The 40885-nt window shown below is 48.0% G+C and carries 34 protein-coding genes and 1 pseudogene; 26 read left to right on the top strand and 9 right to left on the bottom strand.

Features of this window, described 5'->3' with window-relative positions:
* Nucleotides 1-1795: 1795 nt before the first annotated feature.
* Nucleotides 1796-5308: an NB-ARC domain-containing protein gene (locus IQ268_RS25535; protein WP_193885137.1), complete on the top strand. Its 3513-nt coding sequence runs from the start codon at nt 1796-1798 to the stop codon at nt 5306-5308.
* A 245-nt stretch (nt 5309-5553) separates the two neighbouring features.
* Here IQ268_RS25535 and IQ268_RS25530 read toward each other — a convergent pair whose 3' ends face one another.
* Complete coding sequence (locus IQ268_RS25530) at nt 5554-5907, bottom strand: hypothetical protein (protein ID WP_193885135.1); 354 nt, start codon at nt 5905-5907, stop codon at nt 5554-5556.
* A 1110-nt stretch (nt 5908-7017) separates the two neighbouring features.
* Here IQ268_RS25530 and hemF (IQ268_RS25525) point away from each other — a divergent pair.
* From hemF (IQ268_RS25525) to IQ268_RS25405, 25 genes are all read left to right on the top strand, one after another.
* The gene (gene hemF / locus IQ268_RS25525; RefSeq protein ID WP_193885133.1) at nt 7018-8022 is read left to right on the top strand and encodes an oxygen-dependent coproporphyrinogen oxidase; all 1005 of its coding nucleotides are present in this window, start codon (nt 7018-7020) and stop codon (nt 8020-8022) included.
* Between the two features lie 523 nt (nt 8023-8545).
* Nucleotides 8546-9133: an L-2-amino-thiazoline-4-carboxylic acid hydrolase gene (locus IQ268_RS25520; RefSeq protein WP_228035719.1), complete on the top strand. Its 588-nt coding sequence runs from the start codon at nt 8546-8548 to the stop codon at nt 9131-9133.
* A gap of 100 nt (nt 9134-9233) precedes the next feature.
* A complete protein-coding gene (locus IQ268_RS25515; protein ID WP_228035718.1) occupies nt 9234-10631 on the top strand; it encodes an FAD-binding protein in 1398 nt (465 codons plus the stop codon).
* 118 nt (nt 10632-10749) lie between these two features.
* Nucleotides 10750-12144 (top strand): condensation domain-containing protein, encoded by a 1395-nt coding sequence (locus IQ268_RS25510; RefSeq protein WP_193885128.1) that lies wholly within the window; start codon nt 10750-10752, stop codon nt 12142-12144.
* A 67-nt stretch (nt 12145-12211) separates the two neighbouring features.
* On the top strand, nt 12212-13558 hold the full coding sequence (locus IQ268_RS25505; protein ID WP_193885126.1) for a glutamyl-tRNA reductase: 1347 nt from the start codon (nt 12212-12214) through the stop codon (nt 13556-13558).
* A 50-nt stretch (nt 13559-13608) separates the two neighbouring features.
* On the top strand, nt 13609-14673 hold the full coding sequence (locus tag IQ268_RS25500; protein ID WP_193885124.1) for an aromatic ring-hydroxylating dioxygenase subunit alpha: 1065 nt from the start codon (nt 13609-13611) through the stop codon (nt 14671-14673).
* Nucleotides 14674-14795: 122 nt separating this feature from the next.
* Complete coding sequence (locus tag IQ268_RS25495; RefSeq protein ID WP_193885122.1) at nt 14796-15863, top strand: aromatic ring-hydroxylating dioxygenase subunit alpha; 1068 nt, start codon at nt 14796-14798, stop codon at nt 15861-15863.
* 342 nt (nt 15864-16205) lie between these two features.
* Nucleotides 16206-17576 (top strand): cytochrome P450, encoded by a 1371-nt coding sequence (locus tag IQ268_RS25490; protein ID WP_193885120.1) that lies wholly within the window; start codon nt 16206-16208, stop codon nt 17574-17576.
* Between the two features lie 103 nt (nt 17577-17679).
* Nucleotides 17680-18972 carry a glycosyltransferase gene (locus tag IQ268_RS25485; RefSeq protein ID WP_193885118.1) on the top strand — a complete coding sequence of 431 codons (1293 nt, stop codon included), beginning with the start codon at nt 17680-17682 and terminating at the stop codon, nt 18970-18972.
* Between the two features lie 75 nt (nt 18973-19047).
* Complete coding sequence (locus IQ268_RS25480) at nt 19048-20319, top strand: glycosyltransferase (protein ID WP_193885116.1); 1272 nt, start codon at nt 19048-19050, stop codon at nt 20317-20319.
* Between the two features lie 123 nt (nt 20320-20442).
* The gene (locus IQ268_RS25475) at nt 20443-20850 is read left to right on the top strand and encodes an FdtA/QdtA family cupin domain-containing protein (protein ID WP_193885148.1); all 408 of its coding nucleotides are present in this window, start codon (nt 20443-20445) and stop codon (nt 20848-20850) included.
* Nucleotides 20847-22001 carry a DegT/DnrJ/EryC1/StrS aminotransferase family protein gene (locus tag IQ268_RS25470; RefSeq protein ID WP_193885114.1) on the top strand — a complete coding sequence of 385 codons (1155 nt, stop codon included), beginning with the start codon at nt 20847-20849 and terminating at the stop codon, nt 21999-22001. The genes IQ268_RS25475 and IQ268_RS25470 overlap by 4 nt, the downstream gene beginning before the upstream one ends.
* 28 nt (nt 22002-22029) lie before the next feature.
* Nucleotides 22030-23109, top strand: a complete 1080-nt coding sequence (gene rfbB, locus IQ268_RS25465) for a dTDP-glucose 4,6-dehydratase (RefSeq protein ID WP_193885112.1) — start codon at nt 22030-22032, stop codon at nt 23107-23109.
* A 30-nt stretch (nt 23110-23139) separates the two neighbouring features.
* Nucleotides 23140-24084 carry a glucose-1-phosphate thymidylyltransferase RfbA gene (gene rfbA / locus IQ268_RS25460; RefSeq protein ID WP_193885110.1) on the top strand — a complete coding sequence of 315 codons (945 nt, stop codon included), beginning with the start codon at nt 23140-23142 and terminating at the stop codon, nt 24082-24084.
* 34 nt (nt 24085-24118) lie between these two features.
* The gene (gene hemE / locus IQ268_RS25455; RefSeq protein WP_193885108.1) at nt 24119-25171 is read left to right on the top strand and encodes a uroporphyrinogen decarboxylase; all 1053 of its coding nucleotides are present in this window, start codon (nt 24119-24121) and stop codon (nt 25169-25171) included.
* Between the two features lie 5 nt (nt 25172-25176).
* The gene (gene hemC / locus IQ268_RS25450) at nt 25177-26163 is read left to right on the top strand and encodes a hydroxymethylbilane synthase (protein ID WP_193885106.1); all 987 of its coding nucleotides are present in this window, start codon (nt 25177-25179) and stop codon (nt 26161-26163) included.
* Nucleotides 26164-26170: 7 nt separating this feature from the next.
* Complete coding sequence (gene hemB, locus IQ268_RS25445) at nt 26171-27160, top strand: porphobilinogen synthase (RefSeq protein WP_193885146.1); 990 nt, start codon at nt 26171-26173, stop codon at nt 27158-27160.
* 73 nt (nt 27161-27233) lie between these two features.
* Nucleotides 27234-28286 carry an oxygen-dependent coproporphyrinogen oxidase gene (hemF, locus tag IQ268_RS25440; protein ID WP_193885104.1) on the top strand — a complete coding sequence of 351 codons (1053 nt, stop codon included), beginning with the start codon at nt 27234-27236 and terminating at the stop codon, nt 28284-28286.
* A 30-nt stretch (nt 28287-28316) separates the two neighbouring features.
* Nucleotides 28317-29513, top strand: coding sequence for an ABC exporter membrane fusion protein (locus IQ268_RS25435; protein WP_193885102.1), 1197 nt, complete (start codon nt 28317-28319; stop codon nt 29511-29513).
* 25 nt (nt 29514-29538) lie between these two features.
* A complete protein-coding gene (gene devC, locus IQ268_RS25430) occupies nt 29539-30708 on the top strand; it encodes an ABC transporter permease DevC (protein WP_193885100.1) in 1170 nt (389 codons plus the stop codon).
* Nucleotides 30709-30772: 64 nt separating this feature from the next.
* Nucleotides 30773-31813, top strand: coding sequence for a dTDP-glucose 4,6-dehydratase (rfbB, locus tag IQ268_RS25425; RefSeq protein ID WP_193885099.1), 1041 nt, complete (start codon nt 30773-30775; stop codon nt 31811-31813).
* Nucleotides 31814-31919: 106 nt separating this feature from the next.
* Complete coding sequence (locus IQ268_RS25420; protein ID WP_228035717.1) at nt 31920-32651, top strand: DevA family ABC transporter ATP-binding protein; 732 nt, start codon at nt 31920-31922, stop codon at nt 32649-32651.
* Nucleotides 32652-32757: 106 nt separating this feature from the next.
* Nucleotides 32758-33426, top strand: a complete 669-nt coding sequence (locus IQ268_RS25415) for a heme-binding protein (RefSeq protein ID WP_193885098.1) — start codon at nt 32758-32760, stop codon at nt 33424-33426.
* Between the two features lie 58 nt (nt 33427-33484).
* Nucleotides 33485-34453, top strand: coding sequence for an ABC transporter ATP-binding protein (locus IQ268_RS25410; RefSeq protein WP_193885097.1), 969 nt, complete (start codon nt 33485-33487; stop codon nt 34451-34453).
* A 203-nt stretch (nt 34454-34656) separates the two neighbouring features.
* Nucleotides 34657-35484, top strand: a complete 828-nt coding sequence (locus IQ268_RS25405) for an ABC transporter permease (RefSeq protein ID WP_228035716.1) — start codon at nt 34657-34659, stop codon at nt 35482-35484.
* A 14-nt stretch (nt 35485-35498) separates the two neighbouring features.
* Here IQ268_RS25405 and IQ268_RS32430 read toward each other — a convergent pair.
* From IQ268_RS32430 to IQ268_RS25370, 8 genes and pseudogenes are all read right to left on the bottom strand, one after another.
* Nucleotides 35499-35716 (bottom strand): annotated as a pseudogene (locus IQ268_RS32430) (IS1 family transposase); the annotation flags it as partial.
* Nucleotides 35717-35831: 115 nt separating this feature from the next.
* Nucleotides 35832-36950, bottom strand: a complete 1119-nt coding sequence (locus IQ268_RS25400; protein WP_193885096.1) for a hypothetical protein — start codon at nt 36948-36950, stop codon at nt 35832-35834.
* A gap of 16 nt (nt 36951-36966) precedes the next feature.
* Nucleotides 36967-37236, bottom strand: a complete 270-nt coding sequence (locus tag IQ268_RS25395) for a hypothetical protein (RefSeq protein WP_193885095.1) — start codon at nt 37234-37236, stop codon at nt 36967-36969.
* 1 nt (nt 37237) lies between these two features.
* The gene (locus tag IQ268_RS25390) at nt 37238-37444 is read right to left on the bottom strand and encodes a hypothetical protein (RefSeq protein WP_193885094.1); all 207 of its coding nucleotides are present in this window, start codon (nt 37442-37444) and stop codon (nt 37238-37240) included.
* 55 nt (nt 37445-37499) lie between these two features.
* Nucleotides 37500-37697 (bottom strand): hypothetical protein, encoded by a 198-nt coding sequence (locus tag IQ268_RS25385; RefSeq protein ID WP_193885092.1) that lies wholly within the window; start codon nt 37695-37697, stop codon nt 37500-37502.
* A gap of 2 nt (nt 37698-37699) precedes the next feature.
* A complete protein-coding gene (locus IQ268_RS25380; protein WP_228035715.1) occupies nt 37700-38077 on the bottom strand; it encodes a calcium-binding protein in 378 nt (125 codons plus the stop codon).
* Between the two features lie 104 nt (nt 38078-38181).
* Nucleotides 38182-39948 carry an SWIM zinc finger family protein gene (locus IQ268_RS25375; protein WP_193885090.1) on the bottom strand — a complete coding sequence of 589 codons (1767 nt, stop codon included), beginning with the start codon at nt 39946-39948 and terminating at the stop codon, nt 38182-38184.
* 621 nt (nt 39949-40569) lie between these two features.
* Nucleotides 40570-40710: a hypothetical protein gene (locus IQ268_RS25370; protein WP_193885088.1), complete on the bottom strand. Its 141-nt coding sequence runs from the start codon at nt 40708-40710 to the stop codon at nt 40570-40572.
* Nucleotides 40711-40885 lie beyond the last annotated feature (175 nt).

The raw sequence follows: 40885 nt of genomic DNA, 5'->3' as shown, positions 1-40885 counted from the left end.
GCCCACCCGATCCCTGTCCGATTCGATCTCTGTGCTACCCAATCCTGACAGCATCTACATCGCCTTTGCCACTATCTCTCGTCATCATTGGCGTATACAGCCGTGGAATTAGAGCTATGGTTCCTCTATCCTTCTATAGAATTAGGGAATATAGACAAGGTTTATTCGTACATAGATTAAAGTGGCTCATCGTTTTTCAGGCTACCCTGGTTTTTAGAATGACCTCAGGGCTTGCCATAATATATTGTTATTGAATGAATCGAGACATTACCCAAAGAGTTTCTGTTGTGCTGCTGAGCGATCGCTGCTTTCAATTGATTCAAACGTTCAGATCCAGGTACATTTATACAACTCAGGTTCTAGGTGTATTGCCCTGTTGATTGATCGGTTGTTGCTTCATAAGGAACAGAGTGGCACTGCTTAAAGAGGGTTTGAAATATATCAAGTAGTCTGTATTTGTCTCCACTGTCGCATATTCTAAACGGCGCAAAAGAGAGGACTGGAGTCAGCTATAGCTCTTTTAAGGATCCTTTTGAAATAGGGCTAAACGTTTAATTCGTTACATGTACGGAGAAGGCTACAAAACTTCAATCAACCTTTCCTTCGAGTAAAGGTTGGAAGAGAATCCCAGAGGGAGACAACGTTTTAATACAGACTCTAAGTGAATCTGAGGGAGTTACATCTCAAGACCAGATTGATTGGATACCATTTAATTATTTGGCTAACGATTGCTCCAATTTCAACAATTGGTGTATAACGGGTAAGGCTTTGCAATTGTCAAATCAGGATGAAAGAACTGTTTTGCTTATGGAACTCTTAGCATTTCACGCCGTAGAGGTTATTAAAGAGGATGTCTGAGAAGGATCAACGTTCTGCATTAGCCCCCAAATCCCCCAACTCTGGGAGAATTTACAGCAAAATTGGCTCGAAAGTCCTCCAAACTTGAGGGATTAGAGAGCAGTTCGATTTGGATGTAGTCCGTTTAAAACACGCTCAATTGACTGGCTATGATGCAAGACATCTGGTATCCCTCTAGCTCTTTTTAGAAAGCTACCCTCTCCATAAAGGCTCTTTAGCGACGTTTGTGTCCTCTTAGCTCTTAGAGGGCTTCAAAGACGTTGATTGCCCTCGAAGTGCCCTCTTTTCTGGCTTGCCGCAAGCGCTAAGCCCCTTGGGAATACCAAAAAAGGGGTTAAATGCAGCGCACTTACTACGTTCTAAATATCCTCTTAAACTCCACATCGCTAGGAAATACCGTAGAGCTACTTCTATTTCAAAGTCTGTCGATTCTGGAGAATCCAAGAGCAGTTTGAGTCATACTCAACAGGGTTCAACCATTTCTAAAAAAACCAGGTTGCCAAACCAATTCTGGAGCGTAGATTGAGCGCAGTTGAAGTCCACACTTTTGCCAGACCTCAGGGTTCGGCTATGTCCGGCCTGCTCGAAAATTCAGCGTTTCAGGTGTTTTGTCGGTTAGCCAACCAACCGATTATTTGAAAGGTTCTATACCACCATTCCGGCGCGTTAACTACGTTTTAAGACATTCTCTTAATTGCTTCATGTTTAATGTCATTTGACTATTGTTTGATCACCTAATAGTATTCAAGGCTCTTGATAAAGCGGGTTTATCAATAACAAGTACTAATGATTAAAAGAACTTGCTAAAACTATTTTTTAATTATCTTAAATGTATTACACAAAACAACACCTTGAAGAACCAAAGTGTTAGACATGTAGGTGCAAAATCCCCCAAGTACTTTTACTCTAAGATGTTTCTGTTCTTATGTGACCTGACATGCAAAAACGAAAGCGTGGAATTGTGCTCACTCCTGAAGGACTACAGAAGTTTCAAGAAGCAAGACGTGAGTTGGAATTTCAAGACAACTTTGGCAAAAGATTCACGTTCGAGCAGTTGAGTCAACGGACTAATCTAGATCCAATAACCCTTCGGAAAGTATTAAGTTGTAAGAAGACAGTTGACAAGCGAACACTCGAAGCTTTGTTTGTTTCCTTCAATATTCACTTTTGCGAAGACTACTACTCCTCTCTCGACCCAAATAAACGACAGGATTGGGGAAAGGCAAGCCGAATTCCGGCATTTTATGGGCGTAATCAGGAACTCAACCTCTTAAACGAATGGCTGTTAAGAGATAGCTGCCAGTTAGTAACTATTTTGGGAATGGGAGGTGCAGGAAAGACCTCCTTATCCGTTAGATTAGCAGAATTAGTACAAGATAAGTTTGATTGTATTATTTGGCGATCGCTTCGTGATGCTCCAACGGTTAACGCACTCCTGTCCGATATTCTTCAATTTTTGTCGGATGAAGATACTGAGTTGCCGGAAGACGTTAGCAAAGGTATTTCACAACTCATTGGCTACTTCAAGGAAGTACGCTGCTTGGTGATATTTGACAATGTAGATGCTGTTTTATGTGGCGGCAGCCGCGCAGGACGGTATCGTCCTGGATATGAGGACTATGGCAAACTGTTCAGTTGGATTGGCGAATCGGATCATCAAAGCTGTTTGCTATTAACGACCCGCGAGAAACCTAAAGAAGTAGCCTATCTAGAAGGAGATGCCTTGGCGGTACGCACCTTACGGATCGGTGGGCTAAATGAAGAGGAAGGCGAAAAAATTCTTAAAAACAAGGGGCTAAAAGGATCGGCTGGCGATTTTAGTGTCCTGGTGAAGCGTTACACAGGAAATCCCCTGGCTTTGAAGATTGTGGCAACCACAATTCAGGATTTATTTAACGGCTATATTTCTAAATTTTTACAGCAAGAAATAATTGTTTTTGGTGATATTCGTGATCTGTTGGATCAGCAGTTTGAGCGATTATCCGAGTTAGAAAAACATCTAATGTATTGGCTTGCGATTAGCCGAGAACCGGTCGAATTCTGCGAGCTACGAGAGGATCTAGTATCGCCTGTTCCACAACTTCATCTGCTCGAAACGCTAGAATCTTTGGGGCGGCGATCGCTGATTGAGCAAAATGCTGCTTGTTTTACGCTTCAACCGGCGGTCATGGAGTATGTAACCAGCCGCTTGATTGAACAAGTATGCGATGAGGTTGTTAAGCAAGAGTTTGCCCTTTTCCGTAGCCATGCTTTGATCAAGGCCACTGCCGATGACTATGTCAGAGAAGCCCAAATTTGTCTCATTCTTTGTCCTATTCTTGACACGTTACTTCCACTGTTTCAAGGAAAAAAGAATCTGGAGCATCAGCTCCACCAGATCCTGATCCAGCAGCAAGAGAACTCTCCCCTAGAACCGGGATACGTTGGGGGAAATGTACTCAACTTATTCAACCAGCTAGGAACTGACTTAACGAACTACGATTTCTCGCATCTAACCATTTGGCAAGCGGATCTGCGAAGTGTAAACCTGCACAACACCAACTTTGCTGGCACCAACTTATCTAAATGCAACTTCGTTGAAACGCTAGGCAACATCCATTCCGTTGCCTATAGTCCTGATGGCACCCTTTTGGCCGCAGGTGATAGTAATGGCGAGGTTCACCTTTACCATGCTATCGATGGTAGACCCCTTGCTATCTACAGAGGCCATACCAATTGGGTAACATCCATTGCTTTTAGTCCAGATGGACAGACTCTTGCTAGCAGTAGCAGCGACTGTACGGTGAGGTTGTGGCATATCGAAAATGGACAATGTCTCCACACGTTGCGAGACCATACCAATGAAGTTTGGTCGGTTTCTTTTAGTTGCAATGGGGCAATTCTGGCTACGGGCAGCGATGACCATACAGCAAAAGTGTGGTGTGTTCAAACTGGTAACTGTCTCAACACATTTCAAGGTCATACGAATTGGGTTGTTTCGGTTGTGTTGAGTCAAGATACTTCAACTTTAATAACGGGTAGTGATGACCACACCGTTAGAGTATGGGATGTAAAGACCGCTCAATGTCTCAGCGTGGTTCAAGCGCACAATAATGGAATTCGAGCGATCGCCATTAGTCCAAATGGGGAAGTCCTGGCAAGCAGCAGTGATGATCACACCATCAAGTTGTGGAATCTGCACACAGGTGAGTGTCTCAGAACATTGCAAGAGCATTCTGGCTCTGTCCTTTCCATTGCCTTTGATGCAAAAGGAACGACTTTAGCAAGTGCCAGTCACGACCACACCGTGAAGCTATGGGACATTAATACAGGACAGTGCTTCAAAACACTTCGAGGTCATTCTAACTGGGCGCTATCAGTTGCCTTTCACCCACAGGATGATGTTTTAGTTAGCGGCAGTCGGGATCAAACGATACGACTATGGAATGTTGATACAGGTCAGTGTCTTAGAACGATTCAAGGCTATACCAATCAAGTTTTCTCGGTTGCGTTTAACAACATCGGTAGTCCAATCTTGGCGAGTGCGGGGCGCGACTGTCTTGTAAGACTATGGGATACAACCACTGGTCGTGTGTTGGGGTTGTTACGAGGGCATACGAACTGGATTCACTCCGTTGCCTTTCACACCACCAGCAATCTTTTAGCAAGCGCCAGTGGCGATAAGACAATCAAGCTATGGGATACAGCCACAGGGCAATGTGTGAGAACCTTACAAGGGCATACCGCTACAGTTTGGTCAGTTGCTTTTTGTCCAGATAGCCCGATATTGATCAGTGGCAGTGAAGATCACACCATTAAAGTGTGGAATCTCGATACAGGCCAAATGGTAAGAACCCTGAAAGGACATGATGCACCGATCTGGTCGGTTGCCTGTAACCCTCAAGGAACGATATTGGCCAGCGCTTCCTTAGATCAAACGGTGAGGTTATGGGATATTCATACGGGGCAATGTCTCCAAATATTGGAGAAACACACCAGTTGGGTTTGGGCTGTCACGTTTAGCCCCGACGGTAAGACGTTAGTGAGTACGAGTACCGATCGCACCGCAAAGATTTGGCATCTCGATCGCCTCAACCACAAACAAGGGTTCAGAACCCTGGAGACGGGAATTGGCTGGTTGCTGGCAGTTGCTTTTAGTTCAGATGGACAAATCTTAGCCAGTAGCAGTCAAGACCACACCATCAAGTTGTGGGATGTCAACAGCGGTCATTGCTTCAAAACGCTAGAGGGACATTCGGCCTGGATCTGGTCTGTTACTTTCTGTGGCGAGAGTCAGATTTTAGCCAGCAGCAGTGAAGATGAAACCGTTAGACTTTGGGATGTCCAAACCGGTGAATGTCTTAGAGTCCTGAAGGCAGTTAAACCCTATGAGGGCATGAACATTGTAGGAGCGACTGGTTTGATGGATGCGTCGATCGCTACATTAAAACGGCTAGGAGCAACCTCTTAGCTTGAAGTTAGCTTGAAGCCCCCAACCTGGAGCCAGGGAGGGGGGCTAACGCGATTCATTTTAGCTTTGCTTCAGTCAGTGGAAGTACAAATTTGATGTGACGTAAGTGATTTATCCTGTTGTGGCAGGTAATCCTTTAGACCAGACGAATGACCCATCAATTGCTTGTCGTCAGGTATGCTATATCACTACAGGTGTCGAGCTACTAATTAGACTGTCAAAGCATCCTCTTACAGACCAGACAGTTAATTGAAAGATTGGTTCTGTTTCTGCCATGCTTCCACCCATTCATAAATCATGGTGTAAAGAACGAAGCGTTGCTTAACCTTGCGCTGGCTACAAAGACCTTTGAATTGTGTTACTAAGTCAGAGGCAATCCGGATTTTAATGTCTTCGGTATCGATGCGCTTCTCATCTTGCCAATCGCTAATCAAGGAAGAAGTTAATCCGTCCGCTTGTACCCATTGGTTAATTAATGTTTCCAAAACTTCACTCATCTTTAATCCATTTTGGGCACAGAAGGCTTTGAACTGAAGCTTGAGCGATCGCGGTATTTTTCCTTTAATCACGGCATACGCTTCAGAGTTTTCTGTAGACATTTAGGTTCAAAAAACTAACGTGAAACTCTAGTGACATATGCTAAGTCTTCTTAAAAAAAATACCAGCAGAAACTAGTGAAGTTAAGCAAAAAGTTAGCTGATGATAACTGTATATAGGCATATACATTAAACCGATACGAATGGAGTTGCTGTTGAACGCTGCTGTCTATCGCTGCTATGCAACGCTGCTCGTTTCTCCTGCAAACAAACGGCTAGAGGCTATTTAAACGGCAGTACATGCCGCATTGAAGGGCGAGCATACTCTGTGGCAAGCAAGCTATGGTCATACATCTGGGTTTATTTCAAAGGCTACCTGCCGAATTCTACGCCCCTACAAGTGTGGGGTCGCAAATTAGCTCTTGAAAACATCCTCTTGGACGGCTTTTTGCAAGTGCAGCCAGTCACGAAACTGTCAGCGAATAGTTCAAGATCGTTCCCGGTTGTTGTTGCACTGACGTAATATCACAGGCAACCTTCCTATCTGTTTACATCGTTACATTTTTAGAAAGATTTAAGATAATTGCTTTGATTATGTAATACCTTAAGCAGCCGTGTTCCCGTGACGGATGACCTGTAGCATTTCTGGAAACGAATCAGTGGATCAAATCATCTTTAACTTTCTTGAAGCAAATTTCCATGCACTATCTATTATTCCTCTAAGCAATTGTGTTGATCGATGAAGATAAATGTAACGGCTCTCCAGTGAATTAGATAGTATTCAAGCGAGTTAAGTAGAGCAGCGGCAGGGTGGCGGGAAGTCAGTCAGGCTAACCTTTTCAGCAAACCGCATAGTTTTCACAAAGAGGGTTCTGTTTGGTATTTCAGCACACAATACATCCCCCATTGGATCAGTCTAAACATCCGTTTCATTCCTATCTTTTTCGATAACTTTTTGGATCTTCACTGGCAAAAGCCTCGCCAATCGAAAAAACTAGATACCAGCAAAGGACAATGAAACCGCAGAGAAATCCTAATTGATCCTTTAGCCGCTGTTATTGATGACGTTTACAAGTTTGCTACTACTTGACACTAGTGAAGGCTTAGACGAGTTGCACTAGGAAAGCTTGAGAAAGGGTCATGATTTATCTACTCGTGGAGAAAACGTAGATTATGCTCGAAATACTAGACAAGCTCACACGGAAACCGCAGGGCTTACATGAGCAACTGGAGAACGTTTTCAAACAAATGTTTGAAAACACATGTCAGGCGATTGAGCAGCTAGATGATCAAACGTTTGTAGAACAAACCTGGACTCGTAACGATAACGCTGGCTGGGTGGTTGGCAACAACCGTCCAAATATGGTTTACGTTGACCGGGCTTTACAGGGCGGCAGCGTGTTCGAAAAAGTGGGCGTAAATTATGTTGCGATCGAAGGCGAAATGCCCGCCGGAATGACGTTTCAGAAGACAGGTGCCCTGGTAACAGCAGACGCCGATCAGGTTACGGGTGAAAAGGGAGCATCCTATTTTGCGACAGGAACCAGCTTTGTCATTCATCCACGCAACCCAATGGTGCCGATCGCCCATGTTAACTACCGCTATTTTCAGATCGGTGATGGTACCCAACCTGGTTATTGGTGGTTTGGTGGTGGGGCAGATCTCACGCCAGTCTACCTATTTGAGGAAGATGCCATACATTTTCACAGGATACATAAGGATGTGTGTGATAAGCACTCTTCCTCGTATTATCCACGCTTTAAAGCGGGATGTGATGCGTACTTCCGCATTCCCCATCGTGGTGAGAATCGGGGTGTAGGCGGCATTTTCTTCGACCATCTGAACGATCGCAGCGTTCAGGAGCTTCTTACATTTGTTAAGGACTGTACCGAAGCCTTTATTCCTGCCTATATGCCGCTGGTAGAACGACGCAAAGATATGGCCTTCACCCCAGAAAACAAGCACTGGCAGCATCTCGTTCGGGGGCGCTATGTAGAGTTTATCTTAACCAGCGATCGGGGTATGCGTTTTGGGATAGAGAGCGGTATGGTCAATACGCAGAGTGTGTTCAATTGCATGCCCCCGGCTGTCTGTTGGCAATACAACGATCAGCCCGATTCGGGTAGCCAGGAAGCCCTATTGAAAGAAGTGCTGCGAAACCCACGAGAGTGGCTTTAAGTATTCAATGCGAGCTGAGTTTGAGTCGGCGAACACCATTCAATGCCAGATCGGGATGTGGTTGGTCAGGCAATTCATAGAGGCAATTCATAGAGACGAAGGGCGATCACCTCTATGAGGATGTCTGAGAAGGATTCAATAGTCTGCATTTGCCCCCTAAATCCCTCATTGGGGGACGTTGAAACAGAGTTAGGGGTTAGGGAGTGGTTCGGATGACAATTAGCACGTTTGAACCATTCCTGGCGGTTGATTTAAGGGTCGATTCAATTCTAGGAGCTGTTGCAGAAAATGAGAAACAATGTTGCTTCTGCCAAAATAAAGCGCAGATTCACAACGAACGAACTTGAAGCCAACATCATATTGATTTGCCGCAATGTCCTCAGGTACCTTCTGGCTATGCTCATTCTGCTTTATTTATGTGCAAGCGTTGAAGTGTATTTGCAAGGTTAACGAGTAGCGATCGCAGGGAAATCAGAACAGGAGAGCAACAATGGATAACAAAACTGGCACAGGCGACTTACGGATGCAAGATATCCTGAACTTAAGCCAATCCAAAGCCATGACTATGTTTGGTAACAGATTTACCAAATACAAGGAACTGACAGAAGAAATGGGGGAGGATGCCGCTTTCGAGAAATTGATGGAAAATTATCCTGAACAACAGAAAGCGTTGATGGGTGCCGTCATTGATGACACGACCTTAGCGAAAGGCTTTGAAAAAACAATTCCCATGCTGGGGTTGATGGGATTTATCACAGAAATTGTCGATGTTTCTCAGAATGGCACCGATGCCGCACTGGAAATTCAACGAGTTTGTCCGGCTCTATCGCTTGCTAAGGAATATGGGATTGAAACGCCTTGCCGTATCCTTTGTGAGATGGAACAAGAAGCAGCCAGACGGGCTTACCCAGAGATGAAAGCATCTATTCTAAGCAAGCAGGCCGAAGGGGATTGTATTTGTGTCTTTAAGTATGAGCGACCAGCACAGGTAGAGACAGCATCAACGCTCAAATCGCCGAACCTGCTTGCTCAAATTGGCGATCTTGTCCGACTCATCCCTACGTTGATTCGTATTGGCACTAAGATGCTCAAGGTACATGCTTCAAATTAAGGGGTATTTCATCGCCACTCATTGACACCTTTGATTACCCACTCACAACATTGGCTCAATGAATTTTCGATATTAACCTGCACTGGGAGAGGTTTAACCGATGCCAAGCCAGATTACTTACATCAACAGCATTGCTTCAGACCTGAAATCAATGATCAATGGAGATGTTAGCAGTATCGAAACCGATCTGCTGGACGTTTCCCAGGATTTTGGTGGCATTGTTCAAAAGCGGCCTCAGGTGGTGGTTCGTCCCCAAAATTCCATGGATGTTGCAACCGCCGTTAAATATGCGCTCAGTAACGACTTAACCCTATCGTCGCGTGCCGCAGGACATTCATGCAGCGGGCAATCGCTGAATCAGGATGGCATCCTGCTAGACATGAGAAGCCTGAACCAAATTCATGAATTTTATCCCGATCGCCTCTGGTTCAAAGCGGATGCTGGCGTAACCTGGAGAAAAATCGTTGACACTTCGCTGCCTCAGGGGGTGATTCCTCCAGTCCTCACCAATAACTTTGATGTCACCATAGGAGGAACGCTTTCGGCAGCAGGTATCGGCCAAAATTCCTTCCGGTACGGATGCCAGGCCGATAATTGCCTTGGTTTAGAAGTGGTGACTGGAACCGGAGATCTGGTGTGGTGTAGCCCCGACGAGAACAGTGAACTGTTCAGGCATGTGCTTTGTGGTTACGGTCAATTTGGGATTATGACCCAGATACAGCATCGCCTCAGACCCTATCGCCCCTTCACGCGCACGTATTTTCTGCGCTTCGATGATCTTGATTCCTTGCTAACGGCTGAACGCCTTCTCGTATCAGAGGATCGCGTCGATGGCTTACTCGCCTTGTTCTCTCCCTGCATGTTAGGAGTCGCCAGAGGAGGAACTGGAATACAGCCGCTTATTCAATGGTTTTACAGAATGCAAATGACGGTGGAAGTTGATTCCACCAATGATATTAATCAGGAGCAATTACTTTCTGATTTGAACTTTCAGCGACACATTTACACTGAAGACCTGACCTTTGAGCAGTTCATTCAGCCGATCGCAGAGGTACCCCATCCGGCGGGGGATGCAAATCCCTGGCTTGATATGTTCTTGCCAGCGTCGATCGCCAAAGACTACATCGAAACGGCATTGCAGCGTATTCCGGGTTTCCTGGACTTTCGCAAAACGCCAGTGGGTTCTTTTTGTATGTCTCCTAAAACGATCCACAACCCGCTATTTCCATTGCCGCCGGAGGATCTGGTGATTGGGTTTGGTATGTATCCCACCATCCCTAAACCTCAGCTTCCCCTGGTTGCAGAGCAGCTAAATGCATTAACTGAGTTAGGGTTCAAAATGGGGGGTAAACGCTACCTGGCTACCTGGTCAGACTTTGGCCTTCCACAATGGCGGCTCCAGTTTGGAGAGTATTGGCCCACGCTGAATGAGATGAAGCGAAAATACGATCCCAAGGGTCTACTTAATCCCGGTTTCCTTCAATACGAGTCGGCATAAGACCAATTAAACCAGTGCCATCACCTGTCTGGTAGAACCCTGCTTCGGCATAGAAGGCATTTGGCAAATTTTCATGATGCTTAACTGCACGATCCTATAATTTATCAACGGTGCTACCATGAACTACTTCAAACGAGAACTGACTCCCGGTGAGAAAATGTTTACTCATTTAGGGGGAGAGATGAGTATGACGTTTATTGGACAGGTAGAGGGGTTGATATCTCCGGATGTACTGCAACAGGCTCTCCGGTTGGTGCAAAAACGTCATTTGCTGCTTCAGGTTCATATTTCGAAGTCAGACGAAGGTGTTTTTTTTGAATCAGGGGACGCACAGGATATTCCCTTGCAGGTCATTGATAAGCAATCTGATAATCAGTGGGTGGCGATCGCTGAAACTGAAGTCAACCAGACGCTTTGTGTCAACATTGGCCCTCTGTGTCGGGTGATTTTTCTGCGTTCTACTGAACCAGGTAGCACCAGTGAGATCATCGTAACGATGCATCACGCTATCTGCGATGCTATCTCAGGATTAAATTTCATTGACCAGGTGTTGTCGTATTGTCAGCAAATTGAGGCCGGTGAATCCATTGCTGATGTAGTGACGCTGGCGGCGCTTCCTCCCCTGAAAGACCTGTTCAATGCCAGTTCTGTAAATCAGGGCACGGGTGAGAATCCCCAGGAGGAATCGAATTGGGATGCTCAGTCGGCCTGGGGAGGGCCGCAGCCCTTGATTAGCGAGTTCTTTGAAGGTCAGGCCGCCTTAAGCGATTGTCATACCCGCTTCTTAACGCGGCAGCTCAGTCGAGAGATGACGATTCAGCTCAAAACCCGCAGCAAAGAAGAAGGGACAACGGTACATGCTGCTCTGTGTGCAGCCATGCTGTTTGGAGCCGCAGCCATTGCGCGTGCCGATGCACCCGTCTATTTGTCTTGTGGTTCAAGCGTCAGTTTACGAAACTATTGCGAACCGAAGGTGCAGGATGATCATCTGTCTTGCATCTCAGATGGAGTAACCCATACTTACAGTGTCGGAAAAACGACCTCATTTTGGGATTTAGCGCGAGAATCCAAATCGAACCTGGTGCAGTCCATGAGTAACGGTTCGTGGATTGTGAATAGCGCTGACTTCTTTGAAAGCATGGAAAACATGCCTCAGCTTGAACAGCTTAGAGCCGAACTAGAACGGTTGATGGGGCGATATGCGTCAGTATTGATTGCCAATGCCGGACAAGCTAAATTCTCAGGGCAATATGGCACGATTCAATTGAAAGGTCTTTATTTCCCGATCAGCGTCCATTTGGCTGGCCCTTGCTTTGCTTTGAATGTAGTAACGTTGGACGACCAGATGTTCTGTACATTTCCTTATGTTGTTCCGATGTTCAGCGATGAAACGATGGCCATGTTTGCCGATTCGGTGATGGCGATCCTGCATCAGTCCTGTGTGCCTCAGGCGTTTGAGTTGGGTGGGTTTGATGGAGTAGCACACGAAAAAACTCCCCAACTAACGGCTTAGTTCTGCGTTTGCTTCAGGCCAATGCTCCAGTCATGTCTGCGCGGTAAGACAACTTTAGGGAGGATGAATGAATATTGCAGTGATCGGTCTCAGCCATAAAACGGCTCCGGTAGAAATTCGTGAAAAGCTGAGCATTCCAGAAACGCAAATAGAACAGGCGATCGCCCAACTGTCTTGCTATCCTCACATTGAAGAAGCAGCTATTCTAAGCACCTGTAATCGTCTGGAAATTTACACGGTGGTTGCAGACCCGGAACAGGCAACTCAAAATGTAATTCAATTCCTGGCAGATCACAGCCAACTACCTCTCCAATACTTACATCAACATCTGTTTATCCGGTCGCAGCAGGATGCCGTCAATCATTTGATGCAGGTTGCCTCCGGTCTGGATAGCCTGGTGATTGGGGAAGGGCAAATCCTGGCTCAGGTCAAACACACCCACACGTTGATCCAGCGGTATAACGGCTGCACCAAACGGACCCTGAATCGCCTGTTTCAGCAAGCCATTACCGTGGCAAAACGAGTTAGAACCGAGACAAGCATTGGAACGGGGGCTGTTTCAGTCAGTTCTGCGGCGGTGGAGTTAGCCCAAATTAAAACAGCCCGTTTATCAGATTGCCGAGTGGCGATCGTGGGGGCTGGCAACATGGCTCGGCGGCTGGTGCAGCATCTGTTGGCGAAAAAAGTAACTCACATTTCAATTGTGAATCGGTCGGCTGAACGAGCTGAGGAATTGGCCAAGCAGTTCACCAATGCCCAATTGAAATGGTATCCTCTTACTGACATGATGTCGGTCATTGCCTCTGCCGATCTGGTCTTTACCAGTACCTCTTCAACAGAACCCTTGTTGAATCGAGCCAATCTGGAATGCACCCTGACACCAAACCAACCGTTGATGGTGTTTGATATAGCGGTTCCGCGTAATGTTGACGCAGATGTGAATGAATTGCCTCAGGTTCAAGCCTTCAATGTTGATGATCTAAAGACCGTGGTTGCCCACAATCAAGACAGCCGACAGCAACTGGTAACAGAGGCGCAATCATTAATCAATGATGAGTTGGCAGCGTTTCATACCTGGTGGCGATCGCGCGAGACGGTTCCTATCATTAGCTGTTTACGGGAAAAAGCCGAAACCATTCGCGAGCAAGAATTGGAAAAAACGCTGTCGCGTCTGGGAATTGACTTCACCCAAAAACATCAAGCGGCTGTTGAAGCCCTGACTCGCTGTATCGTCAACAAAATTTTGCATGAACCGATGGTTCATCTGCGATCGCAGCAGGACATAGAGTCCCAACGTCTGGTGGCTCAAACACTGCAAACTGTATTCAACCTGGAGTCCTGCGTGATCTCAAGGCATCGTTTGAACGGGGAACAACCCTATGCCTCCGTCACTCCACCGCTAGCGTCAACTTGACAGAACCCAGGCAGAGGATAGTTCCACAAGGTAGAAAGTAGGAGCCGCGAATGTTAAAGAATTTTTGGTATGCCTGCGAATTCAGCACCCTGGTGACGAATCAGCCCAAACAAATCGTGATGTTGAATCAACGGTTTGTTCTCTATCGCAATGCTCAGGGGCAGGCGATCGCCATGAACGATCAATGCCCCCACCGAGGGGCTGCTCTATCTGCGGGTTGGTTAGAAAACGACTGTATTCGCTGCCCTTATCATGGCTGGAAATTCCAGGAGAATGGACAATGTATTCATATCCCTGCCAATGCAGCGAATGCTCCTGTTCCTAAAAAGGCGTATGTTGAGAGCTACCCAGTTCAGGAAAAGTATGGGTTTATCTGGCTATTTTATGGAGATTTGCCAGAAGCAGAACGTCCTCCCATTCCGCCTCTGCCGGAGTTTGAAGACCCAACCCTGCATCGTTTCTTTCTAGACTTCAAAGTGAACACCCATTACACTCGTGTTCTAGAGAATTCCATTGATATTTCTCACTTGCCCATTGTCCATGCCAATTCATTCGGCGCAGGATTTGGTGATAATCCTACAGTGGATGACTACACCGTTGAGGATGAAGGCTGGGGCATGAGTGCCACTATTGTTAGCAAAAGTTCTGCTAAACCAAAGGGCTTGTTCAAACACTTCGCCCGCCAAGAAAGCGCCGATTTAGTTTCAAAACTGACGTTCTACTTGCCTAACATTACTAAAGTTGAAAGCAGTTCTAAACATATCAAGATTGTGAACTATGCGGTTCACTTTCCGGTGAACGATACGACCACCATTAGTAAGCGGATTCTCTTCCGCAGTTTCTTTCCCTATGCCTGGTCAGACCGCATGTTTGCCAAGTATTACACCAAGATTTATGCCGAAGATAGTGTAGTCAGTGAATCCCAATACCCTGGAACAGTACCCTATAACTTGTCTGCTGAAACGCATGTTGCTTCCGATGCATTGCAAGTAGCGTATCGTAAGCTTCGGCAGAAATACCTGGCAATGGGGTGGGGGCTAGAGCCAGTTCATTCCTCACTCCCTTCCTCTAACGGCACGATCGCGCCACTTTCTGCCACCGCACTGGTCAACTAGGATTCGCCTTCTCAATACATCATTGAGCGGTTGGTTTTGGTTCTCGCTCTACAACCATCGATCATTGAATGTAACTTAACGGCTCACTGTGAAAATGCCTTCTTCAAACTTAGGAGCTAAGAATGTTGAAGAACTTTTGGTACGCTTGTGAATTTAGTGCGGCTGTCACCGCTAAACCTAAACAGGTCGTGATGTTGAATCAGCGATTTGTTCTTTATCGCAACAGCCAGGGAGAAGCGATCGCCCTCAAAGACCAGTGCCCTCATCGAGGTGCGGCGCTTTCTTTAGGCTGGCTAGAAGGAGACTGTATCCGTTGTCCTTATCATGGATGGAAATTTCAGGCAAACGGACAATGCATTGATATTCCGGCTAACGCACCTGAGACACCCATTCCGCTAAAAGCTCGCATTGAAACCTACCCCGTTCAGGAAAAGTACGGATTTGTCTGGCTATTTTATGGTGATTTACCCGAAGCCGAACGTCACCCTCTGCCAACATTTCCAGATTACCTGTTCTCTACCTTGCATCCCGTTTCTCAAGAGGTGATGGAGCCAGTTAACTATGCCCGTTTGATGGAAGTGAATATTGACTTTGCCCATATCATTGCAATTCACCGCAAGTCGTTTGGTCAACGAGTTGCGCTAGACAAAACCATTCGTTATGCCGTTGAGGAAGATCCCTGGAGCGCTGCGGCTTCATTTACCTATGATTCGTTGAAGAGTTCAAGAAGTGTGTTGAACTCTTTGATGGGAGGACGACCACAATTTACAACGCGACTGAGCTTTTACCTGCCGAACGTCACCCTGGCTGAAATTACGGTGGGTGGAAATGGCAAATTTGCGATTAAGCTCGGTATTTTAGTGGCTTATCTTCCTATTGATGACACCACCACTTGTACTAAACGAGTGTATTTCCGCAATTTTCTCACCTCACCCTGGCTCGACGGTTGGGCTAAAAAACTGGACTATGCCCTGGGTCATGAAGATACGGTCATTGTTGAAACGCTAGCGCCCCAACCGATGCCCCGCATCTCCGAAGAACTTCATATTGCGGCTGATGCATTGGCGTTGACCTATCGCAAGCTTCGGCAAAAATATCAGGCGATGGGATGGGAACTGCCGCCATCTGAGCAAACCTCCAGACAGCCACAGACCCAACCCGCACAGCCCTTCTCATTGGCCAAGACTTAGAGGATGTTTTAAAGGTGCTGATTGACACCTGAACCGCTCCCCTTTCTGGCTTTCCGCAGGTGCCAAACCCTCAATTCTGGCTTCGACGTGAGCGCTCATCCGAACGGGGACGTTGAAACAGAATCGGATCGGAAGTCCCCCGACCTTGGGGGATTTAGGGGGCAAATGCAGCACATTTGATACGTTTCAAACCTCCTCTTACAGCCATTGTCATTTGCATTCACCACATACCAAACCCTACACTCCCACCCCATCTTGGCGAGACTGTGGCTGACTCGATTGAGAACTGCTATAAGGTCTTGCACAGTTTCTGCCATTCCCTATCCTTTCCAAGAGGGACTCATGAATCTAATTACTGTGCCTCATAAGCTCTCGTTTCTCCAACTATTTCAATGGGCTAGTCGTCCTTCAGTATTTTTGGATGACTGTACCAAACGCTATGGAGATTTTTTTACCGTAGCGTTTCCGGGCAGCAAACCGTTTACCCTGGTCAGTCATCCTCAAGCGCTAGAGCATATTTTGACGGCTCCTCCCGGCACATTCGTTTCTGGAGAGGGTAGTGAAAAGTTTCGACCCATTATGGGAAACTATTCGTTGATGGTGTTGGACGGGAAACCTCATCAACGTCTGCGAAAATTGATGATGCCCTCCTTTCATGGTGAACGGATGCGACTCTACGGCAATCTCATCTGCGAGCTAACAGAACAGATGATGAAATCGTGGAAGCTGGAGAACTCGTTTAATCTCCACACCTCCATGCAAGAGATTTCTCTTAACACTCTCTTAAATGTAGTGTTTGGCGTGGCGGAAGGAGAAAATACCGAGCAATTGCACCAAAAACTGTTGAAATTAGTTGGATTTGCCACCTCTCCGTTGCTGGCGCTCCATCTTTTTGTGCCATCGTTACGTAAGAATCTGGGAGCCTGGAGTCCGTGGGGGCGGTTTCTCCGCCTGCAAAAAGAGGTGGATCAACTGCTGTATGCGGAAATTGCTCAACGTCATCAACACCCGCAACCCGATCGTACTGATATCCTGACGTTGTTAATGTCAGCTCGTGATGAAGAAGGCGAGCCAATGAGCGATCAGGAGTTGCGGGATGAATTGCTGACCTTGCTGTTGGGCGGCTATGATACCACATCAACGGCGATCACCTGGGCGTTGTATTGGATTCATCGGCAACCCGATGTGCGTGAACGATTGCTTGAAGAATTAAATGCGATCGACGATCCGTCTGATACCAAAGCCATTGCTAAACTGCCTTACCTGAGCGCCACCTGCCAGGAAGCGCTGCGTTTAACCCCCTCCATTGTGCTGGGATCGGTGAGAATTGCTCAAATGCCGCTGGAGATAATGGGGCAGGAATTGCCGCAGGGGACGTGGATTTATCCCAATATCTACTCTGCTCATCGCCGTGCAGACGTATATCCAGAACCCGATCAGTTCAAACCAGAGCGCTTCCTGGAACAGCAGTTTTCTCCTTACGAATATTTCCCCTTTGGGGGCGGAACACGGGGATGCATTGGCACGACGTTTGCTCAGTTTCAAATGAAGCTGGTCTTGTTCACCATTCTGTCTCGATATCAGCTAGCGCTCATTGATTCTCGTCCAGTTCAACCTATCCGGCGCGGGCCAGGTTTAGTGCCATCCAAAGCGGTACATATGATGGTGACGGCTTGCCATCTGCATCGAGCGACTGTGCCTGCTTTAGTTTGAATTGAAATGAGTTGCTCTGTTCTGCACTCTTTCGATTTTGAGCGTTTCACCTTTTTTGCCGCATTAATGAATTTCAATTCGTCTTTCTGTTAAGGAGACACCTATGGCAACTCTGTTAATCACTGTGCCTGATTTTACTAGCCATGTTCTGCCAATATTGCCGATCGCCGCAGCGTTAGTAAAACGAGATCATCGTGTTCTGGTACACACGAGCCAGCAACATCAGGACAAAGTAGAAGCGATCGGTGCTGAGCTGGTTCCCATGTCTGAACAGTGCGACATTAAGTTTCAAACCGAGAATTGCTCAGTCCCGCGTCCCTGGTGGTTTCCTGCTGTTGCTAATGGTTTATGGCGCTTTCGGCATGGCGTGCTGGCGATGGTTCCGGTCATGATGGCTGAACTGGAAACGATCGTGAAACGGGAACAGGTGGATTGCCTCATTGGTGATTACATTGGTTATGGTGCATCGTATGCAGCCGAACGGCTCGGTATTCCCTTCATTACCATCACAGTATCGTGGACAGTCACTCCCAATGCGGATGCTGTTCCTTCGTTTCTGGCTGCGTTGCCGTTACCGCCACGATTGATTCATGCTGCGATCGATTTTATCTTTCCTTTGCGTCGCGTTCGGCAACAGATGGGTTTGCCGCCGCGTCCCAAATCTGCACCCGCCGAGTTTATTTCCATCATTGTTTCTAAACTGCTCAATGTCGTAACGGCTCATCGGGACTTTATTCCTGCAACAGACCTGCAAGAGAATCAGGTTTTTATTGGCCCGACTGCATTTCAAATGCCTCACGCCAGCGATGATCCCTATGGCGCTAGCTTGGAGCCAGGTACGGTATTGGTGAGCACGACTACATCTTCTACCGCAGATGATGGTCAATTCCGGCTTGTACTGGAGTCAGTGGCTCAGATGGGATTTCCGGTTCTGGCTACTTCAGGGAATGCTACTGATATTCCCTCAGACTTGGGAGAAAACGTCCGTCTCGAAACCTTTGTGCCGTTTGATCAGGTATTGCCCTATGTCAAAGCAATGGTGACTCATGGCGGTGCTGGCTCCGTCGGACGCGCCTTCAGAATGGGGGTTCCCATGCTGATCATTTCTGACTTTGGCGATCAGATTGCGACAGGCTCTAGAGCCGCAGACCTGGGTTTGGCGTATCATCTGCCTAAAAACAAAGTAACGCCCAAGGCGATTCAATCTAAACTCAACGCCTTATTGCAAGATCAGGCTCTGCACAATCGGGTTAAAGCGCTGTCTGAACAGTTGCGATCGATGGACTCTCCAGAACTGGGTGCCGATGCCATTGAACGCACACTTCAACATTCAATGACGAGGTCAGCCATTCAACCGACACACGCTGCCAGGCTGGCATCAACGGTGTCTTCGTAGTGAACATTCCATGTTCAGCATCTTGAACCCGGCCAATTCAATCTTGATTCGTTTTATTTTTCTACTAGGAGATCTATGGCGACTCTATTGGTAACGGTGCCCGAAGGCAGTGGTCACAGTCTGCCGATGCTGCCAATCGTTGAGGCTTTGGTGAAACGGGGGCATCGTGTTTTGGTGCATACCAGCGCTAACAATTATGCCAAGGTACAGGCGATCGGTGCCGAAGTGGTGCCCATGACTGAACCTTGCAACTTTGTTTCTCGGTTGAAGACATCCTCGGTTCGTCGCCCCTGGTGGCTGCCTGCCGTTGCTAAGGGGTTCTGGCAATTTCGCCATGAAGTGCTAACCATGATTCCCTGTATGGTGACGGAACTGGAGGCCATCATTCAACAGGAACGGGTCGATTGCCTGGTGGCCGATTTCATTGGGTTTGGCGCGGCTTACGCCGCAGAGAGATGTGATATTCCCTTCGTGACCATTTCTGTTACGTGGATAGGAGCCTTCAATGCCCATACCCTGCCTGCGGGCTTCTCCTACCTGCCCTTACCCCCGTGGCTGATCCATGCCATCACTAATTTTATCTTTCCGCTGCGTCGTATCCGTCAACAAATGGGGCTGCCGCCTCGTTCCAAGAAGGCACCGTCTGAGTTTATGACGGTAATGGTTTCTAAACTGCTGAACGTTGTCACCTTTTATCGCGAGTTTGTTCCTTCCAAACAGCTTCAGGCGAACCAGGTCTTTGTGGGTTCCACTGCCTTTCAGATGCCTCGCGCTACTGATGATTCTCCCTATGGAGCCAACCTCGATCCCAATACGGTGTTGGTTAGCACCACCACATCAGCGGTCGCAGATGATGGTCAATTTCGTCAAGTGTTGGAACCTGTGGCGCAAATGGGAATCCCTGTCCTGGCGGCTTCTGGTGTTGCTACCGATATCCCCGTAGGGCTAGGAAACAATGTTCGCCTAGAAACCTTTGTTCCGTTTGATGAGGTGTTACCTTATGTCCGGGCAATGGTGACGCATGGTGGTGCTGGTTCGGTCGGAAAAGCATTGAAATTTGGTGTTCCAATGCTGATTATCTCTGGTGTGGGAGACTCGGCAGCGACAGGTGCTAGAGCCGCAGAATTAGGCTTGGCCTATCACCTGCATCGCAGTAAAGCGACACCTCAAGCCATTCAAGCCAAACTCGCAGCCCTGTTAGAAGATGATGTGCTGCGTCGTCGAGTCAAAGCGTTTGCTGAAAAGATTCATGCAATGGACTCTCCGGCGTTGGCTGCAAATGCGATCGAAGGCACCTTATACACTTCAATGCAGTCAAATCGTCGATTGAAGTCACTCCTACATTAACCAATTTGGGCTAGAGAAAAAAGGAGAAGTTTTGTGACTATACAAACAACAGAAAGGCTCATTGAATCCGTTCCATTGATTGGGCCACGTCTTAAACCAGGCGATCGCCTCAACCGAAGCGGCATTGACCAATGTCACATCATTGAGCTTCCCAAGATTACAGATCATCGCGGCAATTTGACCTTTATTGAGAACAACAAAACCATTCCTTTTGATATCAAGCGGGTCTATTACCTGTACGATGTTCCCGGTGGCGCAGAACGCGCAGGCCACGCCCACAAAGCCTTACACCAGGTTTTGGTAGCGATGTCGGGCAGTTTTGATGTCGTGATCAAAGATGGGTACGAAACGAAGAAATATCATTTAAACCGTGCCTACTATGGTCTTTACATTTGTCCAATGGTATGGCGCGAAATTGAAAATTTCTCTTCGGGATCGGTTTGTATGGCGTTGGCATCCGACTTTTACGATGAGTCTGATTACTACCGCAACCATCAAGACTTCATCAATGCCGTCGGAGAGCAATTATGAAGGTTCCCTTTCTGAACTTAAAAACATCCTACCTTGAACTTCAACCCGAGTTAGATGCCGCTTATCAACGCGTGATGAAGTCGGGTTGGTATGTGCTTGGGCAGGAAGTAGAGGCGTTTGAAGCAGAATTTGCGGCCTATTGTGGAACGCAGTACTGTGTCGGCGTGGGCAATGGACTGGAAGCGCTCCACCTGATTTTACGAGCGATGGATATTGGCTCAGGAGATGAAGTGATTGTGCCAGCAAACACTTACATTGCCACCTGGCTAGCCGTTTCTCATGCTGGAGCGATGCCTGTTCCCGTTGAACCCGATGAACACACCTATAACATTGATCCACAGCGAATTGAAGCCGCAATTACACCAAACACCAAAGCAATTCTGGCCGTTCATCTGTATGGACAGCCAGCGGATATGGACACCATCAACGACATTGCTAACCGCCACCAGCTCAAGGTCATTGAAGATGCAGCTCAAGCCCACGGCGCACGTTATAAAGGCCGACGGGTGGGTAGCTTAGGAGATGCCTCTGGATTTAGCTTTTATCCCGGCAAAAACTTAGGGGCATTGGGTGATGGTGGAGCCGTTACCACCAATGATAGTGATTTAGCTCATAATATTCGGTTACTCAGCAATTACGGTTCGCGTGTTAAATATGCCAATGAAATGAAAGGCTTTAATAGCCGCTTGGATGAGCTACAGGCAGCTTTTTTGAGGGAGAAGCTAACCCGGCTGGATGAGTGGAACAGCCGTCGTACTCGGATAGCGAACCAGTACCTTAAAATCCTTTCAAACAGTGTTGATTTAACGCTGCCATTTGTGCCAGCGTGGGCAGACCCCGTGTGGCACTTGTTTGTGGTGCGCTATGCCAATCGTTCTGGTTTGATGCACCATCTGCACCAGGCAGGAATTGATACTCTGGTTCATTATCCTGTTCCACCCCACTTATCTGACGCCTATACAGAATTACATTTAAGCCGTTTGCCGATCGCAGAACAGCTTGCCCAATCTGTTTTGAGCCTGCCCATCAGCCCTCACATGACCGATGCCGAGGGTATGAGTGTAATACACGCCGTACAGGATGCAGTGCCCGATCGCCGCAGTCTGATTGATTCGTGGATAACCAAACCAGCGATCGCCTCATCTATCTAAGATTCTTGTCCGATTAGGATGTAAAACCATGCAGACAGTTTTAGTTACAGGTGGAGTTGGGTTCATTGGTTCAAACTTCATCCTCAAAGCGCGAAAAGAGCAATGGGCTAACATTATCAATCTGGACAAGTTAACCTGCGCCTGCAATCCTCAAACGTTAGCCAAATTGCAGGATGATGCTGGATATCATTTTGTCCAGGGAGATATTGGCAATGCCGAACTGGTGCGCGATCTGCTGGAGCGTTATCAACCCAGTGCCGTTATTAATTTTGCAGCCGAGAGCCACGTCGATCGCTCCATTCTCAACCCCCAGGACTTCATTCAAACGAACGTACTGGGAGCCTTTCAACTGCTAGAAGCCAGCAAACAGTATTGGGAAAGGTTGTCTGCCCAACAGCGAGAGTCCTTCCGGTTTTTACATGTGTCTACGGATGAGGTGTACGGCTCGCTCTCGCCCACTGATTCCGCGTTTCGAGAAGATACGCCCTATGCGCCAAACAGTCCTTATGCGGCATCAAAAGCTGGATCAGATCACCTGGTACGGGCTTACTTTCACACCTATGGTCTGCCTACATTAATTACCAACTGCTCCAACAACTATGGGCCATACCAGTTTCCCGAAAAACTAATTCCCTTGATCATTCTCAATGCATTACAGGGGCGATCGCTTCCCATCTACGGCGATGGTCAAAATATTCGAGACTGGCTCTATGTCACCGATCACTGTGAGGCGCTCTATCTGATTTTGCAATCCAGTCGTATAGGAGAAACCTACAATATCGGCGGCAACAACGAGCAGACGAACCTGACGGTGGTTGAAAAAATTTGTGCCATTTTGGATGAGCTGGTTCCTACTAACGATCGCTACTCGTCGTTAATCACCTTTGTGAGCGATCGCCTCGGTCATGATCGGCGCTATGCCGTTGATTGCAGCAAAATCAACCGCGAGTTAGGTTGGCAACCCAACGAGAATTTTGATAGCGGTTTATTGAAAACGATTCAATGGTATCTCAGCCATCCCATTTGGGTGCAGCAAGTGCAATCGGGTGCGTATCAAACCTGGATTCAGCAGAACTATGGCGATAAGGTCACTGTGTTATCTCGCTAGCGAGATCCTATATCACTTGAGGAATTCATTATGAAGGGCATTATTCTAGCGGGTGGTTCTGGTACACGGCTGTACCCACTCACCCAGGTCGTGAGCAAACAGTTGATGCCAGTCTATGACAAGCCGATGATTTACTATCCCTTGTCTGTTCTGATGTTGGCTGGGATTCGAGAGATTCTGATCATTTCGACGCCGACTCACTTACCCTTGTTTCAACAACTGTTGCAGGATGGTAGCCAGTGGGGACTCACGTTTAGCTATGTCGAACAAGCCAAACCGGAGGGTATTGCTCAGGCGTTTATCCTGGGGAAAGAGTTTATCGGTAACGACTCTGTTTGTTTGGTGCTAGGCGACAACCTCTTCTATGGCAATGGTCTGGTTGAGGTATTGGCTCATGCCGCTCAACTGCGTGAGGGTGCCCTCATTTTTGGGTATCGGGTGGCCGAGCCGCAGCATTATGGAGTCGTTGAATTTGATGCTACAGGGCAGGTTTTGCGCCTGGAGGAAAAGCCCTCAATATCTAAATCCAATTACGCGGTGCCCGGCATCTATTTCTATGATTCTCAGGTGACAGAGATTGCGACTCAGTTGGCTCCGTCCCCTCGCAATGAACTGGAAATTACCGACTTGAATCAGGTTTATCTCCAGAAAGGACAACTGCGAGTCGAGGTGTTAGGCCGAGGTTACGCCTGGTTGGATACGGGCACTCACGAATCGCTCCATCAGGCTGCCAGCTTCATTCAAAGTTTGGAACAGCGGCAGGGGTTTCAAATCGCCTGCATTGAAGAGATTGCCTATCGTCAAGGATACATTGACGGGGAGCAACTCTATCGACTGGCGAAACCATTGGCAAAAAGCAGTTATGGACGTTACCTGATGGACATCATTGAGAGTGATATTCGTGCCACGCAGGTGCAACCGTTCAATCGAGTAATTCCATTGCATGAAATCGCTGATGCGAACAAAGCCTCTTGACTATCCACCCACTTTTTTAATGTAGGAGAACGGTATGGAAAATGTTTCACTGCTACAAGCGGCGCGAGGTGAGGTGTTCGATCGCCCCCCTGTATGGATGATGCGTCAGGCAGGACGGTACATGCAGGCGTATCGAGATTTGCGCCAAAAGTATCCCTCCTTTCGAGAGCGGTCTGAAACGCCTGATATCGCGGTTGAGATTTCACTACAACCGTTCCGCGCCTTCCAGCCCGACGGTGTGATTATGTTTTCCGATATCCTGACGCCCCTACCCGGCATTGGTATCCCGTTTGATATCATCGAAAGCAAAGGGCCAGTCTTTGAACACCCGATTCGGACGCAAGCTCAAATTGATGCCCTGACTCCGCTTGATCCTGAAACTGCTTTACCCTTTGTGCGGCAAATTTTGACAACCCTCCGCCAGGAGGTGAATGAGTCCGCAACTGTTTTAGGCTTTGTGGGTGCGCCCTGGACGCTGGCGGCCTATGCCATTGAGGGCAAAAGCTCAAAGGATTATGCCATTATCAAACGCATGGCTTTCTCCCAACCCGCCATGCTGCATCAGTTTTTAGCAAAACTGGCAGACGCGATCGCCCTCTACGTGCGCTACCAAATTGATGCGGGTGCCCAGGTGGTGCAACTGTTCGACTCGTGGGCGGGACAACTAACCCCCTACGATTATCAGACCTTTGCGCTTCCCTACCAGCAACGAGTCGTCAAACAGGTCAAGCAAACCCATCCCGATACGCCTCTGATCTTGTACGTCAACAGCAGTGCTAGCGTTTTAGACTTAATGGCGCAATCGGGTGTGGATATTGTCAGTGTCGATTGGACGGTGGATATGGCCGTGGCGCGGCAGCGGCTCGGTGCCACGATGGGCGTGCAAGGTAATCTCGATCCATGCGTATTGTTTGGTGATAAAGCCTTCATTCGCGATCGCATTCTGGATACAGTGCGTAAAGCCGGAAACCAGAAGCACATCATGAACCTGGGGCACGGGGTCTTACAGAACACGCCGGAAGAGAACGTCGCCTTCTTTTTTGAGACCGTTAAGCAGCTCAATTACTCATCCAACGATTTCAACTAACAGCTATGACGCAACTTCGCTCGGCTTCATCTACCCTGGCTCGTCCGTCTCGCACGATTCGGATTGGCTCTCGTAAAAGCCAACTGGCTTTAATTCAAACCTACTGGGTGCAAGAACAGCTCCAGAAACGGTTTCCCGATCTCACCGTTGAAGTTCACACCATGTCCACCCAGGGCGACAAAATTCTGGATGTGGCTTTAGCCAAAATTGGCGATAAGGGACTATTTACGAAAGAATTGGAATGGGCGATCTTAAATCGAGAGATTGACTTTGCCGTTCATTCGCTCAAAGATCTGCCAACTCGCTTACCCGATGGATTGACGCTGGCGGCTGTAACCGAACGAGAGAACCCGGCAGATGCATTGGTGGTGCATGAAAAGCACCGCGATCGCCAAATTGAGACACTGCCAGAGGGTGCCATCATTGGTACATCGTCCTTACGCCGTCTGGCACAATTGCGCCACCGCTTTCCTCACTTCACGTTTAAGGATGTTCGAGGGAACCTGAATACACGTCTGGCGAAGCTAGATAGTGGAGAATATGATGCGCTAATTCTGGCCGCTGCAGGGTTACAGCGGTTAGGGATGAGCGATCGCATTCATCAAGTTTTGCCAACCGATCTTTCTCTCTATGCGGTTGGGCAGGGTGCATTAGGCATTGAATGCCGTGCTGATGATGTCGAAATCCTGTCGCTGTTGCAGGCGATCGAGCATATCCCAAGCCGCGATCGCACCCTGGCCGAACGCGCTTTCTTGAGGGAACTGGAAGGCGGTTGCCAGGTGCCTATTGGCGTTCACACCCAGTTGCAGAACGACAGGCTGACCTTAACCGGACTGGTTGCCAGCGTCGATGGTAAACAGGTAATCAAAGATACGGTAATGGGTTCAGTGAGCGACTCAGAGGAACTGGGGCAACGGTTAGCACAGCGCTTGCGGCAGCAGGGTGCCCAGGCGATTTTGGATGACATTTTTACCACAATCCACAGAGGTTAAAGACGCTATGTTTCCAGTGCATCGTCCGCGTCGCTTGAGAAACCATCCGCAGCTACGTCGGATGGTGCGCGAAACCGTTTTGACAACCAGCGATTTAATTTACCCTCTCTTCGCCGTACCCGGTAACGCCATTGCTAAGGAAGTGAAGTCAATGCCGGGGGTTTACCAGCTATCGGTTGACAAAATTGTGGAGGAAGCCCAGGCGGTCTACGACCTGGGGATTCCTGCCGTGATTTTGTTTGGCATCCCAGAGGATAAAGATACAGAGGCGACCGGGGCATGGCACGCCTGTGGTATGGTGCAACGAGCAGCGGCGGCAATTAAACAAGCTGTACCCGACCTGATTGTGATTGCAGACACCTGTTTGTGTGAATACACCACGCATGGACACTGCGGCTATCTGGACGTGGGGGATTTGACCGGGCGCGTCTTGAATGATCCAACCTTAGACCTGTTGCAGCGAACAGCCGTTGCTCAAGTTAATGCCGGGGTTGATATCATTGCGCCATCGGGCATGATGGATGGATTTGTGCAGGCCATTCGGCTGGGGCTGGATGAGGCGGGTTTTCAGGACATTCCCATTCTCTCGTATGCCGCAAAGTATGCCTCGTCTTACTATGGCCCGTTCCGCGATGCGGCTGAATCCACGCCGCAGTTTGGCGATCGCCGCACCTATCAAATGGATCATGGCAATGCCCGTGAAGCGCTCAAAGAAGTGGAACTGGATATCAGCGAAGGGGCTGATATGTTGATGGTTAAACCCGCGTTAGCGTACATGGATATTATTTGGCGCATCAAGGAAGCCACCCACTTACCCGTCGCGGCGTACAATGTCTCTGGCGAATATTCCATGATCAAAGCGGCAGCAATGAACGGCTGGATTGATGAACACCGCGTCGTCATGGAAACATTAACGAGCTTTAAACGGGCGGGTGCCGATTTAATTCTGACCTATCATGCCAAAGAGGCGGCTCGCTGGTTAGCAAAAGGTGGTTAATCATGATCCATCTTCAAACATTGGTGATGGTGCAATTGCTTCAGATAATCACGTTTAAGGAGATACCGTTGAGATGACGATCGCTTTCACTCCTCAAACCCCGTTGTCACCCAGTCTGCCTCTCGATTCAAATCTGGCTCCAACGAATGCCAGGGCTAGAATTAGCCAATTTATGCAGCAGTTGCAGGATGAGATTTGCGAGGCGTTGCAACAGCTCGATGGAGTCGGCCAGTTTCAGGAAGATACCTGGGAACGAGCCGAAGGCGGTGGCGGGCGATCGCGCGTGCTGCGGGACGGAGCCGTATTGGAACAAGGAGGAGTCAACATTTCGGAAGTGTTTGGCTCGCATCTACCGTCCTCAGTGTTGGCACAACGGCCAGATGCCGCTGGACATACCTTTTATGCCACGGGCATCTCTATGGTGCTGCATCCCCGCAATCCGTATGTGCCGACGGTTCACCTCAATTATCGCTACTTTGAAGCTGGCCCAGTCTGGTGGTTTGGCGGTGGTGCCGACTTAACCCCTTATTATCCCTTTGCGGAAGATGCGGCTCATTTTCATACCACGTTAAAGCGTGCCTGTGATACACATCATCCCGACTATTACCCGGTGTTTAAACGCTGGTGTGATGAGTATTTCTTTTTGTCTCATCGGCAGGAGACACGGGGGGTTGGCGGTCTCTTTTTCGACTACCAGGATGGTCAGGGGAAACTGTATCGAGGTCAACACCCAGACGGAGCAGCGGCAGCTTACAGTAACCAGGTTGGCACGCCTGCGCTACGCAGTTGGGAGTCATTGTTTGCCTTTGTACAGGACTGTGGCAAAGCGTTTCTATCGGCCTATGTTCCCATTGTTGAACGGCGACAATCAATGGAGTATGGCGATCGCCAGCGTAATTTCCAGCTCTACCGTCGCGGTCGCTATGTAGAATTCAATCTGGTACACGATCGGGGCACGATCTTTGGTCTACAAACCAATGGACGTACCGAATCTATTTTGATGTCGCTACCGCCGCTGGTGCGTTGGGAGTATGGTTATCGTCCAGAACCCAACACCCCAGAAGCCGAGTTATACGACACTTTCTTGAAGCCTCAAGAGTGGGCAAACTGGCCTTCCATCGCCTAGTCAGGCTGCAAATCATTCCCAGGACTCACTATGAACTTTCAACAGCTATTAAAACCGTCGAATCCGTGGATGCTGGTTTTAGTGATTGCTGGTACTGTCACCTCCGGTGCCATTGCAATCTATAGTGTGGCTCAATTAAAACCGAGCAATGATCCGGTTGCAGTGGTGGCACCCCCGGTATCCGTGCGCCAGATTACGGCTTTAGGACGACTGGAACCGACCACAGAAGTCATCAAACTCTCCGTACCCGCAACCTTGAATAATGATCGGGTCGCTGAGTTACGAGTACAACGGGGCGATCGTGTTGAGACGGGGCAGGTCATTGCTGTTTTAGATAGCCGCAATCGTTTGCAAAGTGCCTTACTGGAAGTGCAGGAACAGTTGAAAGTGGCTCAAGCTGAGCTGGTGCAGGTAAAAGCGGGAGTGAAAGCAGGAGAAATTGCAGCCCAAAGAGCCGAGATTGCTGAGTTACAGGCTGATTTAAAGGGAGAGGTGAGCCAACAGCAGGCGGCGATCGCCCGCTGGCAGGCGGAGGTTAATACAGCCACAGCCGAGTACGATCGCTATGTCTCGCTGTATCAAGAAGGAGCGATTTCTGCCTCTGATCTGGATCAACGGCAGCTTGACCTGGAAACCACACAAGCGCAGTTGAACGAAGCGAAAGCCGGACAACAACGCGCAGCAGATTCCTTACAAGAACAGATCCGGCAGGCAGAAGCAACGCTCGATCAACTGGCTGAAGTGCGTCCTGTGGATGTACAGGTGGCTCAGGCTAGGGTTGATCAGGCGATCGCCGCCGTTAAAAAAGCAGAAGCCGACTTAGCAGAAGCCTTTATCCAGGCACCCATCACCGGACGCATTCTCGATATCTATGCCAATCCAGGGGAAGTAGTGGGTGAGAAAGGCATTGCAGAGTTAGGACAAACGAGCCAGATGCAGGTTGTTGCCGAGATCTATCAAACCGATATCAATCAGGTACGTGACGGTCAACTGGCGTTAATCACCAGTAATTCATTTCCAGGCGAGTTGCAGGGAACGGTTAGTTTCATTGGCCTCCAGGTGAATCAACAAGAGGTGACTAGCGGCGAACCCGGAGAAAATCTCGATCGTAAGGTAATCAATGTGCGAATTCAATTGAATCCACGCGATAGCCAGCGAGTAGCTGATTTAACCAACTTACAAGTACAGGTTGCTATCCAACCGGAGCGCTCATCGATCAACCGTTAGCCTACACTCTCAACCCAATGAATTCATGTTTCATAAACTGTTTCGCAAAACGCCTTTAGCATGGCGGCAGATGAGCCGGGAAAAAGCACGACTGCTGGTAGCCATTACGGGCATTGCTTTTGCTGATGTGCTGATGTTTGTGCAATTGGGATTACAAGACTCCCTGTTTGATTCCCAGGTGCGACCTTATGCCACCCTGCAAGGCGACTTGTTTCTGGTCAATACCCTGTCAGATAACCTGGCCTCTGTCAAAAGCTTCTCGCGCGATCATCTGTATCAGGCCGCTGGTATTGATGGGGTGGCGGCCATTAGTTCGCTGTACATTGGTCAGGCCGATTGGCGAAATCCAGACAACCGTGCCAATCGCCAAATCTTTGTGTATGGCATTGATCCCGATCGCCCTGCTTTTAACTGGTCAGAATTGAATCAGCATTTGGATGAGCTGAAGTTATTGGATCGAGCGCTGTTTGACCGAGCGGGAGCCAGCCCTCAGCTTGGCGATATACCTACCTTGCTGGAAAAAGAGAATCCGCTTTCCATTCAGGTCAATGCGGCTGACCTTCAAATCGTGGGACTGTTTACGTTGGGTACCTCATTTACAGCAGGAGGTAACCTGCTTACGAGTGATTCCACGTTTCTGCGGCTGTTTCCCCAGCGTCAGGCCAGCGACATTAGTGTGGGGATCGTGCAATTGGAACCAGGTGCAACCATTGAGCAGGTACAGGCTCAACTGCAATCCATTCTGCCCAACGATTTGCTGGTACTCACCCGCGATCAATTTACCGCTCGTGAACTGGCTTTTTGGACGACTGGTTCTCCCATTGGCTTTATCTTTGGCTTTGGTGTAGCGATCGGCTTTATGGTTGGCACCGTGATTGTTTACCAGATTCTGTATACCGATGTGTCTGACCATTTGCCAGAATACGCCACCTTAAAGGCAATGGGCTACAGCGAGCTGTATTTGATTGGAGTCATCATTCAAGAATCTCTGATTTTAGCGGCACTGGGTTTTCTGCCGGGTTTTTTGCTCTCAAGCGGACTGTATACCCTGTTTCAATCCGCCACACTTCTCCCGTTAGCAATGAAACTGAATCGAGCAATCACCGTACTGGTGCTAACCATCATTATGTGTGTGGGAGCCGGAGCCATTGCCCTGCGGAAATTGCAGCAAGCCGATCCCGCTGATATTTTCTGACGTTCAATTTCAGTTCCTCAAGAATTGCACTACTAATTAACATTTGGAGTTAGGGAGACAACAGATGAGGATTCTCGTCACAGGTGGTTCTGGCTTTATTGGCTCAGCCCTTTGTAGATATATCATTGAACAAACAGATTGGTCTGTCGTCAATGTGAGCCGATCGCCCTACTCTGCCTCAACTCAGGCATTAGATTTGGTTAGAAGTAGCGATCGCTACCATTTTGCTCAGGGTGATATCACTGATATCAATTTCCTCAGGCAAACCCTCTGGACGTACTCCCCGGAGGCGGTGATTCATCTGGCAGGAGAATCGAGCGTCGATAAATCGCTGGTCGCGTCTCAACAGGCTTTGGAATCAAACATTTTGGGTACCAATACGCTGCTGGATGCAACCTGCGGCTACTGGAGGCGATCGCCCGATGACCGTAAATCGAGGTTCAGGTTTATCTACGTTTCCACGGTTGAAGTATACGGTTCGCTCGGACATCTAGAAAAATTTAAGGAGGATTGTCCCTATCGCTCCTCTTCTCCCTATGCCGCATCGAAAGCCGCGTCTGAACAACTGGTTTGGGCCTGTGGAGCGAGCTATGGTTTACCCATCATCATTACTAATTGTTCCAACAACTACGGGCCTTATCAATCGACCCAGAAGTTGATTCCGGCAACGATTACACGAGCCATGAACGGAGAAAAAATTCCCGTTTATGGAAGTGGACAAAATACTCGGAATTGGTTATATGTAGATGACCACGTTAAAGCATTGCTCTCCATTCTGCGGTTGGGTCAACCGTTTACCAAGTACAACATAGGCACCTCCGACGATTTGACTAATTTAGCGGTAGTTAAACGCATTTGCCATCTTTTAGATGAACTGCTACCCTCCCATGAATACAGCCAACGAGAAACGTTAATTGAATTTGTTCAGGACAGGACGGGACACAATTTTCGATCCTCAATTGATTGGAGTAAGATTAACCAGGAAATCAACTGGAGTCCAACGGAACGGTTCGATAGCGGTCTTGAGAAAACCGTGAAGTGGTATATCAATCATGAAGGCTGGTGGCGATCGTCCCCCCTTGCTAAAGTCCATGCTGTTGCTTAGCTCCCGATCCGTAAGCGTGATGCCAGGGATGAATTGATTGCACCTCAAGGTTTAGACATTCAAACGGTTGTCAATCGGGTTCACAGGTACCTTTAAAGCGAAAACCATGACTTCCAGCACTCCAACCTCTCGATCGCCTGTTCCTGAGATATCAACAATGAATCCTGTGATCTCGGTCTGTCGTCTCAACCATTACTTTGGTCGAGGAGATCTTCGCAAGCAGGTATTATTTGATATCAATCTCACGATTCGTCCAGGAGAAATTATTATCATGACAGGCCCATCGGGGTCGGGAAAAACGACATTGCTAACTCTCATGGGTGGGTTGAGATCGGTTCAGAACGGTAGCCTTAGAGTTCTGGAACAGGAAATGTGTGGTGCCAGTAAATCACGCTTGATGCACACGCGACGGCAAATTGGCTACATTTTTCAAGCCCATAACTTACTGACCTTCTTAACGGCCAAGCAGAATGTGCAAATGTCGTTAGAATTACATGACGAGTATCTCAATCAAGATGTAGACCAGTTAACCAGCGCGATGCTCGAGTCCGTTGGCCTGGGTCATCGGGTCGATTACTATACCAATAATCTTTCGGAAGGACAAAAGCAGCGGGTGGCGATCGCCCGTGCCCTGGTTAGCCGTCCTAAAATTGTCCTTGCAGATGAACCCACGGCTTCCCTTGACAAGAAATCGGGACGTGATGTTGTCGAACATATGCAGCGTTTAGCCAGGGAACAGGGATGCACCATTTTGCTGGTCACTCACGATAACCGAATTCTGGACATTGCCGATCGCATCATTCAGATGGAAGATGGTCGGTTGCTGACAGGAGGGTAAAAACTTGGTCTAGCGGTAGAAATCGCTCCTTACCTGCTTTCTTCATAGCTCTCCTGCTGCCGTATCATCTCTGTTCGATCGCTGAGAAAAGCCATGAGAAAAGACAATGGTCAAAAGAGTTACTATTATTATCCTTTTAGCGGGTCTGTTGTTAACCGCATGTGGAGGTCTTGTGAGCCAGTACGAAGAAGCAAAATACAGCGTTTTGCAGTCGCAGGGAGACATTGAAATCCGGCAGTACGAGCCTAAACTTGTAGCAGAAACGGTAGCTCAGGGAACAAGAGATGCTGCACTCAACACTGCCTTTTCTATTCTGGTCAATTACATCTTGGGCGAAAACATGCCTGCAACCGAGATCGCCATGACGGTACCTGTGACGCAGGCGGCGGAAAGCCAAAAGATTGCTATGACTGCGCCGGTTCTACAACAAGAGTTAGGGCAAGACATCGCCATGACAGCTCCAGTTGTGCAAAGGGGCGATCGAACGGACTGGGTTATCCAGTTTGTGATGCCAACACAATACACGCTGGCAACACTGCCCAAACCTAACGATTCCCGGATTGCGATCAAAGAAGTGGAGGGTAACAAAGTGGCCGCTATCCGGTTCTCTGGCTCTGCTAGCGACCAAACCATCCGGGAAAAGGAAGCGAAACTCCGTGCTTATCTGAATCATCACGGGATCGATACCCAGGGTAGTGCGATGACCGCTTTCTACGATTCACCCTTTACTTTGCCTTTCTTTAGGCGCAATGAAATCATGATTGAACTGAAATAGTGCTGCACCGTGTTTTTGTAATTGCATAGTATCGTTTGCTGATGAGTATTTTTTGCTTATGAAAGCCCTTGAAGCCTACAGCCTTAAAAAAATGTACCGCCAACATCACCAAACGGTGGAAGCGGTCAAAGATGTTTCTCTAGTTATTCTCCCAGGCGAAGTTTTAGCGTTTCTGGGGCCAAATGGAGCAGGCAAAACAACCAGCATTAAAATGATGGCAGGGTTGATTCAACCCGATGCGGGTTGGGTCAGAATTGCTGGCGGGAATCCCCACCGTAACCCAGCGGTTTTACAACGCATGGGAGCTGTACTGGAAGGAAATCGCAATGTGTATTGGCGGTTAACTCCAGAAGAGAATTTAGAATACTTCGGCGTGTTAAAAGGACTCTCTATCCGGGAGGCTCGGCAATCGGGACGGGCACTTTTAGAAAGATTTAACCTATTACATAAACGCCACACTCCCGTACAGCAGTTGTCGCGAGGAATGCAGCAGAAATTGGCCTTTGCGGTTGCCCTGGTGCATCGTCCGTTGCTGTTGCTGCTGGATGAACCGACCCTGGGTCTGGATGTGGAAGCAACTGAAGAGGTGAAAGTGTTAGTGCGAGAAATTGCCGCGTCTGGCTGCGCTATCTTACTTACCACTCATCAATTGGCGATCGCAGAAGAACTGTCGGATCGAATTGCCATTCTGCAAAAAGGAGAAATATTAACAGAATCACCCACTCAAGAACTGATCCGGCAGTTTTCGGGCACTAATTACAAAATTGAAATGGAAACCGCATTGGATCAGGCCAGACTGGCAGAGTTAAAGAGAATCGGTGCCGCTATTGAAAACGAAACCGTTGTGTATGTCAGCAATCCAGAATTGCTCTATCACGTTTTCAATGTGCTTAAACCCCTATCATTGAATTGCGTCGCTAAAGAGCAACCGGATCTAACTCAAATCTTTTTGCAAATTGTGCGAGAAGGAACACCTCACCAAAAAGAATTACTGCGTTCAACCGAAGAGGATGCTTTAAAGGTCTGATTCGTTAACCCAATAGGTGTAGGGGCGAAGCATTCGGTAGACAATTTCTCGGTTGTTGCAGCCATCCTGATTTGTAGCTTGCTTCTCGCAAAGTATGCTTCGCCCCTACCAAGACGTAAAAGATACGTTTCAAACACTTCGGCAGAAGCCCTTAAAACAGACCGGAAGTATTGCCCGTAGCCTGCTTTCCGCAGGGTCATGCTATGCCCTTGCACGAGGCTTTTGCCCATTTCAATGACGTTTTACAGGTCACAGCCATGTTAGAACTATTCTTAGCTGAGTTTCTCCGCAGTTGGCGGCAGTTTCGCCGTTATGCAGGTGAGGCTGTTGGGTTAATTGGCGTTACCACCATTTTGTTCTACGGGCTTTTTTTAGGCGCTCGTTACGTTGCTGGCCCTGCTTTACAATTAGAGGATAAAATTGACTCCATCATCGTTGGCTATGTCCTCTGGACTTTAGTGCTGTATATCATTTCTGACATCGCCGGAAACTTACAAGAGGAAGCTCAAACCGGTACATTAGAGCAATTGTTTCTATCCAAATTTAGTGCTACTAAGCTTCTCTTGATGAGAACGCTAGCCAGTTTAACCCTACAGATGGTGATTATTTTCAGCATTCTGTTTATTATTATGGGCTTAACTGGCAGTCGCTTGACCTTTACACCAGTGTTGCTTTTACCCTTTATCACCGTGCTGACCGGAACCTACGGTATGGCGTTTATATTGGGCGCGATCGCCTTATTACTCAAGCGCGTTCAACAATTGATTGGAGTGGTTAACTTTATCCTGTTGTTCCTGCTTGTAACCCCCACTGAAACATGGTCGCCTCCACTAAACTTTTTAGCCCAATTACTACCAATTACGCCGGGTGCAGGGTTGTTGCGCGATCTAATGGCAAGGGGTGAGAGTTTAAGTGTTGTGGGATTGGGTATCGCTATTATCAATGGAGGATTTTACCTGGCAGTAGGGTTAATCCTGTTTCACCTCGCTGAACGGCGGGCAAAACAGAGAGGAACGCTCACTGGCTATTAAATGCGATCGAAAATCAATTCATCCGGATGTTTTCCCACTCGTGCTGCCAGGATCAATCCACTCGAATCGGCTAAACTCAACGCAATCCAGCAGTCCCCTACTTCTAATTCATCCGGGAGGCATTGCTTTTGTTTTTTTTCACAAATGACCCCATCTCGTCAGCAGACACTTCTTGGGTTTTGACTGTTTGTACTTGGGCATTATGCACCTGTTGCCCTCGCCCACTAGCCGCTTCTTGCCGAGAGTTCAAATCTTGAGCAACCCTTTGCCGAAAGTGCAACTCATACTTATAAAATTTGCTTATGTCTTTGGCTGCCAGTCTGAAGAGATCTGTCTGGATTGACCCACTACCCTTTGATGGTTTTGAATCGCGTAATTAAGGCAGGACGGTTTTGGTAGTCCAACTTAAGTTGCTCAAAACGCTGGATGAATTCAGGTAGTCGTCCTTGATGGACTGCTAAGTCCCGTAGGTCTTTGAGGAGAGCAGTGGCTTCATCGTAGGGTTTAGCCTGCTTAAGTTCAATCAGTTCTACCACTCGCTCCCAGGTCTGGGCTTCTTTCGGAGCCAAAGCCTCCAGTTCCTTAATACGCTTTTTCTTGGCGGTATTCTGTTCCCGTTGGTGTCGCTTTTGTTGAACTGTTTCGGCAATTGCTTGCAGTTCAGAAAACCGCCGATGTCCTGATTTCGATCGAGATGCCGACTGAGTTGCGCCTGCCAGTTCCTTTAAGCGATTAATCAGTAGTAGATCAACGTGCGGTTCTCGACGTACCAGCTTCAGCAAAAATTTCTGCTTTTCATCTGCTGATAGTTCCTCAAGCCAGTTTTCTAGTGATGGCTCTGATGATGGCATTTGGCGATCGCTTTCCTGTGCTGCTGCTGCAACTAAATCCGGATCAAGTTCGACAAGTTCGACAAACGCTTGCAGTGAGTCAGAAAGCTTGTCCAGGTTAGGCGGAATGGGAGGTTCAACCGGATCATCCTCTAGGTCATCGTCCACAAAATAAGGCGCTGTTCGTAGCCAAACCAGATACAGCAACCGCAAATCACCATGCAGTAACTCATCTCGAAGCGGCAGTAAACGGGGCAGCCAGCCTTCCCCCTCAACCCAGCCACGGATACCTTCTTCCTCGTTAATTTCGATATCAAGAATGACGTACTTCGGGGTGGTGGAAATGGTAATCGTGTCAGGCAATTCGTAAGGTTGGAACCACTCTGGGTTAACGATCGCCTTTGGAAAACGAAATATCAGTTGCCAGGTGCCCCAGTTGGCGATGTAGAACATCATGTCAAAGTACTGAGTGAGTACTTTCTCTGGATTGCCCCGAAAGTCGCCATAGTTGTAAAGGAATATGGCTTGATGGGGAGTGAGTTGAACTCGGCTCGAAAGTTTGCGGATCTCATCCTGCTCTTTCTTCGTCAAAGGACGATCGATCGCCTGAAATTCGTAATACTGATATTCGCTCATGGGTGGTTTCCTCTGCTCATTTAGGAAATGAAACACTCATATCCTGATAGACTTCAAGGTCAAATGTCCAAAATTTAAACTCGCTCCAAATATCATCAATGACTTTATACTGAGCTGCTGTTTTCATGGTGAAATTGGTGATCAGAGAAATGCGCTCGCCTGTTTGAGCCGTTTGCACGGTGATACTCTTTGGATTATTCGTTAGCTTAGACGCTGCATTTCTCAAGCTATCAAAATCCTTCTCTTCAGGTGGGATATCAACTTCAATGACGACTTCTACATTCATATCAACCTAACCCTAGCTGTTTCATGGCTTTCCACAAATTGCTGCGTCGCTGATGAACATCACGCCACTCAGCTAGAAGGGTTTCATAGTTTTGGGGAGACAGTTCCTTCAATGCAACCATCCACTTTGCATGCACGGTGTAATCAGATTTAGAAGCGGACTCTGGTTTAGGAACAAAATTTTGTAGGTGTGTTTTCCAGTAGTTCATGACTTGCTCCAACGAATCGGCGGAAGCATATTGTTTGAGATAGTCTTGTCGTGATTTATCGTTCTCTGTCACATACAACCAGAATTTGCCTGACCGTTTGCTGTGTGTCTCCAGGAAGCTGGGCGATCCCATAGGGATTAGCTTCGCTGCGCGCCTCCTCCTGCAACTGCGGTGACAAAACCATAAATAGTGCATCCAGCAATTGAGCCAATTCCTGTTGAGTTAATGCATTCAGCAGGCGATTGGATTTCATACTCACCCCAATTCATATCCTTGTTCCATCCAATAGTGCCAATCCCCGATCGCTTCTTCAGTTTCATCATCTACCTTGATGCCTTTGAGTTGCACAAGGGGCACTGCCAACTCTCGATCCATCCAGCGAATAACGACAAACATTTCTCGCTCACACTCATCTTCAGGAGCCATCTCGATCACGTCTACAACTTCTTTTAACTTCAGGGGAGAAATTTTGCGCTCTAGAATGCACTTGCCCTGAAATGGAAAGCTGATCTTATCTTCCAGGTAGTAGTACCATCCCATTGCCTGCTCTTCCGGTCCATAGGCATCGACGATCGCTTCCATTGAAATCCGATGCTCCCGCTCTTCATCTTTTTCGGCTTTTTTTCTCGGCATGATGCAACCTCCAATTGGAATACCGCATTATAAAAGCTTTGGAATGGGTTACGATTCGATCAATTAAGAGAATTAACAGTTCTTGTGAGCATTCCCTTCCGGTTTCAGGTCAGGTCTCGCTGTTGCAGCATTGCAACTAATTTGTGCTTACGGGTATGGGTTTGCATCAAGGCTGTACGATGGCGGTGCCATTCCTCCTGCTGACCCAACTGAAGGTAGGCAGCCCGGACTCGACGCAACCAGTTAAGCGCGTGATGGTAATACTGCGCTTGAGCTGCATTGATAATCGACTCGGCACGGGGACGGGCGTTTTCAATCACCCAATCAGGACGATGGGCGATCGCTGCATCCATGACTGGATGAATAATATCCGATTCATAGGAACTGAGCTGAGTGACGGTGGCGATCGCGTCCTCAATTAAGCCCTCCTCCAAGAAAATGGCAGCTTTTGCCTTCGCATGCAGGCTACTGGAGCTTTGCCGCAATGTATCGAGCAATTCTGGTTGCAGGGAATCCCAGCGATGACCCGCCAACTCCTTCAGTTTCAGGTAATCCGGCAGGGAGGGCTGGAGTTGAAATGCTTTTAATCGTGTCTGGAAGGCAATTTCTAAATCGATGCCCTCTGCCAGTTCGCTGGCCCAAACAGCTAATCCATAGTGATTAGAACCGCCCAACGATAGCCCTTGCATGGCAATGTTGAGTGCTGACTTCAGTTCCCCCTGTTGCCGAAGCGTTTTCGCCAGCGTCCAGGCTTCACCCGCCGTACTCATTTCCTGTTCTGCCAGGGCAATGGCTTCCTGCGATCGCCCCAACTTCGTCAGCATTTGCAAGTAGCGATCGGTCTGCCCTTCTGCTTCTGCAAGATAAAGATACTCTTGATGTCTGCCCTGCCGCTCTAGAATCTTGAGCCGAATCCAGGCAAGATCATCAGCAAAATCAGGGGCTTCGTCTTCCCAGGCACCCAATTCAGTAATGTTTCCCTGTAAAACCTCCTGAAGTGGCGGGTACTCCCATCCCTGCTGTAGCGCCGTCAGGCTCATCTCAAAGCTATCAACGCCATAATCGACAACCTCTTTTTGCCAGTTCTTTAGCTCCTTTTGCCATTGCTGAAATTCGCTGGTGGTCAATTCAGCACTCAAAATCGCTTCAGTTAGGGCATCATCTAGCTCTTCAAAAAACGCTCCACTTTCACCGCTGGAGCCGTCCAGGTTCATCCAGTCCTGCACATAAGCCCGCACGATCGCACCCAAAATGATCAGCGCATTGTTGCCATCACCCTGCTCCAGGAACTTGTCTGCCTTTTGAATAATTTCCCGAATTTCATCCAGAGCGGGTTCATCATTCCACTGCTCTACATACCGATTGATAATTCGTTTAACCTGTCGCTCGATTGGCTTGGGATCAACGGTAGTGCGGCGAGGAGCCTTTTGTGATTTTTGGGTTTTGGATTGGGTCAGTAAGGCAATCTGAACCTCAACGGCATCCATCCATTCTGGCTGCTCGTTGGCAATATTTTGCACGATCGTTTCTAACTGCTCACGGTTAAGAGAAGCCAGCAATGTAGCCAGTGCAGGACGATGCTCAATGCGATCGGGCTGATTTAGGCAGGTTAAGAGGACGGCAACGATGTGCTTACACCATCCTTCGTAATCATAGGGACAGGTACAAGTTGCACGAGTAATCCCGCCTTGATCAAAATAAACATTGATCTGGTAATCGGTTGCTTCACTACCTTCAACCCTGGCAAGTAATCGATCGCCGCGTTGAATCAGAGAATGAACTGAACCAGCCCGGTAATAACCCTGTCCTCGCTCGAACGATTGAGCGATCGTATGGTGACGAATGGTTGCCTCGCTCAAGCTTGGTATCACTGATTTCCCCTGAATTGTTTCAATTCGCCTTATTTTAAATTTTAGGCAAAATCTTAACGTCTCAACGTCCGAAAGCAACGCCTAGCCAGAATATTCCATCTCCAAATCGATTGCCATTAACTAAATCAAATTGCCATTAGCAATTCGTCAAAAGATGAAATTGCTTACCAAGATGGGACTTGGGATGGCTGATAATAAAGCATCTCTCTGCCGCTTGAAACTTCAATCATCCCCTTGCCAAACTGGCAAAGATTTGGTTGAAGTCACACATGAGCATACAACCATAAGTTGAGCAGGCTACAAGGCATAAGTTGAGCATAATCCAGAGAACTGGTAGCCTGAGATCCCTATCTCTTCGCTCTCAAATTCTAGTCAGTTTCGCCCAAAACAAGCATAAAGTGAGCATCGTTCAAAATAAAAGCCATAAAGTGAGCATAATTTGAGAACCTCTGAAAAGCTTGCTGCTACTGGATTGTAGCAATTATACTTTCAACACAGAAAAATAATCGGCAGAATTAGATGTGGCAAAAGCCTATGTAGCCTCCCCAATCGCCCAGTAAACAGCACCTAAGCCTCTTGCCCTGTAGCTGGCTCCGCAAGGTGAATCAGTTGAGCTATCCACTATTCCAGCTTCTGTAGGATTTGCTGCCATTGCTCAATTTGCCGTCGTAACCCAATGGCACGCTCGTTAAGGGGGGATGCAGGAGAATCGCCCTCTGCTGATTGGTCTTCCAACAAACCTGCTTCAGTTGATTCAGCCAATTCAGCTTCGGCTTGAGCGATCGCCTGCGTCAGAATTTTCCCAGGCTAAGGGGTCGTTAAGAAATAACTTCACACTTTCTAGGTAAAATATTGCTTAACTTTGAGCATAGAATTACCAGAGCCGTGTCTGAACAACCAGTGCATCAATGCCAATGTCCGATTTGCCAAGCAACCG

Source organism: Oculatella sp. LEGE 06141 (assembly GCF_015207605.1).
Classification (GTDB): Bacteria; Cyanobacteriota; Cyanobacteriia; order Elainellales; family Elainellaceae; genus Oculatella.
The sequence above is the reverse complement of the archived record's forward strand: the minus strand, read 5'-3'. Positions and strand labels throughout refer to the sequence as shown.

Excerpts from the sequence above, each read along its gene's own strand:
- IQ268_RS25535 (WP_193885137.1), top strand. The coding sequence starts at position 1,796 with ATGCAAAAACGAAAGCGTGGAATTGTGCTCACTCCTGAAGGACTACAG.
- IQ268_RS25530 (WP_193885135.1), bottom strand. The coding sequence starts at position 5,907 with ATGTCTACAGAAAACTCTGAAGCGTATGCCGTGATTAAAGGAAAAATA.
- hemF (WP_193885133.1), top strand. The coding sequence starts at position 7,018 with ATGCTCGAAATACTAGACAAGCTCACACGGAAACCGCAGGGCTTACAT.
- IQ268_RS25520 (WP_228035719.1), top strand. The coding sequence starts at position 8,546 with ATGCAAGATATCCTGAACTTAAGCCAATCCAAAGCCATGACTATGTTT.
- IQ268_RS25515 (WP_228035718.1), top strand. The coding sequence starts at position 9,234 with ATGCCAAGCCAGATTACTTACATCAACAGCATTGCTTCAGACCTGAAA.
- IQ268_RS25510 (WP_193885128.1), top strand. The coding sequence starts at position 10,750 with ATGAACTACTTCAAACGAGAACTGACTCCCGGTGAGAAAATGTTTACT.
- IQ268_RS25505 (WP_193885126.1), top strand. The coding sequence starts at position 12,212 with ATGAATATTGCAGTGATCGGTCTCAGCCATAAAACGGCTCCGGTAGAA.
- IQ268_RS25500 (WP_193885124.1), top strand. The coding sequence starts at position 13,609 with ATGTTAAAGAATTTTTGGTATGCCTGCGAATTCAGCACCCTGGTGACG.
- IQ268_RS25495 (WP_193885122.1), top strand. The coding sequence starts at position 14,796 with ATGTTGAAGAACTTTTGGTACGCTTGTGAATTTAGTGCGGCTGTCACC.
- IQ268_RS25490 (WP_193885120.1), top strand. The coding sequence starts at position 16,206 with ATGAATCTAATTACTGTGCCTCATAAGCTCTCGTTTCTCCAACTATTT.
- IQ268_RS25485 (WP_193885118.1), top strand. The coding sequence starts at position 17,680 with ATGGCAACTCTGTTAATCACTGTGCCTGATTTTACTAGCCATGTTCTG.
- IQ268_RS25480 (WP_193885116.1), top strand. The coding sequence starts at position 19,048 with ATGGCGACTCTATTGGTAACGGTGCCCGAAGGCAGTGGTCACAGTCTG.
- IQ268_RS25470 (WP_193885114.1), top strand. The coding sequence starts at position 20,847 with ATGAAGGTTCCCTTTCTGAACTTAAAAACATCCTACCTTGAACTTCAA.
- rfbB (WP_193885112.1), top strand. The coding sequence starts at position 22,030 with ATGCAGACAGTTTTAGTTACAGGTGGAGTTGGGTTCATTGGTTCAAAC.
- rfbA (WP_193885110.1), top strand. The coding sequence starts at position 23,140 with ATGAAGGGCATTATTCTAGCGGGTGGTTCTGGTACACGGCTGTACCCA.
- hemE (WP_193885108.1), top strand. The coding sequence starts at position 24,119 with ATGGAAAATGTTTCACTGCTACAAGCGGCGCGAGGTGAGGTGTTCGAT.
- hemC (WP_193885106.1), top strand. The coding sequence starts at position 25,177 with ATGACGCAACTTCGCTCGGCTTCATCTACCCTGGCTCGTCCGTCTCGC.
- hemB (WP_193885146.1), top strand. The coding sequence starts at position 26,171 with ATGTTTCCAGTGCATCGTCCGCGTCGCTTGAGAAACCATCCGCAGCTA.
- hemF (WP_193885104.1), top strand. The coding sequence starts at position 27,234 with ATGACGATCGCTTTCACTCCTCAAACCCCGTTGTCACCCAGTCTGCCT.
- IQ268_RS25435 (WP_193885102.1), top strand. The coding sequence starts at position 28,317 with ATGAACTTTCAACAGCTATTAAAACCGTCGAATCCGTGGATGCTGGTT.
- devC (WP_193885100.1), top strand. The coding sequence starts at position 29,539 with ATGTTTCATAAACTGTTTCGCAAAACGCCTTTAGCATGGCGGCAGATG.
- rfbB (WP_193885099.1), top strand. The coding sequence starts at position 30,773 with ATGAGGATTCTCGTCACAGGTGGTTCTGGCTTTATTGGCTCAGCCCTT.
- IQ268_RS25420 (WP_228035717.1), top strand. The coding sequence starts at position 31,920 with ATGACTTCCAGCACTCCAACCTCTCGATCGCCTGTTCCTGAGATATCA.
- IQ268_RS25415 (WP_193885098.1), top strand. The coding sequence starts at position 32,758 with ATGGTCAAAAGAGTTACTATTATTATCCTTTTAGCGGGTCTGTTGTTA.
- IQ268_RS25410 (WP_193885097.1), top strand. The coding sequence starts at position 33,485 with ATGAAAGCCCTTGAAGCCTACAGCCTTAAAAAAATGTACCGCCAACAT.
- IQ268_RS25405 (WP_228035716.1), top strand. The coding sequence starts at position 34,657 with ATGCCCTTGCACGAGGCTTTTGCCCATTTCAATGACGTTTTACAGGTC.
- IQ268_RS25400 (WP_193885096.1), bottom strand. The coding sequence starts at position 36,950 with ATGAGCGAATATCAGTATTACGAATTTCAGGCGATCGATCGTCCTTTG.
- IQ268_RS25395 (WP_193885095.1), bottom strand. The coding sequence starts at position 37,236 with ATGAATGTAGAAGTCGTCATTGAAGTTGATATCCCACCTGAAGAGAAG.
- IQ268_RS25390 (WP_193885094.1), bottom strand. The coding sequence starts at position 37,444 with ATGAACTACTGGAAAACACACCTACAAAATTTTGTTCCTAAACCAGAG.
- IQ268_RS25385 (WP_193885092.1), bottom strand. The coding sequence starts at position 37,697 with ATGAAATCCAATCGCCTGCTGAATGCATTAACTCAACAGGAATTGGCT.
- IQ268_RS25380 (WP_228035715.1), bottom strand. The coding sequence starts at position 38,077 with ATGCCGAGAAAAAAAGCCGAAAAAGATGAAGAGCGGGAGCATCGGATT.